The sequence below is a fragment of the Neobacillus sp. DHD-1R genome (genome assembly GCF_057747995.1).
The window spans coordinates 4,660,612-4,718,282 of the sequence record NZ_CM173232.1 but is presented as its reverse complement, the minus strand read 5'-3'; the positions used below and the strand labels follow the sequence as shown (position 1 = coordinate 4,718,282).

General features: G+C 39.6%; 54 protein-coding genes and 3 riboswitches (2 of these 57 only partly in view). Of the genes, 29 read left to right on the top strand and 25 right to left on the bottom strand.

The genetic code is table 11. The features are described from left to right. The 4 genes from AC3ANL_RS23300 to AC3ANL_RS23285 form a co-directional block, all read left to right on the top strand. Positions 1-1,513, top strand: partial view of a GNAT family N-acetyltransferase gene (locus tag AC3ANL_RS23300; RefSeq protein ID WP_488329814.1) — the 3' portion only. The gene continues 11 nt to the left of window position 1, outside the view; only the last 1,513 of its 1,524 coding nucleotides appear in the window; the start codon falls outside the window, past its left edge; the stop codon is at positions 1,511-1,513. Positions 1,514-1,838: 325 nt separating this feature from the next. Then, the gene (locus tag AC3ANL_RS23295) at positions 1,839-3,044 is read left to right on the top strand and encodes a hypothetical protein (RefSeq protein WP_488326710.1); all 1,206 of its coding nucleotides are present in this window, start codon (positions 1,839-1,841) and stop codon (positions 3,042-3,044) included. 16 nt (positions 3,045-3,060) lie between these two features. Further along, positions 3,061-4,293, top strand: coding sequence for an allantoate amidohydrolase (locus AC3ANL_RS23290; protein WP_488326709.1), 1,233 nt, complete (start codon positions 3,061-3,063; stop codon positions 4,291-4,293). Further along, complete coding sequence (locus AC3ANL_RS23285) at positions 4,293-5,468, top strand: amidohydrolase (RefSeq protein WP_488326708.1); 1,176 nt, start codon at positions 4,293-4,295, stop codon at positions 5,466-5,468. Before AC3ANL_RS23290 ends, AC3ANL_RS23285 begins: the two co-directional genes overlap by 1 nt. A gap of 54 nt (positions 5,469-5,522) precedes the next feature. On the opposite strand, the gene AC3ANL_RS23280 is transcribed toward AC3ANL_RS23285, so the two are convergent. Continuing rightward, positions 5,523-5,795 carry a hypothetical protein gene (locus tag AC3ANL_RS23280; protein WP_488326707.1) on the bottom strand — a complete coding sequence of 91 codons (273 nt, stop codon included), beginning with the start codon at positions 5,793-5,795 and terminating at the stop codon, positions 5,523-5,525. Next, a complete protein-coding gene (locus tag AC3ANL_RS23275) occupies positions 5,796-6,509 on the bottom strand; it encodes a pirin family protein (protein ID WP_488326706.1) in 714 nt (237 codons plus the stop codon). A gap of 241 nt (positions 6,510-6,750) precedes the next feature. Between AC3ANL_RS23275 and AC3ANL_RS23270 the strand changes: the two genes are divergently transcribed. From AC3ANL_RS23270 to AC3ANL_RS23240, 7 genes are all read left to right on the top strand, one after another. After that, positions 6,751-7,620, top strand: a complete 870-nt coding sequence (locus AC3ANL_RS23270; RefSeq protein ID WP_488326705.1) for a cation diffusion facilitator family transporter — start codon at positions 6,751-6,753, stop codon at positions 7,618-7,620. A 103-nt stretch (positions 7,621-7,723) separates the two neighbouring features. Beyond that, complete coding sequence (gene fabF / locus AC3ANL_RS23265; protein ID WP_488326704.1) at positions 7,724-8,965, top strand: beta-ketoacyl-ACP synthase II; 1,242 nt, start codon at positions 7,724-7,726, stop codon at positions 8,963-8,965. Positions 8,966-9,298: 333 nt separating this feature from the next. Continuing rightward, positions 9,299-9,760 (top strand): FMN-binding protein, encoded by a 462-nt coding sequence (locus AC3ANL_RS23260; RefSeq protein ID WP_488326703.1) that lies wholly within the window; start codon positions 9,299-9,301, stop codon positions 9,758-9,760. Between the two features lie 4 nt (positions 9,761-9,764). Continuing rightward, the gene (locus AC3ANL_RS23255) at positions 9,765-10,661 is read left to right on the top strand and encodes an FAD:protein FMN transferase (RefSeq protein WP_488326702.1); all 897 of its coding nucleotides are present in this window, start codon (positions 9,765-9,767) and stop codon (positions 10,659-10,661) included. Then, positions 10,648-11,478 carry an RnfABCDGE type electron transport complex subunit D gene (locus AC3ANL_RS23250; protein ID WP_488326701.1) on the top strand — a complete coding sequence of 277 codons (831 nt, stop codon included), beginning with the start codon at positions 10,648-10,650 and terminating at the stop codon, positions 11,476-11,478. Before AC3ANL_RS23255 ends, AC3ANL_RS23250 begins: the two co-directional genes overlap by 14 nt. Positions 11,479-11,576: 98 nt before the next feature. Next, the gene (locus AC3ANL_RS23245) at positions 11,577-12,263 is read left to right on the top strand and encodes a response regulator transcription factor (protein ID WP_488326700.1); all 687 of its coding nucleotides are present in this window, start codon (positions 11,577-11,579) and stop codon (positions 12,261-12,263) included. Further along, positions 12,256-13,494: a sensor histidine kinase gene (locus tag AC3ANL_RS23240; RefSeq protein ID WP_488326699.1), complete on the top strand. Its 1,239-nt coding sequence runs from the start codon at positions 12,256-12,258 to the stop codon at positions 13,492-13,494. The genes AC3ANL_RS23245 and AC3ANL_RS23240 overlap by 8 nt, the downstream gene beginning before the upstream one ends. Positions 13,495-13,727: 233 nt before the next feature. On the opposite strand, the gene AC3ANL_RS23235 is transcribed toward AC3ANL_RS23240, so the two are convergent. From AC3ANL_RS23235 to AC3ANL_RS23225, 3 genes are all read right to left on the bottom strand, one after another. Beyond that, on the bottom strand, positions 13,728-15,503 hold the full coding sequence (locus tag AC3ANL_RS23235) for an ABC transporter ATP-binding protein (RefSeq protein ID WP_488326698.1): 1,776 nt from the start codon (positions 15,501-15,503) through the stop codon (positions 13,728-13,730). Positions 15,504-15,747: 244 nt separating this feature from the next. Then, positions 15,748-16,740: a metal-dependent hydrolase gene (locus tag AC3ANL_RS23230; protein ID WP_488326697.1), complete on the bottom strand. Its 993-nt coding sequence runs from the start codon at positions 16,738-16,740 to the stop codon at positions 15,748-15,750. A gap of 50 nt (positions 16,741-16,790) precedes the next feature. Continuing rightward, on the bottom strand, positions 16,791-17,933 hold the full coding sequence (locus AC3ANL_RS23225; RefSeq protein ID WP_488326696.1) for a glycosyltransferase family 4 protein: 1,143 nt from the start codon (positions 17,931-17,933) through the stop codon (positions 16,791-16,793). A gap of 339 nt (positions 17,934-18,272) precedes the next feature. Here AC3ANL_RS23225 and AC3ANL_RS23220 point away from each other — a divergent pair, with 339 nt between their 5' ends. Further along, positions 18,273-19,577 (top strand): alkaline phosphatase, encoded by a 1,305-nt coding sequence (locus tag AC3ANL_RS23220; protein WP_488326695.1) that lies wholly within the window; start codon positions 18,273-18,275, stop codon positions 19,575-19,577. 571 nt (positions 19,578-20,148) lie between these two features. Here the strand turns inward: AC3ANL_RS23220 and AC3ANL_RS23215 are convergent. Continuing rightward, positions 20,149-20,571 (bottom strand): HIT family protein, encoded by a 423-nt coding sequence (locus AC3ANL_RS23215; RefSeq protein WP_488326694.1) that lies wholly within the window; start codon positions 20,569-20,571, stop codon positions 20,149-20,151. Between the two features lie 103 nt (positions 20,572-20,674). Here AC3ANL_RS23215 and AC3ANL_RS23210 point away from each other — a divergent pair, with 103 nt between their 5' ends. Continuing rightward, positions 20,675-21,241: an MOSC domain-containing protein gene (locus AC3ANL_RS23210; protein ID WP_488326693.1), complete on the top strand. Its 567-nt coding sequence runs from the start codon at positions 20,675-20,677 to the stop codon at positions 21,239-21,241. Positions 21,242-21,296: 55 nt separating this feature from the next. Here AC3ANL_RS23210 and guaC read toward each other — a convergent pair whose 3' ends face one another. After that, the gene (gene guaC, locus AC3ANL_RS23205; protein ID WP_488326692.1) at positions 21,297-22,280 is read right to left on the bottom strand and encodes a GMP reductase; all 984 of its coding nucleotides are present in this window, start codon (positions 22,278-22,280) and stop codon (positions 21,297-21,299) included. 233 nt (positions 22,281-22,513) lie between these two features. Here guaC and AC3ANL_RS23200 point away from each other — a divergent pair, with 233 nt between their 5' ends. The 3 genes from AC3ANL_RS23200 (at position 22,514) to AC3ANL_RS23190 (ending at position 26,397) form a co-directional block, all read left to right on the top strand. Beyond that, the gene (locus AC3ANL_RS23200) at positions 22,514-24,520 is read left to right on the top strand and encodes a catalase (protein WP_488326691.1); all 2,007 of its coding nucleotides are present in this window, start codon (positions 22,514-22,516) and stop codon (positions 24,518-24,520) included. Positions 24,521-24,716: 196 nt separating this feature from the next. Then, positions 24,717-25,076 (top strand): P-II family nitrogen regulator, encoded by a 360-nt coding sequence (locus tag AC3ANL_RS23195; protein ID WP_488326690.1) that lies wholly within the window; start codon positions 24,717-24,719, stop codon positions 25,074-25,076. 4 nt (positions 25,077-25,080) lie between these two features. Further along, positions 25,081-26,397 carry an ammonium transporter gene (locus tag AC3ANL_RS23190; protein ID WP_488326689.1) on the top strand — a complete coding sequence of 439 codons (1,317 nt, stop codon included), beginning with the start codon at positions 25,081-25,083 and terminating at the stop codon, positions 26,395-26,397. A gap of 129 nt (positions 26,398-26,526) precedes the next feature. On the opposite strand, the gene AC3ANL_RS23185 is transcribed toward AC3ANL_RS23190, so the two are convergent. Further along, positions 26,527-27,303 carry an IclR family transcriptional regulator gene (locus AC3ANL_RS23185; RefSeq protein ID WP_488326688.1) on the bottom strand — a complete coding sequence of 259 codons (777 nt, stop codon included), beginning with the start codon at positions 27,301-27,303 and terminating at the stop codon, positions 26,527-26,529. A gap of 195 nt (positions 27,304-27,498) precedes the next feature. After that, positions 27,499-27,588, top strand: a riboswitch (cyclic di-GMP riboswitch). 49 nt (positions 27,589-27,637) lie between these two features. Between AC3ANL_RS23185 and AC3ANL_RS23180 the strand changes: the two genes are divergently transcribed. Next, positions 27,638-28,510: an amidase gene (locus tag AC3ANL_RS23180; RefSeq protein ID WP_488326687.1), complete on the top strand. Its 873-nt coding sequence runs from the start codon at positions 27,638-27,640 to the stop codon at positions 28,508-28,510. Positions 28,511-28,653: 143 nt separating this feature from the next. Here the strand turns inward: AC3ANL_RS23180 and AC3ANL_RS23175 are convergent, their stop codons facing one another. Beyond that, positions 28,654-29,436: an SDR family NAD(P)-dependent oxidoreductase gene (locus AC3ANL_RS23175; protein WP_488326686.1), complete on the bottom strand. Its 783-nt coding sequence runs from the start codon at positions 29,434-29,436 to the stop codon at positions 28,654-28,656. Positions 29,437-29,629: 193 nt separating this feature from the next. On the opposite strand from AC3ANL_RS23175, the gene AC3ANL_RS23170 reads away from it, so the two are divergent. Further along, positions 29,630-29,956 carry a PadR family transcriptional regulator gene (locus tag AC3ANL_RS23170; RefSeq protein WP_488326685.1) on the top strand — a complete coding sequence of 109 codons (327 nt, stop codon included), beginning with the start codon at positions 29,630-29,632 and terminating at the stop codon, positions 29,954-29,956. Then, positions 29,953-30,606, top strand: a complete 654-nt coding sequence (locus tag AC3ANL_RS23165; RefSeq protein WP_488326684.1) for a permease prefix domain 1-containing protein — start codon at positions 29,953-29,955, stop codon at positions 30,604-30,606. Before AC3ANL_RS23170 ends, AC3ANL_RS23165 begins: the two co-directional genes overlap by 4 nt. A 77-nt stretch (positions 30,607-30,683) precedes the next feature. Here the strand turns inward: AC3ANL_RS23165 and AC3ANL_RS23160 are convergent, their stop codons facing one another. From AC3ANL_RS23160 to rlmN, 3 genes are all read right to left on the bottom strand, one after another. Beyond that, positions 30,684-31,574: an acyl-ACP desaturase gene (locus tag AC3ANL_RS23160; protein WP_488329813.1), complete on the bottom strand. Its 891-nt coding sequence runs from the start codon at positions 31,572-31,574 to the stop codon at positions 30,684-30,686. Positions 31,575-32,023: 449 nt separating this feature from the next. After that, the gene (locus AC3ANL_RS23155) at positions 32,024-32,905 is read right to left on the bottom strand and encodes a YsnF/AvaK domain-containing protein (RefSeq protein ID WP_488326683.1); all 882 of its coding nucleotides are present in this window, start codon (positions 32,903-32,905) and stop codon (positions 32,024-32,026) included. A 235-nt stretch (positions 32,906-33,140) separates the two neighbouring features. Next, on the bottom strand, positions 33,141-34,208 hold the full coding sequence (gene rlmN, locus AC3ANL_RS23150; protein WP_488326682.1) for a dual-specificity RNA methyltransferase RlmN: 1,068 nt from the start codon (positions 34,206-34,208) through the stop codon (positions 33,141-33,143). A gap of 252 nt (positions 34,209-34,460) precedes the next feature. Here rlmN and AC3ANL_RS23145 point away from each other — a divergent pair, with 252 nt between their 5' ends. Then, positions 34,461-34,703, top strand: a complete 243-nt coding sequence (locus AC3ANL_RS23145) for a hypothetical protein (protein WP_488326681.1) — start codon at positions 34,461-34,463, stop codon at positions 34,701-34,703. Between the two features lie 106 nt (positions 34,704-34,809). Here the strand turns inward: AC3ANL_RS23145 and AC3ANL_RS23140 are convergent, their stop codons facing one another. Beyond that, on the bottom strand, positions 34,810-35,514 hold the full coding sequence (locus AC3ANL_RS23140) for a DUF421 domain-containing protein (RefSeq protein ID WP_488326680.1): 705 nt from the start codon (positions 35,512-35,514) through the stop codon (positions 34,810-34,812). 262 nt (positions 35,515-35,776) lie between these two features. Between AC3ANL_RS23140 and AC3ANL_RS23135 the strand changes: the two genes are divergently transcribed. The 4 genes from AC3ANL_RS23135 to AC3ANL_RS23120 all read left to right on the top strand — a co-directional run bounded on the left by AC3ANL_RS23135 (position 35,777) and on the right by AC3ANL_RS23120 (position 37,949). Next, positions 35,777-36,259 carry a DUF2975 domain-containing protein gene (locus tag AC3ANL_RS23135; protein WP_488326679.1) on the top strand — a complete coding sequence of 161 codons (483 nt, stop codon included), beginning with the start codon at positions 35,777-35,779 and terminating at the stop codon, positions 36,257-36,259. Positions 36,260-36,269: 10 nt separating this feature from the next. Next, complete coding sequence (locus tag AC3ANL_RS23130) at positions 36,270-36,491, top strand: helix-turn-helix domain-containing protein (RefSeq protein ID WP_488326678.1); 222 nt, start codon at positions 36,270-36,272, stop codon at positions 36,489-36,491. 724 nt (positions 36,492-37,215) lie between these two features. Further along, a complete protein-coding gene (locus AC3ANL_RS23125; protein ID WP_488326677.1) occupies positions 37,216-37,398 on the top strand; it encodes a hypothetical protein in 183 nt (60 codons plus the stop codon). Positions 37,399-37,502: 104 nt separating this feature from the next. Then, positions 37,503-37,949: an ASCH domain-containing protein gene (locus AC3ANL_RS23120; RefSeq protein WP_488326676.1), complete on the top strand. Its 447-nt coding sequence runs from the start codon at positions 37,503-37,505 to the stop codon at positions 37,947-37,949. 734 nt (positions 37,950-38,683) lie between these two features. On the opposite strand, the gene AC3ANL_RS23115 is transcribed toward AC3ANL_RS23120, so the two are convergent. The 7 genes from AC3ANL_RS23115 to AC3ANL_RS23085 form a co-directional block, all read right to left on the bottom strand. After that, the gene (locus tag AC3ANL_RS23115) at positions 38,684-39,853 is read right to left on the bottom strand and encodes an MFS transporter (RefSeq protein ID WP_488326675.1); all 1,170 of its coding nucleotides are present in this window, start codon (positions 39,851-39,853) and stop codon (positions 38,684-38,686) included. 180 nt (positions 39,854-40,033) lie between these two features. Next, the gene (locus tag AC3ANL_RS23110; protein ID WP_488326674.1) at positions 40,034-41,005 is read right to left on the bottom strand and encodes a TRM11 family SAM-dependent methyltransferase; all 972 of its coding nucleotides are present in this window, start codon (positions 41,003-41,005) and stop codon (positions 40,034-40,036) included. A gap of 49 nt (positions 41,006-41,054) precedes the next feature. Continuing rightward, positions 41,055-41,963 (bottom strand): Gfo/Idh/MocA family protein, encoded by a 909-nt coding sequence (locus tag AC3ANL_RS23105; protein ID WP_488326673.1) that lies wholly within the window; start codon positions 41,961-41,963, stop codon positions 41,055-41,057. A gap of 265 nt (positions 41,964-42,228) precedes the next feature. Continuing rightward, positions 42,229-42,864, bottom strand: coding sequence for a DUF2306 domain-containing protein (locus tag AC3ANL_RS23100; RefSeq protein ID WP_488326672.1), 636 nt, complete (start codon positions 42,862-42,864; stop codon positions 42,229-42,231). A gap of 2 nt (positions 42,865-42,866) precedes the next feature. Then, on the bottom strand, positions 42,867-43,376 hold the full coding sequence (locus tag AC3ANL_RS23095; protein WP_488326671.1) for a GNAT family N-acetyltransferase: 510 nt from the start codon (positions 43,374-43,376) through the stop codon (positions 42,867-42,869). 110 nt (positions 43,377-43,486) lie between these two features. Next, the gene (locus tag AC3ANL_RS23090; RefSeq protein ID WP_488326670.1) at positions 43,487-44,083 is read right to left on the bottom strand and encodes a TetR/AcrR family transcriptional regulator; all 597 of its coding nucleotides are present in this window, start codon (positions 44,081-44,083) and stop codon (positions 43,487-43,489) included. Positions 44,084-44,120: 37 nt separating this feature from the next. Next, entirely contained in the window at positions 44,121-44,765 is a 645-nt protein-coding gene (locus tag AC3ANL_RS23085; protein WP_488326669.1) for a VC0807 family protein, read from the bottom strand. A gap of 231 nt (positions 44,766-44,996) precedes the next feature. Here AC3ANL_RS23085 and AC3ANL_RS23080 point away from each other — a divergent pair, with 231 nt between their 5' ends. The 3 genes from AC3ANL_RS23080 to AC3ANL_RS23070 all read left to right on the top strand — a co-directional run bounded on the left by AC3ANL_RS23080 (position 44,997) and on the right by AC3ANL_RS23070 (position 49,265). Continuing rightward, entirely contained in the window at positions 44,997-46,208 is a 1,212-nt protein-coding gene (locus AC3ANL_RS23080) for a TerD family protein (RefSeq protein ID WP_488326668.1), read from the top strand. A gap of 365 nt (positions 46,209-46,573) precedes the next feature. Then, positions 46,574-47,743 (top strand): tryptophan synthase subunit beta, encoded by a 1,170-nt coding sequence (gene trpB, locus AC3ANL_RS23075; RefSeq protein WP_488326667.1) that lies wholly within the window; start codon positions 46,574-46,576, stop codon positions 47,741-47,743. A 69-nt stretch (positions 47,744-47,812) separates the two neighbouring features. After that, a riboswitch (ZMP/ZTP riboswitch) is annotated at positions 47,813-47,891 on the top strand. Positions 47,892-48,065: 174 nt separating this feature from the next. Continuing rightward, positions 48,066-49,265 (top strand): phosphoglycerate dehydrogenase, encoded by a 1,200-nt coding sequence (locus AC3ANL_RS23070; RefSeq protein ID WP_488326666.1) that lies wholly within the window; start codon positions 48,066-48,068, stop codon positions 49,263-49,265. 115 nt (positions 49,266-49,380) lie between these two features. On the opposite strand, the gene AC3ANL_RS23065 is transcribed toward AC3ANL_RS23070, so the two are convergent. Both AC3ANL_RS23065 and AC3ANL_RS23060 read right to left on the bottom strand, forming a co-directional pair. Next, positions 49,381-50,220 carry a hypothetical protein gene (locus AC3ANL_RS23065; protein WP_488326665.1) on the bottom strand — a complete coding sequence of 280 codons (840 nt, stop codon included), beginning with the start codon at positions 50,218-50,220 and terminating at the stop codon, positions 49,381-49,383. A gap of 229 nt (positions 50,221-50,449) precedes the next feature. Next, complete coding sequence (locus AC3ANL_RS23060) at positions 50,450-51,553, bottom strand: 5-methyltetrahydropteroyltriglutamate--homocysteine S-methyltransferase (RefSeq protein WP_488326664.1); 1,104 nt, start codon at positions 51,551-51,553, stop codon at positions 50,450-50,452. Positions 51,554-51,662: 109 nt separating this feature from the next. Next, positions 51,663-51,769, bottom strand: a riboswitch (SAM riboswitch). Positions 51,770-51,979: 210 nt separating this feature from the next. Between AC3ANL_RS23060 and AC3ANL_RS23055 the strand changes: the two genes are divergently transcribed. Then, on the top strand, positions 51,980-52,420 hold the full coding sequence (locus AC3ANL_RS23055; RefSeq protein WP_488326663.1) for a YaiI/YqxD family protein: 441 nt from the start codon (positions 51,980-51,982) through the stop codon (positions 52,418-52,420). A gap of 80 nt (positions 52,421-52,500) precedes the next feature. Here the strand turns inward: AC3ANL_RS23055 and AC3ANL_RS23050 are convergent, their stop codons facing one another. Beyond that, positions 52,501-54,762, bottom strand: a complete 2,262-nt coding sequence (locus AC3ANL_RS23050; RefSeq protein ID WP_488326662.1) for a beta-glucosidase — start codon at positions 54,760-54,762, stop codon at positions 52,501-52,503. 384 nt (positions 54,763-55,146) lie between these two features. Here AC3ANL_RS23050 and AC3ANL_RS23045 point away from each other — a divergent pair, with 384 nt between their 5' ends. Then, positions 55,147-55,539 (top strand): VOC family protein, encoded by a 393-nt coding sequence (locus tag AC3ANL_RS23045; protein WP_488326661.1) that lies wholly within the window; start codon positions 55,147-55,149, stop codon positions 55,537-55,539. A 60-nt stretch (positions 55,540-55,599) separates the two neighbouring features. Here AC3ANL_RS23045 and AC3ANL_RS23040 read toward each other — a convergent pair whose 3' ends face one another. Next, positions 55,600-56,415 carry an RMD1 family protein gene (locus AC3ANL_RS23040; protein ID WP_488326660.1) on the bottom strand — a complete coding sequence of 272 codons (816 nt, stop codon included), beginning with the start codon at positions 56,413-56,415 and terminating at the stop codon, positions 55,600-55,602. Between the two features lie 182 nt (positions 56,416-56,597). Beyond that, positions 56,598-57,671: the 3' portion of a metallophosphoesterase family protein gene (locus AC3ANL_RS23035; protein WP_488326659.1), read on the bottom strand. It continues 294 nt past the right edge of the window; the window shows 1,074 of its 1,368 coding nt (coding positions 295-1,368); its start codon lies beyond the right edge, outside the window; the stop codon is at positions 56,598-56,600.

Here is a 57,671-nt window from a genome sequence, read left to right as displayed (position 1 = left end):
CGAGAAGAAAATCATCATACGCAATATACGTATGGAAGATATTGATGCCATTATCGAATTAGGGAAAGTTTGTTTCCCAAACATGGAGCCGTGGAAGCGGGAGCAATTAATGAGTCACATTCGAGTTTTCCCTGAGGGTCAATTCTGTGTGGAATATGAAGACAAGATTGTGGGATCTTGTTCGAGTCTAATTGTAGATTTCGATGAATATAAAGATCAACACACGTGGAAGACCATTACTAACAATGGTTATATTACCAATCATGACCCTGACGGATTTAATCTCTACGGGATAGAAGTAATGGTGGACCCTGAATATCGCCGAATGAAATTAGGACACCGATTGTATGAGGCACGGAAGGAGCTGGCCCGTCAGTTAAATCTCCAAAGTATTATTATTGGTGGTAGAATACCGAACTATCACTTATATAAAGAAGAGATGACAGCTCGTGAATATGTGGATGCAGTTGAGAAGCATAGCATCTATGATCCAGTACTTTCCTTTCAACTGCTTCAGGGATTTTCGATTAAACGAATAAATACGCGATACCTGCCAGATGACAAGGCATCAGGGGCGTTTGCCACTCTGATGGAATGGCATAATATTGATTATCTACCTAAATCACGAAGGGTTTATCGGGCAGCATCGCCTGTTCGGATTTGCGCTATTCAATATATGATGAAAAAAATTGATTGCTATGAGGAATTTACACGTCAAGTTGAATATTATGTTAGCGTGGCAGCGGATTTTGGATCAGACTTTGCTGTGTTTCCAGAGATATTTACTACACAATTGATGTCATATCTTGACGAAAAAAGGCCGGATCAAGCTGTAAGACTGCTAGCCACTTACACCAATAAATATATTGAACTTTTTACGGAACTCGCAGTCCGCTATAACATCAATATTGTTGGTGGATCCCATTTTGTTGAAGAGAATGAGGATGTTTTCAATGTCGCCTATTTATTCCGACGCGATGGGACGATTGAGACACAATCCAAGCTACATATAACCCCTAATGAGCGAAAATGGTGGGGGATTTCAGAAGGAAATGAATTTAATGTGTTTGACACTGATTGTGGAAAAATTGCCATTTTAATCTGTTATGACATTGAGTTTCCGGAACTAGCCCGAATTGCAGTTGATAAGGGAGCAAACATCATTTTTGTTCCATTTTGTACAGATGATCGTCAAGGCTATCTTCGTGTTAGATATTGTGCGCAGGCACGGGCAATTGAGAACCAAATCTATACTTGTATTGCTGGTACAGTAGGGAACTTAACGCATGTGAAAAACATGGATATCCAATATGCGCAGTCCGGAATTTTCAGCCCATCGGATTTTGAATTTGCCAGGGATGGAATTGTCGGGGAATGTGATGCAAATATAGATACCGTAGTCGTAGGTGATATTGACCTAGAAAAACTAAGACGGTCCCAAAAAACAGGTTCAGTCCGCCAGCTGCAAGATCGCCGACGAGACCTCTATCGAATCGAATGGGGTAAAATCTAATATTAGAATGGTTGAAATAAACAAAATGGTGTCAGGCACCACCCGTGGACAAATGTCCATTTGTGGTGCCTGACACCATTTTTCAGTTTAACAAGGTGGTAAGGTTTCTAAGTGTGCGTTAGATATTATTATTAAAATAATTATATTAGTTGTTCAGTATAGGAATTTTAATCTTAAAAGTAAGAGGATAGGTTGAAAACGATTGCAAAAATATTACCAATAATTTAAATTGACTGAAAAATATAATTATATTATTATTGTAATAACATATTATTTTTCGTGTAACGAAAGATATGAAAAATTAATAGAAAGTGAAGGTAACCTTATGTCTCAAATGCTAGCTTTAGTCATTGTTGTTCTTATATTATTAATTGGAGATTGGGTTGCTATTCGAACAAAAGCCTGGGTACCGTCTATTTTTATCAGTGCCGTTTTGTTTCTAATTGGATATTGGACGTTCTTTCCAAAAGATATCGTTTCAATCGCAGGTGTTCCTCCAGTAGTAGCAACGATGTTGATGTACCTATTAATTACGAATATGGGAACTTTATTATCTCTTAAAGAATTAAAGGCTCAATGGAAGACGATTCTCATTGCACTCTCTGGCATTATCGGCATAATCGTATTCTTGTTGGGGATTGGAACATTCATTTATGGTTTTGAAACCATGGTTGTCGCGATTCCTCCTTTAGTTGGCGGTGTAGTGTCTGCCTTAATCATGTCAGAAGGTGCAAAAGAGGCCGGGTTGGCTACCCTTTCCGTGTTTGCTATCGTCATCTATGTGATGCAGGGCTTTGCAGGTTATCCACTGACTTCTATCATGTTGAAAAAAGAAGGCAAGAGACTACTGACAAAATACCGCAATGGTCAATTAGCTGTTGCAGATCAAGTGCAAGCAGGTTCTGAAGTGGCTGCTTCAGTAGAAACACCATCAGTAGAGCTTAAATTATTTAAAAATTTGCCCGAAAAATACAATACAGAATTTTTTAAATTTTTCAGGCTGGCCCTTGTGGGCTTTCTTGCCTACCTTGTTTCAACACTTTTGGCACCAGTCGTTTCCGTTAGTCCGTTTGTCCTTTGCTTATTGTTCGGTATTATTGCAAAAAGTATCGGCTTCTTGGAAAAGCAGGTTTTACAAAAAGCAAATGGTTTCGGTTTTGCCATCATGGGTCTTATGTTGTTTATATTTGACGGATTAAAACAAGCAACACCAAGCATGATGCTGGAAATCATTTATCCACTCATTGGAACAATTGTTATTGGCGTTATTGGCATGTACATTTTCTCATTCATCGCAGGTAAGATCCTGAAAGTAAGTAAAGAAATGGCGTTTGCTGTTTCCTTAACCGCCTTATATGGATTTCCGGCAGATTACATTATCACGACCGAAGTAATTAAGTCATTAACAAATGATGAAAAAGAAAAAGAAGTGCTAACCAGCCATATGCTGCCTCCTATGCTCGTCGGTGGTTTCATTACAGTTACGATTGTATCAGTTATTTTAGCAGGTATCTTTGTGAAATTCTTGTAAAAAAGAGGCGATTTGAATGGACACCCTTCAAAAACGAATTGAAGGACATATTGACCAACTAAGTACCTATACAGCTTCACCTGGAAAAGGGACTACAAGACTTACCTATAGTAAAGAAGATAAACAAGCGCGGGACTATATTAAAGGAAAAATGAAGGAATACGGATTATCTGTTCGCGAAGATGGTTTTGGTAATATTTTTGGAAAGCTTGAGGGGACGCTAAACGAGGGTCCAAGCGTTCTCATAGGTTCCCACTTTGACTCAGTCCCAAATGGCGGCTCCTATGACGGTCCTGCTGGAGTAGTGGCAGGACTTGAGGTAGCGGCTCTTTTTGTCCAAAATCATTTAACACCTAAATATCCATTAGAAGTAATTGCTCTAATCGAAGAAGAGGGAGCGAGATTTGCCGGAGGATTGATGGGTTCTAGAGGGATCACCGGCTTGCTGAGCGAGGAAGATTTTAATAGTTTAACGGATAAAGATGGCATCTCCACAGTGGAAGCGATGGTGCAAATCGGACTAGACCCCTCGCTTCCTAAAAAAAGAGATCCGAAAACGGTTAAGGCATTTCTAGAGTTACATATTGAACAGGGGCCAATATTGGAGGAAAAAAATATTCCAATTGGTGTAGTCGAAGCCATCGTTGGATTAACCCAATTTGTGATTACCGTAGAAGGGCAGGCAGGACATGCCGGAACAACGCCAATGGAGCGCCGCTCAGATGCGTTAGTCACCGCTGCAAAAATGATTGCTCAATTTCCTAGTCTTGCAATCGAAGAAGGAAACGGGACGGTTATGACGACAGGCCAGTTACATGTCTTTCCTAACGGTGCCAATGTCATTCCTAAAAAGGTAGTCTTTACAGTCGATTTAAGGTCAGGCAAGGATGAGCATATCCAAAACGTAATCGAAAAAATAAACAAATTAATAGAATCCTATCGTACCGATGGACTTCAGATATCGGCTGAACAGCAATTATATATGCAGCCGAAGGTCATGAATCAAAAAATTAAAGATCTTCTGAAGCAAACGAGTGAGGATTTGGGGATTCCCGCTTGTTCTATTAACAGCGGTGCCGGTCATGATGCGATGGTTTTCTCTGATTTTACGGATGTAGGGATGCTCTTTATTCCTAGTAAGGATGGGCTTAGCCATTGTCCGGAAGAGTGGTCCGATTCTCGTCATCTTGCAAATGCCGTGCAAATTCTATTTGAGACAGCTAAGAAATTAACGGAGGTTGAAGAGTAATGATCAATGAAAAAATTAAAGCAGCGATTCAAACTTATAGCGAGGAGTTAACAGCCCTCCGCAGAAAGCTCCATAGTGAGCCTGAACTATCTTGGGAGGAAGAAAATACAACAGCTTTTGTTTGTGAGTATCTCGAAAATCTAGGAATCTCTTATCGCAGGACGGTGCCGACTGGTGTCATTGCCACTATTGAAGGTGGAAAACCTGGTAAAACGGTTGCGTTAAGAGGGGACATGGATGCCTTATCAGTAGAAGAACTGAATAAAGACTTACCGTATGCATCGAAGGTAGAGGGAAAAATGCATGCCTGTGGCCACGATTCCCATACAGCGATGCTGTTGATTGCTGCTAAAGCTTTAAATGAAAGTAAAGAGGATTTGCCTGGTAATGTTCGTTTAGTGTTCCAACCTGCTGAGGAAGTAGCAGAAGGAGCCAAAGCGATGGTGTCACAAGGGGCAGTTGACGGCGTAGATAACGTCTTTGGAATTCATATCTGGTCACAAATGCCGACCAACAAGGTTTCTTGTCCAGCAGGGCCATCCTTCGCTTCAGCAGATCTATTTACGGTAACGTTCAAGGGCAGGGGCGGTCATGGGGCTATGCCGCATGATTGTATCGATGCAGCGATTGTCGCGTCCTCTTTTGTCATGAATGTGCAAGCAATCGTGTCAAGGACAGTTGATACGCAAAAACCTGCAGTTCTAACTGTTGGAAAAATGGTAGTCGGCACCCGCTTCAATGTCATTGCTGAGAATGCAGTGATTGAAGGCACGGTCCGCTGTTTTGACCCTAAAACACGAGATCATATTGAAACGCAGCTTCAGCATTATGCAGAACAGGTTGCGGCAATGTATGGTGCAACAGCAAAAGTGGAATACATTCGGGGAACTCAAGCGGTAAATAACGATGAATACAGCGCGAAACTGGTTCAAAAAGTAGCAGCAGAGGCTTTTGGCGAAGATGCGGTGTATTTCGAAAAGCCGACAATGGGCGGTGAGGACTTCAGTGAATATATGGCCGTAGTTCCTGGCAGCTTCGCACTTGTGGGCAGCGGTAATCCTGAAAAAGATACCCAATGGGCGCACCATCACGGCAAATTCAATATTGATGAGGACGCACTCGTTACGGGAGCGGAACTTTACGCTCAATATGCATGGGCATATTTAAATGAATAAAAATCAACAAAAGCGTAAGCGCCCTGGTCAGGGCGCTTACACTTTTGTTCCTGTTTACACGGGATAGACGGTTTTATGGTCAGCTAGTATAATAAATTTGCTTTCGTCCGCTAAGAACTGGATATTTCCCTCTGAAGAATAATACCAGGTCTTTTGATTGTCCTCCGCATGAAAGATATTAAGTTCATCACGGAATTTCAAGACGGCTGCTGCTGTTTCTTTATCGAGGGAAAATGAGATTTCCCACCCATTAGCAACTTGTTTTATTTCGTATTCAGTCGTTTCACAGAGAAGCCTGCTGCCAACAGTATGTCGTACATATAACACTTATTCCTCACCTCCAGGCAGATCAATTAAAAGGAAAAAGGAATCTTGTTTTGCATGTAACGTTAACTCATGAAGGTCAGAGATACGAGCATCATCTCGTTTTTGCATGATCAAGTCATCATTAAGCAAGAGTTCTCCTTCGATGACAAAAAGATACATCTTTCGCCCTGCTTGCTGCTGAAAATGAAGCTCTTTTTGAGCATCTAATTTTGATAAATAAAGGGTTACATCCTGATGAATCATAGCAACATTGTCACCGGGATTATTGGACACGATGGGTAAGAGTTCATTTCTTAATTTGTCGGGATCAAATGAAATATCCTCATAGGATGGCGGTAATTGTTTCTGATTTGGTAAGAACCATAATTGTAAAATATGAGTTTCTTCATCTGTCGAAGGATTAAACTCAGAGTGCAGGACACCCGTACCTGCTGTCATCCGTTGGATATTACCATATTGCAAAACACCGACATTTTTCAGACTGTCTTCATGCTTTAATTGACCCTTTAACACGATCGAAACAATTTCTGCCTCCCGATGGGGATGAATGCCAAATCCTTTGCCAGGTTGAATGATATCGTCATTTAACACACGCAATGGACCGAATTGGAGATTATTTTCATCATAATAGGGGCCAAATGAGAAGCTAAAATTGCTTTCTAGCCAATCATTTTTGGATGAAAATCGTTTGTTGGATGGATTAAGTTGGATCATCTGTTTGCTCCTTTTCTTTTTATGAATATTTTATTTGTCTTGAATTAAAGATAATTGTACTATAATAAAAGGGAATATACTATTAATTTGCTGGTTTATCCAATTATTACAAAAAAAATTTCCCTGACGAAACATTATTTTCTCAAGTCTACTTATATAAAACGAGGCAAAAAGGTTGCTCTAGACCCACTCAACCATTAGAGATATTATAGATTAGTATGTGGTTGGGAGGGAAATTGACATGGATGAACAAAAATATCATGACCTTAAATTAGGAGAACGTGGAGCAATCATTGGGATGATTGCTTATATTTGTCTCTCTATCTTAAAATTAGTGTTTGGCTATATAAGTGACTCTGCAGCATTGAAAGCAGACGGTTTAAACAATACAACAGATATTATCGCTTCTCTAGCAGTCTTAATAGGATTAAAAATTTCACAAAGACCCCCTGATGAAGATCATGGGTATGGTCATTGGAAAAGCGAAACCATTGCCTCAATGGTCGCTTCCTTCATTATGGCAGCGGTCGGTATACAGGTATTGACGGACGCTATTTCCTCTATGTTTCAGGGAGGAAAAGAGACACCAGACATGATGGCTGCATATGTGGGGATGGGTTCAGCCCTTGTGATGTATTTGGTTTATCGGTACAATAAGAAATTAGCTAATAAAATTAATAGTAAAGCTGTGATGGCAGCTGCAAAAGATAACATTTCCGATGCATGGGTCAGTATAGGAACAGCCGTAGGGATAATTGGTTCCCAATTAAACATGCCATGGCTAGATACGATTACGGCCATTATTGTAGGTCTATTAATCTGTAAAACAGCTTGGGATATCTTTAAACAAGCTTCTCATGAACTTTCAGACGGATTTGATGAAAATAAGATTCAACTTTATCAAGATGTGATTATAGACGTAGATGGAGTGAAGGGTATCAAAGAAATTAAAGGGAGAAATTATGGCAATAATGAAGTAATCGATGTTGTTATTCTTGTCCATTCTACCTTAGATATTCGACAAGCCCATGATATCGCGACACATGTTGAAAAAATCATGATCAATGATTATGGGGTTTATGATGTACATGTTCATGTTGAACCAAATTAATGGATACATATGGCGGCCCTTATATCAATGCATATCAAAGCATGAGGTGAAGTTGAAGCTCATGCTGTTTTAATAATTTTTAAGCGATTGGAGTGAACAGCCTGTGGAAAGACGAGTCGTGATTACGGGGATTGGAGCAGTTACTCCTTTAGGGAATGATGCTGTGACATCATGGGAGCAGATTAAAAATGGTGTATCAGGTATTGGTCCAGCAACCAGCTTTGATCTAGAAAAAGTAGATGTTAAGATTGCCGCGGAAGTAAAAGACTTTGCACCAGAAAAATTTATGGACATGAAAGAATCAAGAAGAATGGGCCGCTTTAGTCAATTTGCGGTTGCTGCAAGTAAAATGGCTGTAAAAGACGCTGATATTAAAATTGGCGAGGATATCGCCGCTGAACGGATCGGTGTTTGGATTGGTTCCGGAATTGGCGGGTTAGGGGAGTTTGAAGAGCAACATAAGAAATTCTTAGAGAAGGGTCAAAGAAGGGTCAACCCCTTTACGATTCCCATGTTTATTCCTGACATGGCAGCAGGTCGAGTTTCTATTGAAGTAGGAGCAAAAGGAATCAATAATTGTTCGGTAACGGCGTGTGCTTCCGGAGCCAACTCCATCGGGGATGCCTTTCGTGTAATCCAAAAGGGCGATATTGATATGATGATTGCCGGCGGAACAGAGGCAACGATTACGGAGATGACAGTTGCAGGATTCTCGAATATGACCGCACTTTCGAAAAATCCAGATCCGCAATCAGCCAGCAGACCGTTCGATAAAAATCGGGATGGATTTGTCATCGGTGAAGGCGCTGGAATTGTGATTTTAGAAGAGTTAGAACACGCCTTAGCGCGCGGTGCCCATATATACGGAGAATTAATTGGCTATGGGGCTACGGGTGATGCCCATCATATTACAACGCCTGCACCAAACGGAGAAGGGGCAGGGCGATCAATGAAATTAGCATTAGAGGATGCGAATATTGCGCCAGACCAAGTGGACTATATCAATGCCCATGGTACTTCCACCTATTATAATGACTTGTATGAAACGTTAGCCATTAAAGAAGTGTTTAAAGAACATGCCTATCAGATACCTGTTAGTTCAACGAAATCGATGACAGGACATTTGTTGGGAGCAGCGGGTGCCATTGAGGCCATTTTTTCTCTATTCGCCATCAAGGAAGGGATCATCCCGCCAACCATTAATTATGAAACACCAGATGAACAACTCGATCTAGACTATGTTCCAAACGTAGCAAAAAAGCAAGATGTTCAAGTGGTATTATCCAATTCATTAGGCTTTGGCGGTCACAACGCCACATTGATCTTCAAAAAGTTTTCATCGTAATTATATAAAAAAGGTGCCTGACCCCCAATGCTTTAACGCGTTAACGTTCTGGGGGTCAGGCACCTTTTTTATTTGATAAGAATGTATAAAAATCTTCGAGAAATGTCCAGCTCCAGCGCCCTAGCGGCTAGTGTCCTTCGCTCTCCGCCCTACGATAAGTCAACATCGAATCGCCTCCTGCTCTTCGTGTTTCCTTTATCTCAGTTGGAGCCCTCCAGGCCATACGCCGCTGACCAGGGCGCTTGCGCTTTTCTTATTTCTAAGAAAATTCTAATCTTCCTGAGCTAAACTGTTTTTGTATTAAAGTTTAGGCATGCAATAGGAGGATTTTATATGAAGAAAATGGACAAAAAGTGGGTCATCCTTTGTTCCACGGCTATTGCAGCGGTTTATACAGCTGGCTTTGTTACGACGGAATCCCAAGCAATTAGTAATCAACCGATACAAAAGGTTGTAAGGAATGATCAAACAAACTACAGCTCGGTTACTATTCCGAAAGGAAATAATACTGTCTCTAATAGTCTTTATAAGGATGGTACATTTACTGGTACTGGAATGAATAGACGTGGATCCATTGATGTACAAGTAACCATCAATAATGACAAAATTACGGATGTGGAAATTAGTGATTTTGCAATGCATTATTCAGAAAGTGACGTAGTGGGACTGCCAGATGAAGTCTTGCAAACCCAAAGCGCTCAAGTGCAAAATGTTTCAGGTGCCACCTATAGCGTGGAAGCTTTCCAAGATGCTGTACAAGATGCACTGAAACAAGCCCAAAACCAAGAAGGTTAATAACATGAGAAAAACAAAATTGTATATGGATACCGTTGTAGATATTCAGGTTGTCACAGATAAAGCAAAGGATGAGACGGAAGAAAAAATAAATCGTGCCTTTACTGCATTCCAAAGAGTAGAGCAGGCTTGCAGCCGTTTTAGCCGCGCAAGTGAATTAATGCAGACATGTCAAATCGTCGGCACTCCTGTTGAAATTAGTCCATTTCTATTCCAACCTCTTATGTTTGCCCTTGAAATGGCTAAAATGACGGACGGCTTATTCGATCCGACAGTAGGAAAGATGATGGAAGTCAACGGATTTAATCGTCACTATTTAACGGGAGAGTATATCGAAAGTTCTTCCGTTGATTCCGTTTCGTATCACGACATTGTCTTAAACCAACAATCACATACCTTAACGATTAAAAAGCCCTTAGTGATTGATTTAGGAGCGGTGGCCAAAGGCTTTGCCATCGACTTGGCTGCACACGAACTAATGGAATTTGAGGGGTTTGTCGTAAACGCTGGCGGTGACCTGTTTGCTGGCGGGCACGACGAACATGGAGATAAATGGAAGGTGGGAATTCAGCATCCATATCAAAAAGGCCGCTTGATTGATACTGTCGAAATTTCAAATCAAGCAATCTGTACATCAGGAAGTTATGAGCGAAGGAATCCAACAATACCAGATTTGCATCATATCGTGAATCCGAATACCAAACGCTCACCTAATAAATGGATCAGCAGTAGCATCGTCGCTCCATTTGCCATGATGGCAGATGCCTTTTCAACGGTGGCTTTCCTGCTTAATGAAGAAGAAGGGATACAGTTGATGGAAGAATTAAATGTAAAAGGGTTGTTGATTACACCTGAATTACAAATTGTTAAAGCGGGAGGGATTCAAAATGGCAGCAAATAAGTGGTTGAAGACACCAAAGGGTTATGTCACCATCGCCATGGTTGCCTATTTAGTCATCGCATCCATAGCATCATATACAATTATGGGCATAGTCAATAGTATAATCGCAGTGGGTGCAGCATTTTTTGTAGACTTTCTCTATTGCACGATTACGAAACGAAAAAGCAGCAGGGATGGTACGGTTATTACCGGATTAATTATTTCTTTGATTTTGAGTGTAACCACCCCATGGACAATTGTAGCAGGAACGTCTGTTATCGCGATCTTATCTAAGCATTTTTTGGTTTATAAGAAAAAACCCATTTTTAATCCGGCGGCCTTGGGGTTACTATTATCCATTTTTATTTTTCAGACAGGGCAAAGCTGGTGGGGAGCGTTTGGAGACCTCCCTTGGTGGATGATTGTGCTGCTATTGATTGGGGGCTTCATAGTTACGGAACGGGTCATTAAATTTCCGCAAGTCTTAACTTTTCTAGGGGTCTTTTTTATATTGCTTTTTCTAATGGGCTACTTCCAAATCGGAAGTGCGGCTGATGCCCTTCGCCCTCCCTTTATTAATGCCACCCTATTTTTCGGCTTTTTCATGCTCACAGATCCGCCTACTTCACCATCCAAGTATAAGAATCAGATCGTGTTCGGACTGCTTACGGCGATAGCAGGAATCATTGTTTATGCACTCTTCGGCGGGTTAACCTATTTGTTTATTGGTTTGTTGATTGGAAATCTTTATAGTTATCGAAATAAACGTTCCACCGCAATGGCAGCTGATCGAAGGCAGCAGCGGATAAAAGCCTCCCAAAGAGTGCTTAGTAAATAAAATTTGCTATGGGCGCCAACTTTTGTGAGAATTTTAATGGATATAAAGTTGGGAAGACTATAGTCTAGGGAAATTTTTTAGAAAGTTGGCGGGGAAGCATGCGCGTGTTGGTTGTAGAAGACGATTTGCCATTAAGACAAATTATTTCAACTATATTAGAGGAAGAAGAATATGAAGTCGACCAAGCGGAGGATGGGTCAGAAGGCTATTTAATGGCTTTAGCGGGCGAGTACGATTTGATTACGCTCGATATTATGCTGCCGAAAATGGACGGGTTTACGGTTATTAGAAAATTACGGAATGAAGGCCTCCAAACTCCTACCTTGTTTCTTACGGCGAAGGATCAGATTGAGGATAAAGTACACGGTCTAGACTTCGGCGGGGATGACTATATGGTGAAGCCTTTTGCAACACAAGAGTTTTTAGCGCGAGTAAGATCGTTACTGCGAAGAGCAGGTAAATTAGCGATGGAAGGAAAAATGGTCTATGGCCCCATTCTTTTGGATACAAAACAGCATGAAGGGTTTGTTAACCAGGAAGAATTAAAATTGACCATTAAAGAATATGAATTACTCTCCTATTTAATTCAAAATAAAGAGCAAATCTTAACGAGAGATCAAATTTTTCAAAGAGTATGGGGAATTGAATCAGATACGACCGATGCGATTGTGGACCTCTACATCCACTATTTGCGAAAAAAATTAGCTCCTTTTGACTTTGACCGTCTTATTCGGACAGTCCGTGGCGTGGGGTATATGTTGAAGGATAGTCAACGTCATGTTTAAAAAGACTAAATATCGACTCGTCATCCTCAATGCCCTTGTATTTTTTATTCTTCAAAATGCCTTTGGCGCCATGATCTATTTTTATACGCAATACAGTTTGTACAATCAAGTGGATCGAACCCTTTTAGAAAAGAAAAGTCACATACTCCGTGAAAACGAGAAATTACATTCTCAATTAAATCCAGAGCGGGAAGAGAATCGTCGACTTGTCTACTTGCTCTGGGAGAAGGGAAACAAACTATACGATGTGATTCCGAAAAATTCAATCGCTCAAACAGAAACGAAGCATTTTTCCTCTTTAGTAAATAAGGAAGGGCTTCAGGCTATTTCCATTGGATCGGAATCCTATCGAATAATCAATCTTTCTGTTTCAAAGGATAAAAAATATTTACCTGTACAAAATATCCAAATTATATATAACTTAAAACATGAAAAAGAAATGCTATCGCATCTCCTGCTTGTCATCGGTTTTGGCTCCTTATTAAGTGTGTTTATTGCGATACTTGCAGGCATCTATCTTGCCAATAAAGCATTAATTCCCATTAAGTTATCCTGGGAGAAACAGCAGCAATTTGTTGCGGATGCCTCACATGAATTGCGCACTCCACTATCGGTGATGAAGCTGAATTTAGAGCATTTATTTCGACATCCTGATAATAGTATTGAGCAGGAAAGTGAAACGATTCATCAGGCCATTCAAGAAATTAATTACATGTCTAAAATGACCACGGATTTACTCACATTGGCACGCTCTGACTCAGATCAGTTGCAGCTAATACAAGAATCAATCCAGTTAGATGGCCTGCTTCATCAAGTGGTAAAAGACTTTAAAACACTGGCGATTCCAAAGAATATCAAGCTAACAGCTGATATTCAGCCAATAAAGACGGTTGGAGATAAAGAAAGACTAAAACAACTGTTTGTCATCATTTTAGACAATGCGCTAAAGTACACACAGAAAAACGGATCCATTTCTGTAAAAAGCTACGTAAAAAACTCGCGTGCTATCATAGACATTATCGATACAGGAATTGGCATTGCCAATACAGATCTTCCCTATATTTTTGACCGTTACTACCGCGGGGATAAATCAAGAACTCGTAATTTAGAGGGAACTGGTTTGGGACTTTCGTTAGCAAAATGGATCATCCAATCTCATTCAGGTAAAATTCGCGTCGAAAGTAAAGAGAGAGAGGGAACCCATGTTATGATTAGCCTCCCTCTTAGATAAAAAGAATAAGCCACACTGATAAATGAATCAGTGTGGCTTATTCTTTATAATATCTAAATTTATAAGTTTTGGCTTTGAGAATTGTCCGGCTCTAGCGCCCTAACGGCTAGTGTCCTTCGCTCTCCGCCCTACGATAAGTCAACATCGAATCGCTTCCGGCTCTTCGTGTTTCCTTTATCTCAGTTGGAGCGCTCCAGGCCATATGCCGCTGACCAGGGCGCTTCCGCTTTTCTTTATTGCGATGGTAAATGAAATTCATGGTGGTCATGGTTTAAATTTTGAATGTTATATAACCGTTCATAATTTCCATTTTTGCTCATTAATTCATCATGTGTTCCTTGTTCGACGATTTCTCCATCCTTCATAAAGATGATTTCATCTACATTTGTAATCGTAGATAACCGATGAGCGATTGTAATCGTCGTTCTGCTTTTCGCTAATTTTTCCAAGGATTCCTGAATTAATGCTTCTGATTCTAAATCCAAGGCCGAGGTGGCTTCGTCAAGAATTAAAATTTCTGGATCCTTGAGGAATACCCTGGCAATCGCAATTCTTTGTTTTTGACCGCCGGATAATTTAACCCCTTTTTCGCCAATTTCAGTATCATATCCATTAGGGAAATGTTCGATAAATTCATGGGCACTGGCAGCCATTGCGGCAGAAAACATTTCTTCGTCCGTTGCATCTGGGTTGCCTAATAAAATATTTTCGCGAATGGTTCCACTAAACAATATATTGTCTTGTAACACCATTCCGATATGGCTTCTCAAGCTTTGTTGGGTGATATCGGTGATGTCCATTCCATCGAGTGTGATTCGGCCTTTTTCGATTTCATAAAATCTAGGAATCAGACTGATTAGCGAGGATTTACCGCCGCCGCTCATCCCAACGAGGGCGATTTTTTTACCTGGATAAATGGTTAAATCAATATTCTTTAGGATCCACTCAGAATTTTTATCATAGCGGAAAGATACATGATCAAATTTAATTTCTCCGACTACAGTGGGCAGATTCTTAGCATTAGATTTATCTTTTACATCGTAAGGTTGATTCCATAATTCCATCACCCGGTCCAGGGAAGCTGTTGCCTGGGTTAAAAGGGTAGAGGAATTGACTAATCTGCGTAATGGTCCATAAATTCTGTCTAAATAACCAAAAAAGGCGACAAAGGTTCCTAAAGAAATCCCTTTGGTAATGACCTGGTACCCGCCATAGGCAATCACAAGCAAGGGAGCAAGATCGGTTAAGGTGTTAATAATCGAATTGGTTAAAGCATTCCATTTTGTAACCGCCAACGCTTTATTAAGGAAATTTCGATTGCGTAGATCAAATTGTTTTTGATCATACTTCTCTAGAGTGAAACTTTTAACCACCGGCATTCCGGACACCCGTTCATGGAGATAGGATTGCACATCTGCCAGCGATTGTGACCGTTGTTTGGTTAATAATTTTAGCCGTTTATATAATATTTTTACGGCAATGGCATAGAAGGGAAGAATGGCAATCGTTACAAATGTCAGCTTAATATTTAACGTAAACATGAATCCCAAAGCAATGGTCAAGGTGAAAATATCTAACCAGATATTCATCATCCCTGTTTCGACGATATTCTTCGTTTGTTCGACGTCGTTCATGACGCGTGAGATGATTTCTCCTGTTTTGCTGTTTTGATAAAATCGTAATGACAGCTTTTGTAAATGCTCATAAAGTTGTCTGCGAATATCATATAAAATCTTGCTGGTAATTTTCTGTGCAAAGAATTGACGATAATATTCAGCAGGGTAACGTATGATGATAAACAACAATGATGAAGCAGCAATGACATAGGTTAGGTGGAGGATTTTTTGCCCCAAGCTAAGTTTTGTTAAAATGATGGAATCCACCACAAATTTCAAAATGAGCGGCAGCGTTAATGGGATTCCGAATTTGATGACGCCAATGATTAATGTAGCAAGGACTAACTTCCAATAAGGTTTTACAAATCTAAAATATATTCGATAACTTTTCATGTTGTACTCCTTCACTTAAAAGAAAGAATGACTTCTTGTATTATTCCAATCCTACAGAGAAAGTATCGTACTCTTCTATAAAATATAATGCCAATTAATAATTATAACCCAACTTTATTGGTTTGGGACATTTTTTTGTTTTTGGAGACTCGTTCTGTTCGGCAAATGGGTTAGTCCAGTCCATTTAGGAAAAATTCATATTAGAGGACAAAAAAAACAGCAGGAACATGTTCCGGCTGTTTTTTTATTTGATTGATGAGGAAGTAGTCCTTATCTTTCTTAACACTTTTTTGTACTGTTTTAATGAGTTCACCTTGCCAATATAGCTATTTTTGCTTTTGAAATCTGGGGAAACAAACAGAATGGCAAGGAATGGAAAGAATTTCTTAGTTCGAAAACGGAGATCTTTCCAATAGACAAGATAGCCGTTTTTTCTAACATCTACAAATGGATAGGCATACGTTGTACTTGAAAGAAAGTCTGAAATGGACTGGTCACTTGTACTATCAGAAACCAATACGGGGAAGTCGATTTTTTTGGAAAAAGAATGTTCAATGTCGAGACGATTATGTGAATAGGCGCCAAATAGGAAGTCCTCATCCGTCTCAATGATAATATCCCATGTAAAAAGAGCAATACGTGGGATTAGTTTGATCCTGTCTGCATTCATAAAGTGCTGCTGCAGTTGCCTTTTTGTTAATAATGCTGACAGGGTTCGAACAGCCAGGTATAAAAATATGAATATATAGATAATCAAAAAAACGATTCCAGCATGATAAAAAGTGAGCAAACCAAACCCTAGCAAATGGAGCATCAGAATGTATGGATCAAACAAGGGAATGGCATCAAAAGATACCCATTTTCGGAAAAAGGGCAGAAAGATTTGGGTTCCATGAACATTGAATAAATCATAAATGACATGGAGAATAACGGCGAAAAAAGTCCAAAAAAAGAGATGGATAAATCCTGAACCGGAAAAGAAAGGATAGAGTAAGCCTGAAACTAGTAAGCCCCATAAAGGAAGAACAGGCAGTGAATGTGACAGTCCTCTATGATTGCGGAAATAGCTTCCCTTTCCTTTCAATCGAAAAAGACAGTCAAGATCTGGTGCGTTAGAACCAATGACTGCGCCTAACAAAACAGCTTGTGAAAGGGTTTGATTATCAGAGACAGCAGGGTCTATTTGAGCAAGAGCACCTATGCCTAGTCCGATGATGACATGCGAAACTGTATCCATTCGAACACGCCTTTCTCTGGTGGAGGTTTTGAAGCAAAATCCTCATTCTATTAAGCATATTTTTGGATCTTGGGTTCTTCTATCACTGTCCGGTAATGCCAAAGTAAATCGGTAAAGATTTTATCCCAGCTTTGTGCAAGGGCATAATTTCTTCCTTCAATCTCAAATTGCTTGCGCAGGCTATCGTTTTCTAAAAGCCTAAGAATGGCACTTTTAAATTCCCCAGCATTTCCAGGTTCACATAAATAACCTGTCACCCCATCATGAATAATATTTTTTACACCACCAGAATTAGCAGTTATCGCTGGTGTACCGCTAGCTAATGCCTCAATCACAACATTTCCAAACGTTTCAGTAGGGGATGGAAAAACAAATAAATCAGATGCGGAGTAGACTCCCGCTAATTGTTGCCCTGATAAGTACCCGGTAAAGCTCATATTTGCTGGAGCATTGCTTTGAAGTTCTTTCCGAAGTGGGCCGTCCCCCACCACTAACCATTGAATTTGATCATGGAACTTTGCTGGTATAGAATTGGCCACAGCAAGGAGTGTCTTTACATCCTTTTCGGGTGCTAATCTGCCAACAAAGGTTAAGAGATATTTTTTTGAAATTCCCCATTGTTCCCGAATCGCTTGTTTGTCGTAAAAAGGATGAAAATGCTGGCAATCAACTCCATGCGGCCACACTTCTATGTTTGAAAATCCGTGCCGATTGAGTTGAGACAGGGTTTCATGAGAGGGAACAAATAATTTTTTAAAAGGTTTGTGGAACCATTTCATATAGGTCCAAAGAATTTTAGAGAGAAATTGAAGATCATAAAATTTTAAGTATTGATCAAAGTCTGTGTGATAAGAGCCAAGTAATGGAATGTTTAATTTTTTGGCAAGATAGATACCGCAAAGACCCATATTAAATGGTGTAGCGACATGGATGATATCAGGTGAGAACTCTTCTAATTCTGATTTAATCTTAAAAAAGTTGGGAACGGCAAGACGGCATTCCGGATATAAGAAAAAAGAGTAACTTTTAATGCGGTGAATGTGAGATGAAACATATTCATTTGAAAGAGAATCTGGTGCAAAGACTTTGTAGGAGATGCTATTGTTATCCAAGTAATTGGTGAAATGTTTAAGCGTTCGCGCAACACCATTTATATCTGGATAGAAGGTATCAGTAAAAAAGGCGATTTTCATAGCACACTCCTCCTAATCAATGTAGAAACATCAAAATGAATACACAATGATACCGCAAATGTCATCTTATTTACTCCCTTCCAATAATGATGTCCCTTTTATTGTATTTGAAAGCGAGTGTAATTCTTCTTGAGATACTGTTAATAAAATGTAAAGATTTTGTAAGTGCGAGCAGGGTGATGATTATTATTAAGAATTTTTTGATTTTTTGTAAAACTATTGTATTACCTGATTAGTTTTCTTCTTTTTATGCTATAAAAGGAGATGTATCAGTTTTTTCTTCATAATGAAATGGTTATGGGGATGAATCGTTTTTTCATAAGAAAGGTGTTGTTAACGTTGTTAAATTCCACCCTCAAGCTAGATGATTATAGAATGAATTCCTTTCATCCTATTAGTAAATACAACGGAACGAGAAAAGTAAAAAATGTGATTCTCCTCATCGGCGATGGGATGGGCTTCTCGTATACTACCGGTCTCCGTTACTTCAATCATTCTTCCCAACATGGTTTCATGAATCCTACCATATTTGATCACTACTTTGTCGGCTCTCAATCTACCTATTCCTTAGATAGAGAAAGTAATATTACGGATTCTGCCGCCGCAGGAACAGCTTTGTCGACAGGATATAAAACTTATAATGGTGCACTTGGTTTAAACATAGATAAACAGGCGGTACCGACCATTTTAGAATTTGCTAAATTTCGGGGCAAATCGACTGGGATGGTTGGAACAAGTCAAATCAATCATGCAACACTGGCAGCGTTTGCTGCACATGTTGAATCCCGAGACCAATATGATCAAATTGCAGATGATTATCTTGATGAACGAATAGATGGCAAATATAAATTAGACGTAATGTTGGGAGGCGGTATCACCTATTTCTCTCGAAATGACCGAAATTTAATAGAGGAGTTTGTTAAAGATGATTTTGGTTATGTGACAAATTTACAAGAGCTGGTCACTAATAAAAAGGAGCACTTGCTAGGCCTATTTGCACCAATTGAAATGCCCAAACAGCTTGATCGCGGTCCGTCTGTTCCCTCGCTTTCTCAAATGACAAAGGCAGCGCTTCAACGCTTGAAGCAAAATCAAAAGGGCTTTTTTCTTTTAGTAGAAGGAAGTCAGATTGATTGGGCGGGTCATGACAATGATATTGTCGGGGCCATGAGTGAGGTTAAAGATTTTGAAGGAGCCTTTAAAGAGGCCATTCAGTTCGCCTTTCATCGAGAAGATACGATTGTCATTGCGACAGCTGATCACTCAACTGGAGGGATGAGCATTGATCGAAATGATAACTATAAATGGAATCCCGGTGTTATTAAAGCAATAACCGCAACACCACATGTCATTGCTAAACGGCTCCATGAAACAAAAGAAATGAGCATTTTACAGCAGCACATGCCCTTTCCCATTCTTGAGGAGGATTTGAAACAAATCGAATCAACGTTAGAAATGGGACTAGAAGATACATGGCAACTGCTTATTAATATTATCAATCACTATTCCAGTACCGGATGGACCACAAAAGGGCATACAGGTGAGGATGTCCCCATTTATGCGTTTGGGCAAAATAGTCATTTATTTAGCGGCAGAATGGAAAACAGTGATATTGCAAAAATTTTATTTCAAATTATGGATTAAAAAAAGTGAAGACATAGAGGATCCTCACGAGGCACCGTCGTACAACCGATGGTGTTTTTTTGTTTAAAGAATCTGAGAAAAAACTTGAATTTCTGGTAATCGGTTGTGAGGAACAACATGGAGAGAATCGATTGCTAAGGACAAAGAAATGTGCAAAGAGGGATCAAAATAACCAGGCGAAACATCAATTCCATCGTTATTGCACCTCCTGTGGATATGCAGTATTAATACCCACATTATAAAAGGTGTATGTTAATGGTATATGTGTGATTTGTAAATTTTTTGTCAAACTATGAGAAAAGCGCAAGCGCACTGGTCAGCGGCGTATGGCCTGGAGCGCTCCAACTGAGATAAAGGAAACACGAAGAGCCGGAGACGAATCGATGTTGACTTATCGTAGGGCGGAGAGCGAAGGACAATAGCCGCTCGGGCGCTGGAGCTGGACAATTCTCGAAGTCACAACTAATAAATTCTGATATTATTGAAAAAGACAGCTCACAAAAGTGGCTGTCTCTTACATTATGGATCGGTACAAAAGACATCATTTTGCCTTTCGAGCAAGCTGCAAAAATTAAAAAGCTTGTTTTATCTTTTTAATCATTTCTGCATATTCTTCTTCGGTTAAGTAGGTTTTTCCTGGATTCATCTCGAAAGTCGATCCCCAATTTTCTTTACCTTCGTACTTAGGTACAATGTGCATATGTAGGTGATGCAATGTATCTCCATAAGCTCCATAATTAATTTTACTAGGTTGGAAAGTCTGATCGATCGCTGCTGCCACTTTTCTTACATCATTCATAAAAGCTGCTAATTCATCGCTAGTAAGCTCAAATAGTTCTTTTACATGATCTTTATAGACGACATTACATCTGCCTGTATAAGTCTGCTCTTTAAAAAGAAAGACAGTTGAAACATCAAGTTTACCTATTTCTATCATTAAATTATCTCGTCTTTCATCTTCCATGCAATACATACATTCTTTGTTTAATTCCATCTTTTTTTAGCCTCACTTTAAATATTAATTTTGATCTACCTATTTAATATACTACAGTATAATTTGTATTATAAGAAAAGAGAGTGAAAGGAGAGTTTTATTTTTGGAAAAAATAAAGGCCAATGTAGAAGCAATTCTAATAGCAGATACTCCAGAGTCATTTGTAACGAGGAGAATTTCAGATGTATATTTTGAATTTGGGGGGATGAGAGGGGACCGTCACTTTGGAGTTACTAGTAAGGCTGATTCTAGACAGCCTATGTATCCACGAGGAACAGAGATCCTGAACCGCCGCCAAATTACGATTGTAGCAGAAGAAGAATTAGCTAGGATTGCTGAAGAATTGGGCGTTGAATCAGTAATGCCTGAGTGGTTAGGGGCTAATCTCTTGGTCAAGGGATTTCCTGAATTAACTAAACTAAATATGGGGTCACGTATCCTTTTTCCTAGTGGAGCAGGCTTAATCTGTATGGGGGAAAACCAGCCGTGTACGCTGCCTGGGGAAGAAATACAAAAGCACTATGAAAACCATGAAAAGCTGGCCTTCCGTTTTGTGCGTGCAGGTTATAAAAGACGGGGAATCGTATGTGCAGTCGAAAGACCGGGAGAAATTCACCAAACGGATGAGGTTCATATTTTGGTCAATGATTTTTCTAACCCCATGCAATAGGGGACTGGTAAAAATAAAAAAGGCACACTGAATGAATGTGTGCCTTACCATGCAATTAATAAATCCGATCACCGTTAAAGATAGAATTTTTTACAACAACATAATCTACATTACGGATCGCGAATAACTTGTTTCCACCGGCATAAGAGATAGAGGATTGAAGATCTTGCTCCATTTCGATCAGGGTATCTTTTAAAGAGCCTTTGTACTCAACAAACATTTTTTTACCTTCGACATTTCTCTTTTCACCTTTTTGGAATTCTGAAGCGGAGCCAAAGTATTCTTTATAGCATTTTCCATCCTTCTCATATGTTTCCCCAGGTGATTCTTCGTGTCCGGCAAACAAGGATCCAATCATCACCATCGATGCCCCAAAACGAATCGATTTAGCGATGTCACCGTGGGTACGAATACCGCCATCCGCAATAATCGGCTTACTTGCCGCCTTTGCACACCAACGAAGCGCTGCTAATTGCCAGCCGCCTGTACCAAAACCAGTTTTAATCTTTGTAATACATACTTTTCCTGGTCCAATTCCCACTTTTGTAGCATCGGCACCAGCGTGTTCTAATTCTCTTACGGCTTCTGGAGTTCCGACATTACCTGCGATGACAAAGCTCTCAGGCAAATGTTTCTTAATATGCTGAATCATTTCGATCACGGCATTAGAATGGCCATGTGCAATATCAATGGTAATATATTCTGGTGTCAGCTGTTCAGCAGCTAATTCTTTGATAAATTGATATTCCCCTTCTTTTACGCCAACACTAATGGATGCATATAAACCGCGGTCTTGCATATCTCTAACGAAAGACATTCTCTTCTCTGGTTCAAAGCGATGCATAATATAAAAGTAATTATTTTCTGCTAAAAAGATTGCAATTTTTTCATCAATAATGGTCTGCATATTGGCAGGCACCACAGGTAATTTAAAGGTACGTCCCCCAAAGGTAACTGTTGTATCACATTCAGAACGACTTTTCACTACGGATTTAGCAGGAATAAGTTGTATATCTTCGTAATCAAATACATTTTCCATGAAATACACTCCCAAACACGAATATTTAAGCTTAGTTAAATTAAAATGTTCGTACATATGCTAATTTACATTGTTTTTATCAGTATGTCAAAGTTTTTATTAGTTATGTATCATAAATAAAGCGTCCATGTTTTATTTCCTATTAAAAAGGGTAACGAGAGAAGTGAGTAATGAATATTACTTGCTCTTTTTCTTTGTAAGAAGATACATACTTTCGTGAGGAGGTTCTAATTATGGAAAATAAGAAGGCAGTGCAATTATCGAAATATACCATCAATAATGAAAAAAAAGCTGGATTGACTACCAATCAAGGGCTTAAGGTAGCGGAGGATGAGTTTTCTTTAAAAGCCGGATTAAGAGGCCCGACACTGATGGAGGATTTTCATTTTCGCGAAAAAATGACACATTTTGACCATGAACGGATCCCTGAACGGATTGTTCATGCGCGCGGAGTGGGAGCACATGGGATTTTTCAACTTTATGAGTCGCTCGCAGCATATACGAAAGCGGATTTTCTAACGGACACCTCGAAAACCACACCTGTATTTGTACGGATTTCAACGGTCCAGGGTTCGAGAGGATCAAGCGATACGGTCCGAGATGTGCGTGGCTTTGCGACTAAATTTTATACGGATGAAGGCAACTTTGATTTAGTCGGTAATAATATGCCTGTTTTTTTTATTCAAGATGCTATTAAGTTCCCTGACTTTGTACATGCCCTTAAACCAGAACCTCACAATGAAATTCCCCAAGGTGCCAGCGCTCATGATACGTTCTGGGATTTTATTGGACAAAATCCGGAATCTGCCCATATGGTCATGTGGTTAATGAGTGACCGTGCCATTCCTCGCAGCTTGCGGATGATGGAAGGCTTTGGTGTGCATACGTTCCGCCTTATCAATGCGGATGGGAAAGCTCATTTTGTAAAATTCCACTGGAAACCAGCGCTAGGCATCCATTCGCAAGTCTGGGATGAAGCTCAAAGGGCAGCTGGTAAAAATCCTGACTTTCACCGTCAAGATTTATATGAAGCCATTGAGAAAGGCGATTTCCCAGAATGGGAGCTAGGCTTACAACTCATACCTGAAGAAGATGAATTCAACTTTGATTTTGATATTTTAGATCCAACAAAGTTATGGCCAGAAGAAGATGTCCCTGTAAAAATTGTTGGTAAAATGACCTTGAACCGTAATGTTAATAACTTCTTTGCAGAAACGGAACAAGTTGCTTTTCATCCCGGCCATGTCGTGCCAGGTATTGATTTTTCTAATGACCCTCTATTACAAGGACGTTTATTTTCTTATACAGATACGCAGCTCTCACGTCTTGGAGGTCCTAATTTTCATCAAATCCCGATTAATCAACCTGTCTGCCCATTCCATAACAACCAACGGGATGGGATGCACCAAATGGCGATTCATCAGGGACAAACAAGCTACCATCGGAACGGACTAAATGCCAATCAACCTGAACCGGTTCCAGTTGAACTAGGAGGATATGAATCGTATCAGGAAAAAATTGAGGGGCGTAAAATTAGAGGACGAAGTGAAAGTTTCCTAGACTTTTATTCTCAGGCGAAGTTATTTTATAACAGTCTTGCTCCATTTGAGCAGCAGCACTTAATCGATGCCTTTAGCTTTGAACTGGGCAAATGTAAATCAGACATGGTTAAAAATAATGCGGTAGCCCTGTTAAATCATATTGACCGGCAGGTAGCCGTACAGGTTGCTGACAACATTGGTGCGGAAATTCCTGAGGAAAACCTTGAGGTTAAATCTGATAAAAAATCACCAGCCCTTAGTATGGCGAACACAATAAGTAAAACTGATACAAAATGTGTTGCGATTGTATTAAATGGTGTAGCCGAAGACGAAAAATTAACAGAATGGATTAAATCTTTAGTTCAGTATAATCTAAATTATAGTATTGTCGCGAAAAAGCTCTCTGTCATTAATGCTGGTTTAAAAGTAACGGATACTTTTGATACCGCAGATTCAAGTCTTTTTGATGCAGCCTTACTTATCTGCAATGAACCTAAACTTGAACCGCCTGTTTTGGAATTTATCGAAACCACTTTTAAACACTTCAAACCATTAGCAGTGGCCATTAGCGATAATAAAGCCTTAGAGAGAAGCCGTGTAAACTTAGAAAGTGATGGAGTATACGATTTAACCCAAACAGACATCCAACAATTTATTGAAGGAATCGCAAAGGATCGTTTTTGGAACCGCCAGCTATAAACCGTTATTAACCAAAGCCCTGAACCTTTTAATTGGTTCAGGGCTTTGTTGTGGTTCCTTAGATAATGAGCATAAAATCTAGATTAATAATTTTAGAATTTTCAGATTGGTATAAATTTATATTGACGGTAATTCCGTTTGTGTTATATATTTTTACATATTGATGTTAGAAAATATAACATATGGAGCTGATTCTTTGAAAAAGATTGAAGCAATCATTCGACCGGAGAGGCTCACAGAGACTATTAAAGGGTTAAGGAAGATTGGAATCACGGGTTTTACCGTTTCACAGGTGGTTGGCAGAGGGAAACAAAAAGATACGCAAGGTGTTTACCGCGGAAAAAATTATCAGGTGACCCTGCATCCAAAGATTAAATTGGAAATAGTTCTTTCTGATTATTTGGTGGAATCCACCATAAAGGCAATTGTCACTTCTGCTCAGAGCGGTGAAGACGGTGACGGAAAAATTTATGTCTATCCAATTTTAGAAGCTTATAACATCCGAACAGGGACAATTGACTACGATATTGATGATTTAGCGAATGGGGAGGGGTAATCTTTTGGAGCTAATGTATATAAATACAGTGTGGGTCGTCCTTGCTGCAGCCATGGTTCTGTTTATGGAAGGCGGATTTAGTTTACTTGAAGCGGGGTTTGTCCGAACGAAAAATGCAGTTAATGTTACGATGAAAATTTTTGTAGACTTAACCATTGGCGCGTTAGCATTTTGGCTGATCGGATTTGGGGTCATGTTTGGTAAGGATGCCTTTGGATTTATGGGAACGAATCTCTTTGGAAGCCCCGAAAAAATTACCCTTTCGCTGGAGCTGCCAAGTGTCGCGTTTGTCCTTTTTCAAATGGGGTTTGCCGTTGCTTGCATCTCGATTATTTCTGGAGCAGTTGCTGAACGAATGAAATTTAAGGCATATGTAGTAACAGCGGCATTAATCACCATCATCATCTATCCGCTTTCGGGCCACTGGATTTGGAATAGCGAGGGCTGGTTAGCAAAGTTAGGGATGAAGGACTTTGCGGGATCAGCAGCCATTCATGCTGTCGGTGGTTTTACCGCTTTTGCCATGGCCAAGCTGCTTGGACCGAGAAGAGGAAGATTTAATAATGATGGAAGCGTGAATGTTTTTGCCCCTAGTAACATTCCGTTAGCTTCTGCCGGTGCCTTCATTTTGTGGTTCGGCTGGTTTGCCTTTAATGCCGGAAGTACATTAGATGCATCTAGTAAAGAGTTAGCTCCGATTGCCATCAACACGATGTTAGCTGCAGCAAGCGGCGGGTCAGCTGCTCTCTTTTTGACGATGAAGAAATTTGGAAAAGCAGATCCGAGTATGACGATCAATGGCGTGTTAGCCGGATTGGTTGCCATCACCGCTGGCTGTGCCTATGTATCCGAGTGGAGCGCGATTCTAATTGGTGTGATCAGTGGAATCATAGTCATTTATGCCACTCTATTGGTGGATCATTTAAAAGTAGATGATCCTGTCGGAGCTGTGGCGGTACATGGTTTCGGCGGCGTGTTTGGCACCATCGCTGTTGGTTTGCTTGATAAGTCACAAGGCTTGTTGACAACAGGTGATTTTTCGCTTTTAAAGGTGCAGGTTCTTGGGGCAGTGGTCGTTATGGCTTGGGGGCTTATTGGGGGAACGATCATTGCGAAGCTATGCGAAAAAACAGTAGGTTTCCGGGCAACCGAACAAGAAGAAGACGAGGGTTTAGATATGTCTTACCATGGTATTCCAGCTTACAATGAACTAGAGAGGTTTACTGACTTGCCTTCCAGTTTATTTAATTTTGAAGAAACGACGGGCATTACAGTCGCTCCTCCGGCCCTTAGGAAAGAAAAGACAAGTAATGTGGGATAATTCGTAACTTGGGAATCCGCTTTGTGAAGGGATTCCTTTTTTTATTAAATTGATAGGAATATGTAAAAAGCCAAAGGACTTGTTGTCGTTTGGCTTTTCATCTAGCTTATATTTAACTTGGTGTTTGGCTCAAATATTATTTATTTCTGTTTTGTAGCCAAAGCTGTGAGAAATTTGCTTACTAATCTCAATAATAGATTGGCTGAGCTCATCGTTTATATCTTTGGGGATCTGTTCGGAAAAGCCAACAATGACAACCGCCCCTAAGAGCTCTCTTTTGTAATTTAATACAGGAAAGGAGACAGCGGACACTGATGGTACAAGAGGTTCACTTGCAAAGGAAATTTCCCTTTCCTTAATCAGCATCATTTCCTTTTCCAGTTGAACTAGGTTGTCTTTGGCAATTTTCTTACTTTCAGACTCCTTCCAGCCTTGAATAATAGATTCATCAGAGAAGGCCATAAAAATTTTGCCGGCGGCAGAAAATAGCGGCAGCAGTGTTCCAATTTGAGCCCCAATATTAAAACCTTGGCTCACATTCAGCATCTTAATGACCATGGGGCCATTGTTTGTCCAAATGGAAAACAAAACAGTGCTCATGGTTTTACTATTCAGCATTTCTAAATAAGGCGTTATTCGATCCAGAACATTTTCTTGATCAACTGCAGCCATCCCATATTCAATTAATTTACTGCCAAGAATATAGGTACCCATGGCCTTATCACGATAGAGGATTCCTAGTTGGGTAAAAGTATTTAGATATTTGTATAGATTACTCTTCGTTGTCTGGGAGAGCTCTTGTATCTCTGAAAATTTAATTGGCTTTCCATGTTTAGCAATTAGATCAATAATCCCCATTCCAATTTCTAATGATTGAATGGTTGACCCTTTTTTGACATTTTCCATAAAACCCTCCTAAAACAGCTCCGTCAGTTTATATGTTTAAAAATAACAAACTTGTCCTGACTTTTAAAGAGAAAGAAAAATAAACATAGTGCAAATGATATATAAGCCAAAAAAACAGAGCCTTAAAATTAATAAATCTTTCCCTAAAAGTAGATGAAGCAAGTATAGAAATCGAATATAATGATAGAAACAACTAATCGGAAAAGGCAAACTTCACCGAAAGGGAAGGACGCAAAGCCGTGAACCTAACCGCTTTTAAAAGCATATGGTCGTCAGGCTGCCAGGTTCTCATTCTATGAGCCTTGGCTGATAGGATGGAGGATTGATGTAGATAATGAGAAGAATTATGGTGGCTGTCATGCTGTTTTTTACACTAGCTGTTGGAGGTGCAAGTTTAAACGTGAAAGCCTCAGTCTCACAAGACAGGGCAACATGGCTCTGGAACCCTTGGTTGATTGTCAATGATGAACCGGGAATTATCGCCTTATTAGAGAGCAAACAGGTAAACAAAGTCTATCTGCAGATAGATCGTGATATTTCGATGAATGTATATCGCAGCTTTATCCAAAAAGTATCGGAAAAAGGTATTCAAATTTACGCATTAGACGGAGCACCAGGCTGGGTGGCACCAAAAGGCTATACAAGCCAAAACCAATTAATGACTTGGTTGGGCAATTATCAAAATGGCTCCACCTCTGCTCAAAAATTTGCAGGTGTTCATTTAGATGTCGAGCCATATTTATATAGTGGCTGGACAACGAATCAGGCCGAGACAATCAAATCCTATCAGTCATTATTAACGAAAGCGAAAAACAGTACACTTGCTTTAAATCTTCCTCTCGAGGTAGACATGCCGTTCTGGTTTGATGAAATAAACTATAAAAATACATTTGGAAAAGGGATTTTAGCCGAATGGGTAACCGTTAATACAAGCAGTATAACCATTATGGCCTATCGTGACTCGGCCCCGATGATTATTGATCTTGTAAAAAATGAAGTTGCTTTTGCCGGAATATATGGTAAATCACTTGTTGTCGGTGTGGAAACAGGAAAGACCGATGAAGGCGATAACATATCCTTTTATGAAGAAGGAGAATCTTTCATGAATCAGGAGCTCACCAAGGTTAGTGACTATTATGCTAACACTCCGGGCTTCAATGGCATAGCCATTCACCATGTTGGCAGCTGGATGACAATGAATCCCTAATAATGAAAATAGGGTTTTTGCATGGAATAGCAACGGTTTTAACGTTTTATGTTGGAACAAAGCGCTGGTGTCAGGCACCAATAAAAAACAGAACCTTGTCGTGGTGACGAGGTTCTGTTTTGCGTAAGAAGGAGTTGACCAATTTATAAAGTACCAGCCATTCCACCGTCTATATTCACCGCTGTTCCAGTTACATAAGAGGCAGCATCTGAGACGAGGAAGGTAATGACTTTAGCTGCCTCATCCGTATTTCCAATACGGCCTAAAGGAATGTTGTGATCTGGCTTTTGTGCAAATTGTTCCCATGTAAGTTCAGGAGCGGTTTGTTTCCACTTCATTTCAATCTGATCACTTCGGATTAACCCAATACAAACAGTGTTAACCCGGATATTGTCAGCACCAAGGTCCTTACTCATAGCTTTAGTAAGAGCCATGCCGGCTGCCCGGCTCACCGTAGTTGGCAAGGAGGAAGCAGGTGGAGTTTTGGCAATGGCCGCCGTCACGTTGACAATGGCTCCTCCTCCGACTTGACGCATATAGGGAAGGGCATATCGTGAACAATTAATTGCTCCAAATAATTTTAAATCAAGGTCATGCTGCCAAAGGTCCGTGCCTACTTTTTCAAATGGTTGGGCGGATGAAGTACCCGCATTATTGACTAAAATGTCTATCCGTCCATATTGATCAACGGTAGAAGTGACAACTCTTTTACAGTCATCTTCCTTCGTTACATCCGCTTCTATGTAAAAGACTTCAGTACCTGTTTGTTCGAAAATAAGTGTTGCTGCTGTTTTAAGGTTTTCACTATTTCTTGCACAAATCGCGACTTTAGCTCCTTCATGAATTAAATGCAGAGCCGTTTCCAATCCAATTCCTTTACTTGCACCAGTTATTAAGGCTACTTTTCCTTTTAATCCTAAGTCCATAGTGCTCTCCATTCTAAGAAAATTTAATCATAACCCTTAAATTATATATCTAGAATCTAATAAAAATCAAAAAATGTAGGGCTGCAATATATATTCAAATAATTCTAAATAATAAATTCTTTCACAACAATACACCTTGTTATACGATGTGTGTTGTTATACAATGTTACTAGAAATATTTGGAGGTAATCCTATGGATAGAGAATTGCTAAAAGGCAGTATTGAGATTTTATTGCTTTCTTTATTAGTCGAAGTAGATTGTTATGGATATGAAATGACCAAAAAATTGCGAGTGTTAAGCGAAGAGGCCTACCATATGAACGAGGGAACACTCTATCCTGCGTTAAAAAGGCTGGAAAACAAAGACTGCGTTACATCGTACTGGAGTCAAGAAATGGATGGAAATAGAAGGAAATATTATTCCATTACCGAAACGGGCCGGAAAGTTCTAGCAGAGAAACTAAGTAACTGGAAACAGATCAATCAGTTAATTGACAAGACGTTGGGGGGATTATCATGAAAGAACTTGAACGTTATATAAAAGAAATCGTCTCGAATTTGCCAATGGAAGAAGATGAAAAAGAGGAATTTAAAGAAGAGCTTTATACTCACCTTAACGAGCATGTCCATGAACTCATGATCAAGGGTTATACTGAGGATGAAGCGGTTCATAAGGCAATCGAGGCGTTCGGCAATGAAAGAAAATTGAATTGGGAAATTAAAAAGGCGATATTCCCTTTATACAAAGTCATTCGTTATATGTGGAACATTGTTTTTGTCACAGCTTTTTTATGTCTCGTTTCTTATTCCGTAATGGAATATTATCATCCTGAATTTGATAATACGTTACCGGCCTATAGTGTGGTAATGGGTTTCTTTATAGTGGCGCTTCTTGCAGGAGCCGGTGAGGTCATTTATGAAGCAGTGAACGATCAATTCAAATCGAAATGGCTTGCCAATCCATGGCTTTTCTTTTTATTGCCATCACTTTTATTTGGGGTAATACAGTCATTCTCTCTTTTTGAAAATCCGGAACAGTACCAAGAAGGATTGTGGCTCGATTTATTCGCCATTCCCATAGGAGCCTTGGTGCATCTCATCTTCAGGCAGCTTTTTACACACATCTTTGTCGGGAATAGACGAAATTTTAAGAAAAATAAAGCTAACTAAGCACAAAAGAGCGGCAGTCCACCCTTGATGGACAATGTCCATCAGGGGTGCCTGACACCCTTATTACCATTATGAACTTATTTATTTTTATAAAAGCGGTCTCTGACTTTTTTCAAGCGGGCGTGATACTTTAGGATGTCAAGTCTGGCTTTTTCTGCTTCTGGTGCAATCGGCCTTAACTTTTCCAGCTCCCAATAATCAACAATCACATCCAAAACTTGATCAAAGTATTCCAAAGGTCCGTAGTTTGCCTCCTTAGCAATAATGGACATACGGTCCTCAAAATCAGGCATTACTGTACCAGGCATTTGAAAACTCTTAATGACATTACCCAAGTGGTAACAATAATTAGGTTCTAGTTGCAAATGATATTTAATAACATCCCGGTAAAAGGCATAATGCAAGGTTTCATCCTTTGCAAGGCGTCTGAGCAGACTAGATAAATCCTTATCATGTGTACCGGCTACTTTCGCTACATTATTATAAAACACCATGGTGGCTAATTCTTGCAAAGAGGTATAAACCATTGTTTCAAACGGCGTATGGTAATCAGGATTCCAGCCATTCTCAACCGTTTGTTTGTGTAATTGGTGGAGACGCATCGGATCTACATTGCGTGTGATTAAAAGATACGTTTCAAGCAGGTTTGAATGCTGATCTTCTTCTGCTGTCCATGTATGAACGAAATCTTTAATAACCGTTAAAGACCCTTTAAAGGTTTGATCAAGATGCGAGGTGAACCAAGGTAAATTCACTTCGGTCAAAAGTGCGGTTTCCACTGCAGTTATCACGGATGCAGGAAGTGTAACTTGACTCTCATCCCATGGAACACGTCGGAAATCCATTGCCTTGTCCCATGGTAAGAAATCATGATAACCCCAATCTATTTTGGCAGACCGCTTTTTATGTTCTTCATATAAATCGATAAGTTTAGGCTCCAATCTAAAGTCTAAATCATTTGTTAGCATCATAATCCTCCGTTGTTGTTAAAGATTTGTTTAGTTTTCCTGGAAAACGTTCATTTCTCAATACTGAACGAAAATAGCTCCATAATTATAATATATCCATAAATTAACTTTATTCGATAAAAATTAATATCTGATATTAGCACCTGTTGCTAAATTTAGTATAGCACAACTATTCTGAATTTATCTAACAATAGGGTTTAATCAGTGTATGGCATCATGGTTGGACATTTGTCCATAATGAAATAGGAAAGAAATCAGTGGGGTATTGTTGGGGGGAAAACCCTAGTGATAGAGGAAAAGAATACTCGGTTTGGTATAGAGAGAGAGTAGAAAACTTCTTTTATTGGTAATTGTGTGGGTGAAGTTACTTAATAATTCCAAAAGGAATGGCTTTCTTGCTTTTAAATGCCCCAAAAGCTAGGCTTTTGGGGCACATTCTTTGTCTTTAATTATAATCTGTCACTATTCAACCGATTGCGATCAATAGTGGTTTCATCGACTGTTGCATCTCCGTCTGTTTCCACCTCTGCTTTTTCTCGCTGGATGTTTTCGGTAACCTGCTCGGTTTCCGTAGCCTTCCTTTTTCCAATCACTAATTCCTCAGTAACCACAGGTTTTTTTGTTACTTCGACCTTTTCCTCGACAATTGGAACGCGGATCGTTTCCTCTTCACCTATTGGAGTCGTTGTGTCTGCTGAAGCATCGTTCACTGCCCGTCTTTCCACATAAACTTCTTCATGGGTAACCGGAACATGGACTGTTTTTTGTTCTTCAACCACTTCTTTATGAACTTTTACTTCCCCAGTCTGGACACGTTCTTTAGAAACATCCAGCTGTTCTTCGCGAAGTTTCAGGGAACGCTCGTCATCCGTTCCGAGGTTATCCGTATCAAGATCTGTTTGCTCATTGGCGGCGATTCCTGTGAATCTACCACTTGAAGTATCAGTGACTTTTCCTGCCCCACTACCGCCAAGAAGTAAAATGTTACCGGAATTGATATCCTCTTCATACTCACGGGCAGCGGCTTCATCAATGCCAAGCCCTGTCAGATAATCGTAATATGACGTTTCGCTTCCATCTGTATTGGAATTGACTTCAAAGGCGGAAATCAGGCTTTCCATGAACCCTTTATGCTCATTTGTTCGGATATTATCTGTTTCGCTTAATTCCTCAGAAGTTACACCAATTTCACTTTGGAGGGAAGATGGAAAATACCTTGTATTGGCAATAATGGACAAGCTGTTTTCAGAATATCCTTCATTTTTGTATTCCTCTATGGCACGAATTAAGTCATCACTTGAATTATATACACCAAGAACATTTTTACTCATAGACTATTACCTCCGATTGTTTAAGTTTTTTGTCAAGGTCCATACTTCCTGCATACCCGGCTAAAAAATGATAAAACATAATTTTTTTAACGAATTTCCCTTATAAAGAAAATCAGTAAAATAAATACAGAGGATACCTAAAAGATCAAAATGGCTGGCCTTCGAAGCGTATCAAAAAGAAAAAAGCCAGGTATTACAAACATAATCGTCTGTTTTACCCAGCTCTTTAATAAAATTATTGAACTTCAATCTTTTTGATTTGTTTACTTCTTAACTGTCCGCACGCGGCATCAATGTCTGTGCCATGTTCCTGGCGGATTTTGCAATTGACGCCGTTCTTTTTCAACGTATCATAAAATGCCAAGACTGATTCCTGTTCACTTCGTTGATATTGACTGTGCTCATCAACAGGGTTATACGGTATTAAATTTACATAAACTTGCTGACCTAGAGGACGAAGAAGATCGGCAAGCTGCTCGGCTTCCTGCTTATGATCATTAACATCCCGTAACAGAATATATTCAATCGTAATCCGTCGGTTTGTTTTCTCTACGTAGTACTCCATCGCCTTCATTAGTTTTTCAATTGGAATGGCACGGTTTATTTTCATAATCCGAGTGCGAAGTTCATTATTTGGCGCATGCAACGAGACGGCAAGGTTTACCTGCAATTTAGTATCTGTGAATTCAATAAGCTTGTCGGCAAGCCCGCTAGTCGATACGGTGATCCGTCTAGCCGCAATGGCAAGTCCTTTATCGTCTTTGATAACCTTAATAAAGTTTAACAGGTTTTCAAAATTATCAAATGGTTCGCCAATTCCCATTACGACAATGTGACTGACTGTTTCGCCTTGACCCATTTGATCAAAGTGAAGTTGCACGTTCATAATCTGCTCGACAATTTCTCCGCTTGTTAAATCCCGGCTCTTGGCTAATAACCCACTCGCACAAAAACTGCAGCCGATGTTACAGCCGACTTGCGTGGTTACACATACTGAAAGGCCATATTTTTGACGCATTAAAACCGTTTCAATCAAGTTGCCATCCTGCAATTTAAACAAGAATTTAATCGTTCCATCAGCTGATTCTTGCTTAATATGCTCCTCTAAAGTTTGGATAGCGAAATTATCTGCCAGCAGCTGCACACACTCTTGATTTACATCTGTCATATCAGAAAAAGATGTTACCCGCTTCCGATAAAGATAATCCCAGACTAGTTGTGCTCTAGACTTTTTTTGACCATGCTCCACAAGCCATGCAGACAATTGCTCTATAGTTAATCCATAAATGGATGCCTTAATCATATATTCCCTCTCTTTTCGTACCATATATTTTCACAAGCTGTTTTGTTACCTGAATTATTATACCATAAGTGGGGGTCAGACCCCCGATGCGGTAATACGTTAACGCACTGGGGGTCTGACCCCCGATGCGGTAATACGTTAACGCACTGGGGGTCTGACCCCCGGATTTGTTTAATTTTAGACACATAAATTTACATGTTTCTATGTTACGCTTAGTTTAATAAGGATAACAAATTTTTGGAGGGTTTTTCAATGAGCTGCGGTTGTACTACGAATTTAAAAGATGGGAAAGACATTGTAGATCATGTTAAAAGTAAAGGGAAGGAAAACTTTGCACCAACAGTGGCACACGAGATTCGTTGTGAGTGCGGAGAAATCTTTACTTTAGAAACAGTGATTATGAACTGCCCAAAATGTGAAATGACTTATGCGGTTACACCTTGTGGTTCAGATGATCGTAACAATATCAAACTGGCCGGCATAAAATACGCATAATAACTAATTTTTTATATATTTTAAATTTTACCAATTGAAGACATAACAAGGAGCGATTGCTGATTAGAGGCAATCGCTTTTTTCATTTTCAAGTTCCTCTAAGGACCTACTTATATAAAAACACTTTTAGGTTATCTTTCGTATCAAGGGTGGCAAGCAGAACATTTTTTACCTCCGTTTGATACAAACGCTCTAACGTAGAAATAACCCAGCCTTCATCACGCTGCACTTGTTTTAACTCATTGGAATAAATCTTACCTTCCTTAATAATAGTCCTTGGCAAGTCGAAGGTCTCCGTTTCAATCTTGCAGTCTGCAGGCGTAAGGGGCTGGTATTTTGGATCTAAAAAGACGGAGATTTTCCCATCTGCTTCCCAAATCGCTAAGGCTACTTTTTTTATATCTTCTACTTTTTCTTCACGCAATTCTTCTAATAAAACATCAATACTTATTCTGGCTTTTTTTAATCCCTTATGCAGGATGTCCCCATTCTGAACAATGGTGATGGGGGCATGATTTATCAACCTTCTAAACCAGGGTAATTTAATCATCATAAAAATACCGCCAAGATATAAGACCACTAATACTATGGTTGAAACCATGGAACCTTTCAGATCAAGACGCTCATCAGACAGTGGATGGGCAATAATGTTTCCAATCACTAAAGCAATAGCGAAATCCAGAAGCCTTAATTGGGAAATAGCACGCTGGCCTAATATTTTTGCAACAATCACTAAAAAGAAAAAAGCAACAACAGAGCGGAGAGTCCATTCTAAAATAGTAAGTGTTTCTTGGCTTTGGTAAAAATCCATGTACAACCCATCCTTTACCCAATAACTACCACATAGTTTACCAATGAAGTTAGTGGAATAACCTTGAATTATTGAAAAACTTAAAGGAACCAGGCAAAACAAAAAACACACTTTGGGATTACTTAAGAGGTGCAAACCAACAAGTCACAAAGGAAGACACTTTGTATTTCACAAAAAAATCAATAAAAACAATAAAAAATTATTGATATTCGATAAATAATGTTTTAAAATCAATTTAAACTTAATTAAGTGAGGTGCTTTTATGAAACAAGTTACGACACTCTTTTTAAAGGCAGCTGTTATTTTTATAGGAATCCCCATTCTTGCTTTGTGCATCTTTTTGGTGCCTGAGATAGGGAATGTTGCAGCAAAATTGCTTCCAGAGTTAACCTATATAAAATATCTTGTTTTTATCGTTTTTTATGCATCGGCGATCCCTTTTTACTGCGCTTTATATCAGGCTTTCAAACTTTTACGCTATATTGACAAAAATAAAGCTTTCTCGGACTTATCTGTAAAGGCTTTAAAGAAAATCAAACACTATGCTATTACAATCTGTATCTTGCATGTGCTAGTCTTGCCGCTCTTCTACCTCTTTGCGGAGAAAGACGACGCTCCAGGTGTCATCTTTGTCGGATTGGTTGTTCCTTTTGCTTCAATGGTTATCGCAGTCTTTGCTGCTGTTCTCCAAAGGCTTTTAAAAGAAGCAATTGATATAAAATCGGAAAATGATTTAACGGTCTGAGGTGGCGGATATGGCGATTATAATTAATATTGATGTGATGTTAGCAAAACGAAAAATGAGCGTAACGGAGCTTTCGGAGAAGGTTGGGATTACGATGGCAAACCTTTCTATTCTGAAAAACGGGAAAGCAAAAGCGGTTCGTTTTTCAACATTAGAGGCGATATGTAAGTCTTTAGATTGTCAGCCAGGTGATATTTTGGAGTACAAAAGTGAGGAGAACACTCAGGAATGATAGACAACAAATTTTTTCAATTAAGAGTTAGCTTTAGAATCAATAAGCCGGTATAGAAAAATGATAATATTTTGCTCTACAATGAAAAAAGCCCAGTCTTACCGTTTTTCACAGGAGGACAAGGGCCTTTTTCAATTTATTATCAGTTCTAAATGAATTATTCCTCTTCGGTATATGCTTCCACTGTCGTCTCCCTGCACTCCCAGCATTCCGTTCTATTCCTTTCCATAATTGATAATTCCTTTCCACAAGAAATGCAAATATCCATCGCTTAAGATTCCCCTTTCAAGTGAAAATGTTTTATAAATATATGTATGAATACATGATTTTATGCTAAGTAATTACCCCTTCTTAGACTGTTAAAACCTTGTCCTTGTTTAGCTATGCCCTAGAGAAGGGTGGAAGGACAAAAAAATATCCAGCACTAGGCTGGATAAAAAAATATATTAAAAGGGGGTTTGAAAGTATGAAAGGAGGTTGTCCGTTCCATATACTTATCTTAATCCCTAGATATGAACATATAATGAATAAATAATTAACAATTGATAAATGATTTCATATAAAGTGGATAAATAGCTAATCATTTTTAGGATCTCGTTCCTTATTAATCCTAAAATTATCATAAATATCCATGTAGTTGCAGATAATTTAAGATGAGTTGTTATTTATAACTATTCAATGAAAGAAATAAACGCATTCAATAATCTGCAATAGGAGGTCTAATATGGATACGAACCATTTTGATTCAAATCAGGAGACAACAAATCCTTTGATGAAAAAGAACACCGAAGACGTCTTGGAGATTAGTTCAACAGGCTATGGATTTGAATCTGTTCAAAAGGAAACAGGAGAAGAGCGCACCAAACAACAAACAAATAGAACAGACAACTCTTGTGGAGGGTTGTAACGTAAAAGGTCAAAATAAGAAAATCCCCAAATCTTCGCTGGGGATTTGTTTTTGTAAGGCCTAACTAGTCCATTTTGAAAACCTTTAGGTGGGAGGTAATTTAAATGAAAGTTTTATCCATGATACAGCCTTGGGCTAGTCTTTTTGTTCTTGGTGAGGCACAATATGAAACAAGGACATGGAGAACAAATTACCGTGGGTCATTGGCCATTCACACGAGTAAAAAAATAGATAAAGCTGTTTGCGGTCATCCGGCCATCCAGGCGTTGCTTGGTAAACATGGGTACACAATAGAGAATCTTCCTACTGGGACGATCATCGCAATATGCAAACTAGTAAGCTGTGTAAAGGTAACGGAAAATAATCAAACATGGGCAGTCCTAGAAGATGGGAAAATTGTATCGGACAATGACTATTTTTTAGGAGACTTTAGGGAAGGCTGTTATGCTTGGGAAGTTCAGGACATGCAAATGCTAGAAGAATTCATCCCAGCCCAAGGGAAACTGGGTTTGTGGGATTTCCCTTTTGAGTGGGGTGAAGTTTTAAAATAAAGTAGTACGGAGCATTGTCTGGGTCGGCAGCATACTTAGAAACCTGCTCAACTGGACATTGAATAATAATGTCTGTAAAAACGTCTACCAAATGGTTTACCTCCCTGGCTGCAACTTTTACGAGCTGATTTTTCCACCCTAGCTTTTAAGCGAATTGCTATATGTGGACACATTTCGCTTTGCAGCTCTATATTCTGTCCTCATGAACGCTTCATGGGGATAACTTTCCCTTTTCAGCCCTATTTTCTGTCCACATGAACACTTCATGTGGACAACTTTTCCTTCACCATTCTATTTCCTGTCCTCATGAACGACTTGCAATCTAAGAATGATATGTAAATATTCATTTAGCCGTATGGCAAACAGAGAAACCATTGGTCTTGAACTCAAAAGTCACTTTTAAAGCACAATTGCTTGGAAGAGAACTTGCTTATAAATATGAATTCATAGAGCTTATCCCAGAAAAGATGCTCGTTATGAGAACCGCTCAAGGACCTTTCCCAATGGAGACTATCTATACTTGGGAGCCTCTTGAGGGGAATAGAACCTAAATGACATTAAGGAATAAAGGAAATCCAACCGGTTTTTCAAAGCTATTTGTCCCGTTTATGGCGCCGTTGATGAAAAGGGCAAATCAGAAAGATTTAAAAAAGCTCAAGAACATTCTTGAAAAAATAATGGATAAACTAAAAGACGAGTCGTTTTTATACGAATCGTCTTTTTGGTGTGTACAATTATGCATGTTGTTTAGCTGTTTTCTTGGTCCAACTATACGTTAGCAGGAAGCAGCCAATTAGGATAATAGAACCAAATGTAAATGGTAGATTCATATGCCAATCAAAAAGAGTTCCTGCTAATGCGGGTCCAATCATATTTCCTAAACTCATATAAGAATTATTCATTCCCGCAGCATATCCTTGTTCAGCACCTGCTGTTTTCGATATTAATGTATTGACGGCTGGGCGAATTAAGGTAGTCGCCGTCGCGAAAATGGTAGCGACTAATAGGATGATAAAGTAGCTATGAACATATAACATGCCATACATACTAAATGCTGCAACGAGTAAGCCGAATAATATGATTTTCATTTCTCCAAACACATTAAAGAGCTTATTTAATGCGAAGGCCTGCACAATGACACCGACAAAACCGCCAAGGGTCATGACAATAGCAATGTCATTGGGGGTGAAATTTAAATTATACGTTAAAAACATTGATAAGGTTGATTGAAAGTTGGAGATACCAAAAGAAAATACAAACACAACGATTAATAATACAAAGTAGCTTGTCTTAAAGGAGCGGGCCATTTGAATGAATAAATTTTCCCCTTTACCCTGATCGGTAATAACCGGCTTGATGGAAGGGAGGATAAATAAAGATAATATTCCAGCAATTATGGTAGCGGTGCCTCCAAAATAGAAAGGAAAGCGAAGGCTAACATTGGAGAGGAATCCACCAATCCCTGGTCCAATCATAAAGCCTAACGAAATAGCTGCGCCAATCCAGCCCATTGCTTTTCCGCGTTCCTTATTGGTTGTAATATCAGCCACATAGGCCATAACGGGAGGTACGATAAAGGCTGAACCAAGACCAGTAAAGAAACGGCAAAGAAACAGCATCCATAGCTCTGTAGAAAGGCCAAAGGCGATTTGGGAAAGTCCATTCACAGCTAGACCGAAAATGATTAAATTTTTACGGCCGTGGCGATCCGATAAATTCCCTGCAATAGGAGAGAACACAAATTGGGCAAAGGCGATAATAGCAATAATAAAACCCAATACTTGCCCCGCCGCACCGAAAGTTTTCAAATAGCTTGGCATAACAGGAATGATAAGTCCAACCGCACTAAAAGTGATAAACATATCAAACATTAAAAGGAACAAGGGTAATTTTTTTGATTTCATGTATGTCTCTCTTTCTCACTTATTTCGGATCTAAAAATAATATTATAGATATGAATTATACCTCTGATTTTTAGGTTAAACAATAAAAAAACGCTGGTGAGGATGGCTCAAACCAAAGGGGTCTGACCCCCAATGCGTTAATACGGTAGCACGCCGGGGGTCTGACCCCTTAAATTTAAATCATTTACATACTATGACTTCACGAATAAATAACCCTTTTTTAGCGATGGCTCGATCTATGATGGAGAAGCCGGCTGTTAAGAGGATTTCATCTATTGGTTCGACGGTTACCACAACGACTTTGTTGGCAAATCTGCGTGCACTTTGGAGCATTTCTAGCTGATCTTCTTGAGTAATGACTGAACACAAATTATAGGGTAAATCAATAATGGCGACATCATAATGATGGGTGATATCACGGATATCAGCTAAGTTTATTTCTCCTGTCAGACCAAAGTGTGCCATGTTTTCTCGTGCCCCTGGGAGGATTAGCTGATTTCTGTCACTTCCGACAATATCTATTCCCATTGAACGGGCTTCGACGAGTACGGTTCCGATTCCACAGCAAGGATCAATTGCCTTAATTCCCTCTGGATTCGGAATAGCAATATTGGCCACCGCTCTTGCAACACGTGTATTGAGAGCTGTGGAGTAATCATTAGGCTTCTGTTGATGCCGAAACCATACCGCCTCACTCTTCGCATAATCACCAAACACCCAACCTCCGTTTACCTGCATGACTCCAAACAATCGATTGGGATGGTGCAAATCCGCCTTACCGTTGATGTGTAGTCCAATTTCACGTTCAATGGCGCGTCGATCCTCAAATCGGAATTGCTCATTTTTTGATAGATCTCCATTTTTCACATAAATAACCTTAAAGGTAACTCCATGCAGTGGTAAGGTTTTTACTTGCTCGTACAGATCCTCCAGGCTGTTCGCTTCATATATAACACTAATTCGTGCCTTCATAAACGGACTACGCGTCGGATCAATTTTAATAAAGCTTTTTAAAACGTTCGATTGAGACACATCACCGAAAAAAGAACGCATTTCCAACGCACACAATGAGCGTTCATCCTCAGAAAAGGCATACGTATATATATAGTTCGTTAATTTGGGGGAGGATACCTCCCATTTTTGTTGATCCATTAATATATCTATTTTATTTTCACCTCAATAGTTATCGTCAAAATTACCCTTAAACGTCTGAATCGATTGCTTTTACTATTCTTTCGCAAATTTTGTGCGTGATGAAAGAATCATCAATTGAAGGAGCAGGGCTCGTATTCGTTTTAACACAATCAATAAAATGATCGATTATTTGATAGAAACCGCGCTTAAACAAGGTTGGTTCCCAGTCTCCAAATTTAGATATACTTATTTCTTTATTATGATAGTGGGTGGTTTCAACTAAACTGTTTACTACATATTTATCATGACCGGTCATATACTCAATAATTTCCTCCGTGACACCGCCATTTCGATTCATCACTCCAATTGCATTACAACCTTCTCCGATCAGGTGGATGATCAAATGATCAAGCATTTCCCCGTTTCTGAGGTATTCTACCTTTACATCCTTGACCTCGGTAGCCATTAAAAATCTAAGGGTATCGACAACATGGATAAAATCCTCGACAACAACTCTTCTTATATAGTCCGGAGCAGCAAATCGGTTTTTTTGCATGATAATTAAGCTGGGTTTTCCATGTTCCTTAAGCTCTGACACTTTCGGGATAAACCTTCTGTTAAACCCCACCATGGCTATTTTACCGCTCTCTTTTGCGAGATTATGAATTTGCTCTGTTTCATGAAAATTCATAGAAATGGGCTTGTCGATGTAAATGTTTATTCCACTTTTAAGTAATTTCGTAGCTATATCAAAATGGGCCTCTGTTGCCGTACTCACAAATGCGGCATCGATGCCCTTTGTGATCAGTTCATCTACTGTCTGAACCTTTTCCTGCACGCGATACTTTTTTGATAACGCATTAAGCGTGTCCGCGTTTCTAGTGCAAAGCACAAGTTCAATGCCTTCTTTTTCAGACAGAACAGGTAAGTAGGCCTTTTTGGCAATATCACCTAGCCCAATGATCCCGATTTTCACATTAATCACCTCATATTGTATGGATGAAGCAAATCCTTTTATTTAAAGGGCCTATATAAAAAAACCAGTTGTTTAGTTAGTTTACTATTAAAGTCCAATCTGTGATATAGGTAGATGACAACATGATTCTACTACTTACTGGAAATAGCTCAGGTTATATGAAAAAAAACAGGCGAATTCCTCACCTGATTTTTCTTTTAGAGCCTTATTCTAATAACGCAACTATAATTTATTTATTTTTTCCATGTTAATCTGTAAAGATGGTTTATGAAATAAAGATTGTTGTTTTCCTTTTTTTCCTTTTCCATTCAACAAATAAAAGATTTAATGCAATAGCCAGGTAAACGGCTATCGGAAAACTGATGGAGGCATCCAAAAAAATGGAGAAGGGAATGACTATAATTCTAAACGAAACAAACACCCAAGTGATAGCGTAACTTCTTAGAATCCAAGTTTTATGTGATGGTATTCTCCGCTGGAATCCCCGTAGGACTCCCATAGCTGTTGTCCCAAGCCAAAAAGCATTCAATATGAGGAAGGCAATCATGGTTGACCGGCCCCCTGTAGAAAAGAGAGAAATATACGGAACCAATAATACATTGATAAAGATCGTAACCCCATAAATTTTTCCTAAATTACGATGAAGCTTTGGGTGTTTACGGCTCATTTTAGTCAATTGGAAGGGGCCAATGGCCAGTGCAATCGTACCAAGAATAATATGAGGATAGAAAAAGGCTTCCCAAACGGCCAATTTAAAGTCCGGGTTTTCCATTTTCCCTTTCACCATTGGTGCGTTTTCGGTCCCAATTACAAAAAACATCACGAAGATATATGCACTGAATAATAAAACAGTAAAATAAAGTCCAATCACAGCCAGATTTACCTTTTTGCTTTTTTTCATTATCATATTCCTCCTATAATTTTTTCAAAACATAAGTAAGGCACTTTTCTAAATGGAAACTTAATAGTCCCTCTTACTTGATAACCAGCTCTTTCATACATCCCAACGGCGCCAGGGTTTTTTGAATAAACATCCATTCGAATACTGGTAAATCCTTTTATTAAGGCATATTCCTCAGCAAAGTTTAGTAGTTTTTTTCCTAATCCCTTTCCTTGATGGACCGGATATACAGCTAACCGATGAATGATTAGTGGTTTTCCTAAATGGTCATTCCAATGAAGCTTCCTATACTGTTTACTTTCGTTTGTGTCGAGAACAATAGAACCAACTAGTTGATTTTCCTCTTTGATTCCAAAAAGAGTTCCATTTTTTAAATCATTTTTAATAACAAAACGATTCGGATAAAAACGGTCCCATTGATCAATCCCCTTTTGTTTTAAATCCGTAGTGATTTCAGCGTAAAAGTGAATCACTTCGGGTAATTCTTGCAAACCAATCGTTATGAATTCCATCTTGATCAACTCTCTTTTCGAAGTAGTAAACCGACGGTCGGTATGTCAAAGCCAAGGGAGAATCCCGATAAGGATTTTACCCAGGTACTTTTATTTTTTAAAAAATATTTCTAGGATAATGTCTTGATGAGTAATTTAAAAATATCACTTGTTGCAACTTGTTCATCTTCAGAAGAGGAAAGAATTTGCGTAACCCTAAGGCCATATGAAAAAGTCATAAATAAAGCGGCCATTTTCTCAGCATCTATATTGGGCGGAATCACACCATTCTGTTGCCCCATCTCAATCCATTGAACACCAGTTGCCTTACTATATTGGTAAACACTTTTTAAAATACTTTTTACCTTTTCATCGTCCTGGCTTAAAAGATAAACGAATATTAAATTCCCTACATCATTTGGATTCTGTCGGGTATGGAAATATTGAGTGGCTATCCCAAAACGTCCAGCGTCAGGCGCATCCTTTGAGGAGTGGTTGATTAACTGATTAAATTTTTCATTCACTTGTTCAATTTTGGTTTTTAAAATGAGCCCATACAATTCATCTTTGCTGGCAACGTAATGATAAATGGCCCCTTTAGAAAGCCCTGATCTTTCAATAATGTCTTTGAGTGTTGTATTCCTGCAGCCTTTTTCCAGAATAAGTGCCTCAGTTGCTGATAAGATATTCTGAAAACTTGGGTTATCATGAGAAGTTGGATTAGACATTTTTTGTACCTTCCTTATTCAATTTCTTCTATATTCATTATTTTAAGTTCATTAATTGATCTAAGCGAGTTTTAGCGTATTTGCGATAGATGACCGTCCATAAAATTGTACCACCGAGTATACTGTAGAAAATGATTTGGGAAACGGCTAAGAAGGCGGAAATGGAGAGTTCATACACAAGAATGGTTTTAATTACAGCTTCGGCTAACAGAGCTATGCCCCATACGGCTGTCATTAAACGAATGACAAAACGGAAATAGGAGAATTCCCAGTTATTCACGAACTTGCTCTTTTGTTCTGATTCCTCATTTGCACTGAATCTGATGGCAAAATGGTAAATGAGCGGTTTTGCAAAGAAAAGGGAACCAATAAAGATAAGTCCTAATATTCCCGTTACCAGCGACTCTCTCATTAAAATTAGTTTTTCGTTCCCACCTAATAAAAACGCCAATAAACTAAGGACGAATCCTGTCAGCATAAAAAGTCCAAACGCATCTGCTTTTCTATGTTTCACAATGTGATAAAGATTATCCAGTAATGGAACGAGCGTGGCAATGAGCAAGGAAACAAAACTTGAGAAATGACCCAATAATAAATTGTAAACGACAACAGGTACGAGTCCGTTTATTAAGATACTAATGCCAACTGATTGAATAACCTTCTTTTTAGAGGTGAAATTCAATATGATCTCTCCTTATTTTCTGTATTTATATTCTTATCCTTATTCTACAAACCGACGGTCGGTTTGTCAAGCTAATTTTTGGAAAAAATTAGCTTTTTGTTACATAAACAAATGAATTTAAAAAAAGTTAATTGCTGTTTGGATGGTTGGAAATAGTATTAAAATTAGGTGATGATTTTACAGTATAATAATAGGACTAGAAAAATTTTTGAATAGAAAGTAGGTCTTCTTATGTCACTCTCGTTGGTTAAAGGACAAAAAGCCGATGTAACAAAGACAAACCCGCATGTCACAAAAGTGAATGTGGAGCTGGGATGGAATACAACTGACAATATTGAAATCGATGCATCAGCCTTTTTATTAGCTGGAACTGGAAAGGTCAGAAGTGATGAGGATTTTGTGTTTTATGGACAACCTGTATCTTCTTGTGGGTCGGTGACAAAATTAGTTGGGGTAAATAATATACGGCAACAATTCCAAGTTATTTTTAATAAGATCCCGGCCGAAATTCCGAAAATCACCTTTTCGCTGACGATTTATTCACCCAATCAATCTTTCCAAAACATATCTGATATATTTTTGAGAATATTCGATCCAGTGACAGAAACAGAAATCATTCGTTTCCAAGTGCCAAATACCTTTTCTGATGAAACAGCGATTGTGATCGGAGATTTATACCATCATTCAGGACAATGGAAATTCAATGCAGTCGGAGCCGGTTATTTCGGCGGCCTTGCGGCTTTGTGCAGCTCGTTTGGTGTCGATGTGGAAGATGAGGTATCCCCTTCATCCCCAGCGATACCTGAAAAGAAGGTCGAAACACCACAGCCGCCGATTCCACAAGAACCTGCTATTCCCATCGTTAATCTGGCTAAAATTGAATTAAAGAAAAAACAGACCGTCAATATTAAAAAATCTCAAAGGATCACGGCTACGTTAGAGTGGAAAACCAAAAAGGATCTTGATCTCTACTGCTTTTACGTCATGAAAAATGGGCAAACGGGTAAGGTGTATTACCGTGATTTAGGAGGATCTAATCATTTTCCATATATTAAATTAGATGGAGATGCGCAGCAATTTGGTAAAGAAACCGTAGAAATTTATAAAACAGATGATTTAGCCTATGTATTATTTGCCGCCTATAGTGCAGTTGGAAATGGTGTGGGGAGTTTCTATTCGATGAAAGCAAAGGCCGTCGTGGATAATCATATGGGGAATGTCGTTGTTGCACCACTCCTCGAGCGCAATGACAATGCCTATTGGGTCGCAATCGCCCAAATCGATTTTACACAACAGGGTGCGATGAAGGTGGCCCATGTTGAGCGTTATTCGAAAGATCACTCTGAGGCTTCTCCGTTATTATTCCCGGACGGCACCTTCAAAATGGACGTTGGCCCAATTGAATTTAAAAATGATGCGGATTATGATAAATATTTTAAATAGAAAAAAACAGTGGGGAGGACGTTTCAAAAGGGGCTGACCTATTGTTTTAAGATCTCGTCCAGCACTGCTATTTTATCCGAAAAAAGAGAAGAGGAACCAAGTAAACTTTCAACTTGGGGCCTCTTCTCTTTTGTGCTTTTAAAGCAAAAAAAACGTACTCTAGCTGTTCTCATTCCTATCTTTAATAGCTGCTCGTATATTGTTTGTGCGGGGACAGTTTGTACAGAAATGAAGTGAAAAAAGGGATCATCAACCAAACTCAAATTATTTGCTAAAAAAGAATAAAATGGTAAAATAATAATTGGAATATTCGGTTATTTATCTGAAACAACCCAAAATATAGTTCAGAAGGAGACGAGAAGAGTATGGAGAACGTGAGTGTAGAGAGCAAAGGGTATTTTGGAGAGTTTGGGGGAAGTTTTGTACCGGAAGATTTGCAGCAAGTCATGAATGAGTTGGAAAAACAATTTTATCGATATAAAGATGATCCGGAATTTATTAAAGAATATAAATCTATTTTGAAGGATTATGTTGGTAGAGAGAATCCGTTAACATTTGCTGAAAATTTAACGAAAAGAATAGGCGGAGCAAAGATTTACTTAAAACGGGAAGATTTAAATCATACTGGGGCCCACAAAATTAATAATGCCATCGGGCAGATATTATTGGCCAAACGAATGGGAATCAAGCGAATTATTGCGGAAACGGGAGCAGGGCAGCATGGTGTTGCGACCGCGACTGCATGTGCGCTGTTTGGAATGGAATGTGTCATTTATATGGGCAAGGTAGATACGGAACGCCAGGCGCTGAATGTTTTTCGGATGGAATTACTAGGAGCGAAGGTTGTCCCTGTCAGCAAGGGCCAAGGCCGTCTAAAAGATGCCGTTGATGTCGCTTTAGATGATTTAGTTCAAAACTATAAAAATACATTTTATTTGTTAGGATCTGCAGTAGGGCCACATCCGTATCCAACAATGGTCAAGCATTTTCAAGCAATAATAAGTGAAGAATCCAAATGCCAGGTACTTGAGAAGGAAGGAAAGCTGCCAACTGCAGTGGTGGCTGCTACAGGCGGCGGAAGTAATGCCATTGGTGCCTTTGCCCATTATATTGATGAAAAGGATGTCCGTCTGATTGGAGTAGAACCGGCAGAGGCTCCAACTATGAGTGAAGGAGTGCCAGCAGTCATCCATGGCTTTAAATGTTTGACGCTTTTGGATGAAAACGGTGAGCCTAAACCAACCTTTTCGATTGCTGCCGGACTGGACTATCCTGGAGTTGGGCCAGAGCATAGCTACTTAAAAACAAGTGGAAGAGCTGAGTATGTAACGGTTACGGGTCAAGAAGCGTTAGATGCGTTCCTCATGCTTAGCAAGACGGAGGGGATTATTCCGGCGCTCGAAAGCTCCCATGCAGTAGCTTACGCTGTTAAACTAGCAAAAGAATTAACACCGGATGATGTATTGGTCGTCAACCTATCCGGACGCGGCGATAAAGATGTCGAGCAGGTCTTTAAAATGTTAAAAAAAGAATAGAATATCTTAATTTACACTATTTTAATGCTTGATAAATGACAGAAAATTTGGTAAAGTAAAACAAATGAAAAAGCTATGTGTAACTGGCGAAACACGGAGAACCGTGAGGGAGCACATAGTATCGGAGCCGTTCGCCTGGGCAGAGGTAAGGGGAATATACCCCTTACCTCTTTCTATATATTAGGAGGGGATAGTTCATACTACTTTTTTATGGTAGTAGATACAGATTTTATAAAATTTGCTAATGTAAGGTTCCCTTGCTAAAAAACGATTTTATTAATGGAAAATTTGAAAACTATCAAAAGAAAAAGGGGTATACAACTTGAAAACTCTAGTTATAGACAAAGTGAATACAATTAAAACATTAAATAATATTGCAGAAAGCGGTCTTAATGTATTCAATACCGATCATTTTACAGTGGACAATAACAGCGAAAATCCTGATGCAATTGTGGTTCGCAGTTTTAATATGCATGGATTAGAATTCGGTGACAATTTAAAAGCAATCGCTCGTGCAGGGGCTGGAGTCAATAATATTCCGGTCGAAAAATACACGGAACAAGGAATCGTCGTTTTTAATACGCCTGGTGCGAATGCGAATGCTGTAAAAGAGATCGTATTAACGACATTAATGGCATCATCCCGTAATCTTTTTGCTGGTGTGGCCTGGACTAAGACGTTGGAAGGTGAAGGCGAGCAAGTACCAAAGCTTGTGGAAGCAGGGAAGAAGCAATTTGTCGGAAAAGAAATTAAAGGAAAAACGCTCGGAGTGATCGGTTTAGGAGCGATTGGTGCGTTAGTTGCTAATGATGCGCTCGATTTAGATATGGATGTAATCGGCTTTGACCCGTTCATCTCTGTCGATACAGCTTGGAACTTATCCCGTAATATCAAGCGTGCGATGAGCATTGAACAGGTGTTTGCTGAGTCTGATTATATTACTGTCCACGTTCCGTTAACCAATGATACAAAAGGGATGTTTAACCAAACGACTTTTAGCATCATGAAGCCGGGTGTTCATATCTTGAATTTCTCACGTGGTGAGTTAGTGAATGAAGTGGATATGGCCGTAGCGCTGGAAGATGGAATCGTTGGTAAGTATATTACGGACTTCCCAAATGAAAATGTATTAAAAATGAAAAATACGGTTTCCATCCCGCATCTTGGTGCTTCAACAGCTGAATCTGAGGAAAACTGTGCGATTATGGCGGCTCGTCAGTTAAAGGAATTTTTGGAAACTGGAAACATCAAAAACTCGGTGAATTTCCCTAATGCTTCTCTTCCATATACAGGAAAGCAGCGTGTAGCAGCTTTCCACAAGAACGTGCCAAACATGGTTGGGCAGATCACCTCAGCTATTTCAAGCTACCATTTAAACATCGCTGACATGGTAAACAGAAGCCGTGGGGATTACGCCTATACGATGATTGATATTGATAATAAAATAAACGGGGATATCATTCCTGGTTTGGTAGAAAAGATCAATCAAATCGAAGGTATCGTGACAAACCGTATTATTTAACATTCGTTTTCCCAATAGCAACTTTTGTATAGGGACATCCATATTTTTTAAATTTTTGGGGTCAGACCCCCGGTGCGTTAACGCGTTACCACGCCGGGGGTCAGGCGCTTCTTTTTTATCTCTTAATATGAATGTAGGTTTTCCCTCTTTGAGGATAGATTCCATCTGTTTGAAACAAATTCCACGTTATATCGCCGCTATGTTTCCCTATGATTCCGTTCAAGATCATTCCAATTTCAATTAATTTATATGGAAGACCTTTAAGGTAATAGGTACGATTGGTTTTTAATTCCGTTAATACAACAGTGTCCTCAATGATGCTGGTTACTTCAAAGATACTTTTAAGGTGATCAGTGCATTGTTCAAATTTGTGATTTATATTTTCAAGATCTTGGATGGGATTCCAGTCATCATGGTAAATACGAGGATAGTCGTTCAAAAAGATGGCATTCAGCAGGTGTTCACAGGTCTTGAGTTCTGAGTGAGCTATAAAGATATATTCTTCCACAATTTGATACCAGGAGGTGCCAACCCTTTTATCAAGCCATTTTACAAACCTTTTTAACTGTGACAAAAAGGTTTCTACTTCTTTTTCTTCTGCTGAGATTTTCATGCTATGAGGATAAAAGGTGAAGATGAGTTCTTCCCAAAATGGGGGCTGACATTGTTGCCAAGAGGGTGGACAATGATCTTCTAAACAAGTGGTCATAAACTGTGAGATGATACGAAGAAATTCATTGCGGTTTTTGTCTGAGGGCTTTTGCTGTTTATAGGCGATAAACTCTTTTCCATAGTATTCTAGCAAACCACGGTATCGCATTTCAAATTCAGAACTAATAGCCAAATTTCTAAGAAATTCCTGATGTTCATTGGGATTTTCAAACTGATGCACCCGCATTTTAACATCTAACATGTTTCCTTCATGACGAACCTTCGTATGACTTCTGTTTTTCATAAATCAACCAGCTTTCTATAGTTTATTGGTTTGGAAAAATAACAAAGGAGGCTAAGAGGGGAATCTTCTTCTGCAGTTAATCGTAGTATACCGTCTATCGAATCAGAGAAAATGGATTAATATTGAAATATTTGTGAAATGTGGTAAAAAGATAGTAAAAGGCGGGGTCAGACCCCCGGTGCGTTAACGCGTTACTACGCCGGGGGTCTGACCCCATAAGCCTATTTATTTAGTTCCAAACACTATTTGCGATATCGATGACGTGACGTATTTTGTCCCATTGCTGTTCTTCGGTTAGCAGGTTTCCTTCTTCGGTTGAAGAGAAACCGCATTGTGGGCTTAGGCAAAGCTGATCCAAAGAGACATATTGATTTGCTTCTTTTATTCTTGCCTTTATTCTTTCTGGATCTTCTAGTTCACCGAATTTAGAGGTGATTAATCCTAAGACAATTTGGAGGTCATCCCGATTGACATGGCGAAGTGGTTCGAAGCCACCAGAACGTTCATCATCAAACTCTAGGAATAACCCATCCACGTTTAATCCCCCAAAAATAAGTTCAGATGCAAAATCATATCCGCCTGAAGAAGTATACGTAGATTGGAAGTTTCCTCTACAAATGTGCATCGTAATAACCAAATCATCAGGTTTGTTCGCAATGGACTCATTAATGGCTCTAGCAAACGTCTGAACTAAGGCTTTAGGGTCATGACCGTCCTTCTTCAGTTTATCTCTGCCTTCCTCTGAGAATAACGATGCCCATGAGGTATCATCTAGTTGCAAATATCGGCACCCAGCATCATAAAAAGCTTGAATAGCTTTTTGGTAAGCATGGATTAAATCCTTTACAAATTCCTCGTGGTGATCATAGACTTCACTAATACCCTGTCCGCGGACAATTAACATATTGGGGCTTGGTATTGTAAATTTCGCTACGTGGTCACCGGCAATGCTGTGTAAGAATTTATAATCCTCAATCATGGGATGATTGGCGAAATCAATTTTGCCTGTTACTTTTACGCCATGTGGTCTTGTTTCGACCCCATTAAATTGTAAGCCTTTTTTGGTTTCGACAAATTCAACCCCTACAAGACCTCCGAGAAAATCGAAATGCCACCAAGCTCGTCGTAATTCTCCATCCGTTACAGCCTGTAATCCCACTTCTTTTTGTTTTTCTACCAGGCGAATAATTTCGTCATCTTCAATTTGACGTAATTGTTCTGCAGTAATTTCCCCGTTTTGTTTTTGTAAACGTGCCTTTTTCAATCGCTCCGGTCTTAAAAAACTTCCGACATGATCTGCTTTAAAAGGTGCTTTCACTAATGTTCTTGTCAATTCAATCAGCTCCAAATCTAGTAATATTTAAAGAATTCACCATGAGAAAAATAAAAAACCTCTTCTACACATAAGAAGAGGTTTGGTCGCATGCAAAAGCAGCTTACTCTTCTTATCTTCAAGCTTGACGCTTCTGGAATTAGCACAGTCCACATAATAAATAAGGCTGTTGCTGAGGTATCACAGGGCCAGTCCCTCCACCTCTCTGGATAAGATCGTTAACTATTAAATTATTGTTAATCCTATATCGATATTGATTAAATGTCAATATTTTTGCAAGAATTAGAGTTTTGAGATAGGGGGTCAGACCCCCGATGCGTTAAAGCATTAACGTAAGAGAACTTTCCCACGATTAGATGTTTGACAAAAGCCCAATTTATCACTAGTATCACTAGTAATTCAAACTTCTTTTCAGGAGCGATACAGATGAAAATTTATGTTGATGCAGATGCTTGTCCGGTAAAAGATATTATTATTTCTGAAGGTAGAAGTGCGGAAATTCCTATTACCCTTGTTACGAGTTTTTCTCATTTTTCCAATGCGGAACAACCATCAGGAGTGGAAATCATTTATGTTGATTCTGGGGCAGATGCGGCTGATTATCGGATTATGAAGTTAGCACAATCAGGAGATATCATTGTGACACAAGATTATGGTCTTGCTTCGCTAGGGTTAGCAAAGGGTTGTATCGTTCTCCACCATAAAGGGTTTAGCTATACAACTGAAAACATTGACCAATTATTACAAACACGGTATTTAAGTGCAATGGCTCGAAAAAGCGGAAAGCGAACAAAGGGTCCTAAGCCTTTTACAGCAGAAGATCGGGAGCAATTTAGGAGGCTATTTAAACAAGTTATTTCTCGTTAAAATACCAAAAAGAGGGAGTTCCAATTAACATGGAAACACCCTCTTTTTCATTTTACCTTATAGTATTAGAAATGGAAGCTTCACTTGCTGTGACCTGCAGGCGTGCGTACCGTAATGGAGTCAGTCAGCGTAACATTATCAGAAGAGTTACCGACTTTCACTTCGTACTTACCGTCAAGCGTTTTCCACGCGTCAGCTTCGGCATCCCAAATGGACAGTGGATGGTTAGACGCTGATGGGTCAATGGTAATGGTGACATGCTTCTTCTCACCTGGTTCTAGGCGGACTTTCTCAAAACCAACTAAGCGTTTAGGCGGCTGGTTCGCGTTTTCAGGCACACCTAGGTAGACTTGCGGCACTTCAGCGCCCGCAACGTCTCCGGTATTCTTCACGAAGAACGATACCTTAATTGGCTTGGTACCATCAGTAGTCTTTGGTGTGACAACGAGCTTAGAAATCTCGAAGTTGGTGTAGGACAGACCATGTCCAAATGCAAAAAGCGGTTTGATGCCTTGGGCGTCGTACCAGCGGTAGCCCATTTCTAGACCCTCAGAATAATACACTTGCGGAATCTCCTTACCAGTACTGTCTAACACGCCGGTATTGATTCCAGGGTAACGATCGGCGGTGCTCGTTGGCGTGTCTGCCTTTGCTACTGGATAGGTTACTGGGAGCTTACCTGATGGGTTGGCGAGACCGAATAACAAGTTGGCGACAACATTGCCGTCCTCCTGGCCTGGATTCCATGCCTCGAGTATTGCTGGAACCTCGTTAACCCAAGGCATAAGAACTGGATCGCCATCTTTGAGCACGAGAGCGGTTTTCTTGTTTGCAGCGGTTACGGCTGAAATCAATGCATCTTGATTGTCTGGAAGAGACAAGCTTGGGCGGTCGCGGCCCTCGCTGGTCACAACTCCAGCCATAAGGATGACAACATCGGCATCCTTCGCTGCAGCAACAGCCTCACTAAGATTGCTATTATCATTTTTCACTGTCACCTTGGTAATCACAGCATCTGAACCTATTTTTGTTAAGGTGTTCTGCAGACCCTGAAGCGGTGAAACTGTATAAAGTGGACTGACCCTTGAGCTGCCGCCACCACCGGCGACAGCTGCGTCGACGTAGGTTGACTGCCCAATCAAAGCGATTGAATCCACGGAACCGTCAAGCGGCAACAGGCTATCCTTGTTCTTTAGCAGAACTGTTGTCTGCTCGGCGATCTCGCGTGCTTTGGAACCGTTCGTCTCAGCGTCGATGGTACCTTGCACGATTGGTCGGTCGAATATGCCATATTTGAACATTTGTACGTAGCGGCGACCTAGTGCTTGGTTGATGGTTTCCATCTTTAAGCTTTTGTTATCAAGTGCAGCCTTGATGTCCACGTTTGTGAAAAATCTGGCGTTCTGCATTTCTAAATCCAATCCGGCGTTTAACGCAGGCGCAGTTGAGTGCGTAGCACCAAAGTCAGACTGAACGTAACCTTTGAAACCCCACTGATCACGCAGGACGGTGTTTAGCAGATACTCGTTTTCGCAAGCGTAGGTCCCGCCTATCCGATTGTACGAGCACATGATTGAACCAACGTTGCCATCCTTAACTGACATCTCAAACGGCAGCAGGTAGAGTTCATGAAGGACGTTTTCTGCGATATTTACGTTGACCGAACCACGGTTTTGCTCCTGATCATTAAGTACGTAATGTTTCGACATTGCAATGATGTCGTTGTCTTGAATCCCCTGGATTTCTTTGGAAGCTAGAGAGCCGGCGAGGTATGGATCCTCACCGAGGTACTCAAAATTACGACCGTTCTCGCCCAAGCGTGCGAGATTCATACCTGGTGCTTCGAGTTCGTGCAGACCTAGCGTACGAGCCTCTCCACCCATCAGGTCACCGAAGGAGTATGCAAGATCGGGATCGAAACTGGCCGCAAGACCAATTGCAACAGGCAGGGCAGTAGCTTTATCCTGCGGACTGCAGTCACCACCGCCCAGACCGACGGGACCATTTGTGATCCGGAACGTGGGGATCCCTAGCTCAGGGATGCCAGGTATATGCCGACTAGGGGTACCACATTGCGGAAGCTCAGGAATTACTCCGCGAGCCCCGGCAAGCTGCTGGATCTTTTGGTCAAGTGTCATTGCGTCAATAAGAAGTTCCGAACGTGCCTCAGGCGCTAGTGACGTATCCATCCAGGGCAACAGTGACGAAGCACCTGAGGGAACAGCATTGGTAGACTGGGTCGGTGAAGCGGCGAATGCCCCGCTGACAAGGGATAGGGCAGCAATACTTGAAACAAGTGAAGACCATACAAATTTTCTTAACCTTTTTGTTGGTTGAGACATTTTTCTTCCCCCTTTTATTTAATTAAATAGAAAGCTTTCTTACACCTCCTCACCTGTATATGTAAGCGTTAACATCATAAGACAATCTAATTATATTAAAAATTCAGATAATTCTAGTTGTTAAATATTTAGGATTATTTGTGATTTTTTTATCATTTTAAAAACTTATTTTGATCTGTAATGATGAACCGTTTCACAAGTAAGGGTGAAACAATAGGTTGAAAACAAAACAGTGTGATGGTTTTTGGGCATTCTTTAAGCAAAAGAATCTCCCCTTTGTGCTTTTTACGATGGACAAACCGAATCGAGAAGTTTTATAGTAAAAATAAGGTCTTATAGTGGTATACAAGCAGGTATAGAAAGACATAAAAGGTGGAATAGAAAATGATTAAAGGGATTAATCACAAAGGAATTCATGTAGTAGACATGGAACGCGCATTGGATTTTTATTGCAACAAGCTGGGTTTTAAGAAAGCGTTTGAATTAGATCAATCAAATGGTGAACCGTGGATTGTCTATGTAAAAGTGGCAGACGGCTGTTTCCTTGAATTATTTTATGGAGGTACTGAGGGTGTTAAAGACAGAGCCGAGCATATCTGTTTTGAGGTAGATGACATACACGAAACGGCGAAACAATTGAAGAACAAGGGAGTAACTTTAGCAGAAGAAATTTCTCAAGGCAAGGCGTTAAACTATCAATTCTGGGTAATCGACCCCGATGGAAATTGGATCGAGTTTATGGAAATGAATCCTGATTCCCCACATATGAATAGTTAATAAAACATGGGGACGGTACTTCTGCTTCCTTTCTTTAAGCAAAAATACCGTCCCTCCGCTTCACAAGAGCGTCAGGCCAATCTCAACGACGATTAGAATCACGATGATCCACTCTACGAATAGACCTCGGATTGAATGGCTGATGGTGGAAAAACCATCCATGATGTTATACAAAATCTCCGTTTTGCTTTTCAAAATTTTGTATCGATCATTCAACTCAAAAAACTCCACCATCCGGTCGTAAAAGTCGCTGGCAGTGCTGCTGGTCCAGGTTATATCAGGCTTATCCAAGATCATGATATAGGCAAGTGTATTATACTCGTGGCGGACAATTTGGGCGGTTGTACTTGCTAGTTCCTTGTTGCCAATCCTTAGCTTGCCTTTCTCCAATCTGTCAATCATGGTTTCAAGCTTGTCGTGGATTTTTCCGAGTTGTTCCTCTGTTTTCTCAAGGGCCACCGATTTTGCAATCACTGTGGAAATCAATTCAGGATAAAACTCCTCATATTCTGGCACGACCACATATTCATCGGTCAATTCAAACTTCTCCGTTTCACTGATATGAAGGCAGTAATCATCGGAATATCTGTCTGCCTGTCCGATTTCAAAGTCTGGTTCGAAGGAATGAATGTAGTTCAATAAGGTCCTAATCTCATCAACGTGGGTGTGATTAATGAAGACAATACTGCCAAACGAGAAAACCAGCACCATTTGCGACTCGTCCACATTTTTATAAAGAATGGATTTTAGAATATCACCTTTCAGGATCAGTGGCTGTTCCCAGGTGAACTTCTTAGGTATACCGCAATGAACGGCAATTTTGTTCAAGTCAATTTCATGGGTAATGGCAAAAGCTTTAAAAGTAATTTCTTTCACTTGTATCACTCTCTCCAGTGAATTTTCCTTTTTCGATTTTATTCTATTCCTTACAAAAACATACTGTAACAGTTATAAATGATTCCAAAAACTCCACAGGGCCGCCGGTTCAAGGATTTAAAATTTAATGTCACCCGCAAACCGTCCCATGGGTTGCCTGATTACAGCTTAAAATTGTCCATTTACACTTTTCTCATTGTCCCTGTCCATACTTCAAATGTAGGAGAACTAACTACTTTACCTTCATACATTTCACCTGGTTTGTAAATAATAGTAAAAGTAAGGTTATCCCAAGTGGAAAAACCTCTTCCCGAAATAGCTTGCTGATAACTCGGCCGCCATGTTCCTGTATTCAAATAGACACGTTCTTTTTGTTTGGTTGTCTCTTTATCATTAATGACATCTATGGTGCATTGATACGGAATGTGGGTATGACCGTAAAGAACATACAAGAAATTATTTGTTAAGTTTTCAAAATCCTCTTTAGCACCAAGTATATAGTTATTTTCAGACCATAGCGCCTGTATCTGGTCCACGTTTTCAAGTAACTTCAACTGCCACTCCGAGTTGGTAATATCAAATATTTTTAAGAGATTTCCTAATATCTGGACCTTATCCCCAGTATCAAGAGGCTGCAAAAAGTGATCGTTCCTTTTAATCCACTGATTAACAAATTTAAGCTCCATAAACTCTTCGCCAACTTGCCGAATGGCTGAATTGATTTCATGTTGAACCATTTTTCCATACTTCTCATAGCATTGAACTTGAAAAGATAGCCAGGGAATAATGGCAGATAAGGGACGAACGTCAAATAAATTTCTAAAGTTGTTGCATATTTGCCTGATATCTTCTTCGGGCAGATTAATACTCTGCAGCTTATTACCCACTACGATAGGGAGTTTGGTGGCGATTTCAGCTGCAATTACGTCGCCAATGGGTGTCTTATTGTAATCAGAATTGACCCTATAATCTCCCTCGAAATTAAAGGGATCCCATTCGTGTCCATGTCTTGCAAATACTCCATGTTGTTCATCTTTATAATAGTTAGAAAAATGGTGTGCTGCTGAAATTCCATTAAGTCCTAATACATTGATTACTCGTTCCCGCAAGGAAGGATAGACATTACATAAACGATCGTGATTTCCTGGTATATAGATGATTTCAGGCTTTCTCGGAAAGCCAAGAAGCTCCCATTCCTTTCCGGAAAGAATAGAAAAAATTTCTTCGTTCTCTCTAATGACGTCGTTTAGAATGTC

What these genes read in the sequence shown, in the direction of transcription:
- AC3ANL_RS23270 (WP_488326705.1), top strand. Translation starts at nt 6,751, where the DNA reads ATGGATGAACAAAAATATCATGACCTTAAATTAGGAGAACGTGGAGCA.
- AC3ANL_RS23120 (WP_488326676.1), top strand. Translation starts at nt 37,503, where the DNA reads ATGAAAGTTTTATCCATGATACAGCCTTGGGCTAGTCTTTTTGTTCTT.
- AC3ANL_RS23255 (WP_488326702.1), top strand. Translation starts at nt 9,765, where the DNA reads ATGAGAAAAACAAAATTGTATATGGATACCGTTGTAGATATTCAGGTT.
- AC3ANL_RS23160 (WP_488329813.1), bottom strand. Translation starts at nt 31,574, where the DNA reads ATGCTAACAAATGATTTAGACTTTAGATTGGAGCCTAAACTTATCGAT.
- AC3ANL_RS23050 (WP_488326662.1), bottom strand. Translation starts at nt 54,762, where the DNA reads ATGTCTCAACCAACAAAAAGGTTAAGAAAATTTGTATGGTCTTCACTT.
- guaC (WP_488326692.1), bottom strand. Translation starts at nt 22,280, where the DNA reads ATGGAAAATGTATTTGATTACGAAGATATACAACTTATTCCTGCTAAA.
- AC3ANL_RS23250 (WP_488326701.1), top strand. Translation starts at nt 10,648, where the DNA reads ATGGCAGCAAATAAGTGGTTGAAGACACCAAAGGGTTATGTCACCATC.
- AC3ANL_RS23245 (WP_488326700.1), top strand. Translation starts at nt 11,577, where the DNA reads ATGCGCGTGTTGGTTGTAGAAGACGATTTGCCATTAAGACAAATTATT.
- AC3ANL_RS23110 (WP_488326674.1), bottom strand. Translation starts at nt 41,005, where the DNA reads ATGGATCAACAAAAATGGGAGGTATCCTCCCCCAAATTAACGAACTAT.
- AC3ANL_RS23125 (WP_488326677.1), top strand. Translation starts at nt 37,216, where the DNA reads ATGGATACGAACCATTTTGATTCAAATCAGGAGACAACAAATCCTTTG.
- AC3ANL_RS23180 (WP_488326687.1), top strand. Translation starts at nt 27,638, where the DNA reads ATGAGAAGAATTATGGTGGCTGTCATGCTGTTTTTTACACTAGCTGTT.
- AC3ANL_RS23285 (WP_488326708.1), top strand. Translation starts at nt 4,293, where the DNA reads ATGATCAATGAAAAAATTAAAGCAGCGATTCAAACTTATAGCGAGGAG.
- AC3ANL_RS23095 (WP_488326671.1), bottom strand. Translation starts at nt 43,376, where the DNA reads ATGGAATTCATAACGATTGGTTTGCAAGAATTACCCGAAGTGATTCAC.
- AC3ANL_RS23230 (WP_488326697.1), bottom strand. Translation starts at nt 16,740, where the DNA reads ATGGATACAGTTTCGCATGTCATCATCGGACTAGGCATAGGTGCTCTT.
- AC3ANL_RS23100 (WP_488326672.1), bottom strand. Translation starts at nt 42,864, where the DNA reads ATGAAAAAAAGCAAAAAGGTAAATCTGGCTGTGATTGGACTTTATTTT.
- AC3ANL_RS23115 (WP_488326675.1), bottom strand. Translation starts at nt 39,853, where the DNA reads ATGAAATCAAAAAAATTACCCTTGTTCCTTTTAATGTTTGATATGTTT.
- AC3ANL_RS23225 (WP_488326696.1), bottom strand. Translation starts at nt 17,933, where the DNA reads ATGAAAATCGCCTTTTTTACTGATACCTTCTATCCAGATATAAATGGT.
- AC3ANL_RS23090 (WP_488326670.1), bottom strand. Translation starts at nt 44,083, where the DNA reads ATGTCTAATCCAACTTCTCATGATAACCCAAGTTTTCAGAATATCTTA.
- AC3ANL_RS23140 (WP_488326680.1), bottom strand. Translation starts at nt 35,514, where the DNA reads ATGGATTTTTACCAAAGCCAAGAAACACTTACTATTTTAGAATGGACT.
- AC3ANL_RS23290 (WP_488326709.1), top strand. Translation starts at nt 3,061, where the DNA reads ATGGACACCCTTCAAAAACGAATTGAAGGACATATTGACCAACTAAGT.
- AC3ANL_RS23155 (WP_488326683.1), bottom strand. Translation starts at nt 32,905, where the DNA reads ATGAGTAAAAATGTTCTTGGTGTATATAATTCAAGTGATGACTTAATT.
- AC3ANL_RS23235 (WP_488326698.1), bottom strand. Translation starts at nt 15,503, where the DNA reads ATGAAAAGTTATCGAATATATTTTAGATTTGTAAAACCTTATTGGAAG.
- AC3ANL_RS23185 (WP_488326688.1), bottom strand. Translation starts at nt 27,303, where the DNA reads ATGGAAAATGTCAAAAAAGGGTCAACCATTCAATCATTAGAAATTGGA.
- AC3ANL_RS23240 (WP_488326699.1), top strand. Translation starts at nt 12,256, where the DNA reads ATGTTTAAAAAGACTAAATATCGACTCGTCATCCTCAATGCCCTTGTA.
- AC3ANL_RS23130 (WP_488326678.1), top strand. Translation starts at nt 36,270, where the DNA reads ATGGCGATTATAATTAATATTGATGTGATGTTAGCAAAACGAAAAATG.
- AC3ANL_RS23170 (WP_488326685.1), top strand. Translation starts at nt 29,630, where the DNA reads ATGGATAGAGAATTGCTAAAAGGCAGTATTGAGATTTTATTGCTTTCT.
- AC3ANL_RS23080 (WP_488326668.1), top strand. Translation starts at nt 44,997, where the DNA reads ATGTCACTCTCGTTGGTTAAAGGACAAAAAGCCGATGTAACAAAGACA.
- AC3ANL_RS23055 (WP_488326663.1), top strand. Translation starts at nt 51,980, where the DNA reads ATGAAAATTTATGTTGATGCAGATGCTTGTCCGGTAAAAGATATTATT.
- AC3ANL_RS23260 (WP_488326703.1), top strand. Translation starts at nt 9,299, where the DNA reads ATGAAGAAAATGGACAAAAAGTGGGTCATCCTTTGTTCCACGGCTATT.
- AC3ANL_RS23135 (WP_488326679.1), top strand. Translation starts at nt 35,777, where the DNA reads ATGAAACAAGTTACGACACTCTTTTTAAAGGCAGCTGTTATTTTTATA.
- AC3ANL_RS23045 (WP_488326661.1), top strand. Translation starts at nt 55,147, where the DNA reads ATGATTAAAGGGATTAATCACAAAGGAATTCATGTAGTAGACATGGAA.
- AC3ANL_RS23295 (WP_488326710.1), top strand. Translation starts at nt 1,839, where the DNA reads ATGTCTCAAATGCTAGCTTTAGTCATTGTTGTTCTTATATTATTAATT.
- trpB (WP_488326667.1), top strand. Translation starts at nt 46,574, where the DNA reads ATGGAGAACGTGAGTGTAGAGAGCAAAGGGTATTTTGGAGAGTTTGGG.
- AC3ANL_RS23215 (WP_488326694.1), bottom strand. Translation starts at nt 20,571, where the DNA reads ATGGAATTAAACAAAGAATGTATGTATTGCATGGAAGATGAAAGACGA.
- AC3ANL_RS23065 (WP_488326665.1), bottom strand. Translation starts at nt 50,220, where the DNA reads ATGAAAAACAGAAGTCATACGAAGGTTCGTCATGAAGGAAACATGTTA.
- AC3ANL_RS23200 (WP_488326691.1), top strand. Translation starts at nt 22,514, where the DNA reads ATGGAAAATAAGAAGGCAGTGCAATTATCGAAATATACCATCAATAAT.
- AC3ANL_RS23275 (WP_488326706.1), bottom strand. Translation starts at nt 6,509, where the DNA reads ATGATCCAACTTAATCCATCCAACAAACGATTTTCATCCAAAAATGAT.
- AC3ANL_RS23165 (WP_488326684.1), top strand. Translation starts at nt 29,953, where the DNA reads ATGAAAGAACTTGAACGTTATATAAAAGAAATCGTCTCGAATTTGCCA.
- AC3ANL_RS23175 (WP_488326686.1), bottom strand. Translation starts at nt 29,436, where the DNA reads ATGGACTTAGGATTAAAAGGAAAAGTAGCCTTAATAACTGGTGCAAGT.
- AC3ANL_RS23145 (WP_488326681.1), top strand. Translation starts at nt 34,461, where the DNA reads ATGAGCTGCGGTTGTACTACGAATTTAAAAGATGGGAAAGACATTGTA.
- rlmN (WP_488326682.1), bottom strand. Translation starts at nt 34,208, where the DNA reads ATGATTAAGGCATCCATTTATGGATTAACTATAGAGCAATTGTCTGCA.